The 57,339-nt window shown below is 68.1% G+C and carries 49 protein-coding genes and 1 pseudogene (1 of these 50 only partly in view); 27 read left to right on the top strand and 23 right to left on the bottom strand.

What is annotated here, in order from left to right:
- The 3 genes from D105_RS0111345 to cysQ form a co-directional block, all read left to right on the top strand.
- Positions 1-418: the 3' portion of a hypothetical protein gene (locus D105_RS0111345; protein ID WP_038032927.1), read on the top strand. The gene continues 296 nt to the left of window position 1, outside the view; only the last 418 of its 714 coding nucleotides appear in the window; its start codon lies off the left edge, out of view; its stop codon occupies positions 416-418.
- Between the two features lie 16 nt (positions 419-434).
- A complete protein-coding gene (nudE, locus tag D105_RS0111340) occupies positions 435-980 on the top strand; it encodes an ADP compounds hydrolase NudE (protein WP_018878487.1) in 546 nt (181 codons plus the stop codon).
- Between the two features lie 85 nt (positions 981-1,065).
- Positions 1,066-1,899 carry a 3'(2'),5'-bisphosphate nucleotidase CysQ gene (cysQ, locus tag D105_RS0111335; protein WP_018878486.1) on the top strand — a complete coding sequence of 278 codons (834 nt, stop codon included), beginning with the start codon at positions 1,066-1,068 and terminating at the stop codon, positions 1,897-1,899.
- A 27-nt stretch (positions 1,900-1,926) separates the two neighbouring features.
- Here the strand turns inward: cysQ and D105_RS0111330 are convergent, their stop codons facing one another.
- From D105_RS0111330 to purH, 3 genes are read right to left on the bottom strand one after another with little or no spacing between them, the layout of a single operon-like run.
- Positions 1,927-4,413 carry a glycogen/starch/alpha-glucan phosphorylase gene (locus tag D105_RS0111330; RefSeq protein ID WP_018878485.1) on the bottom strand — a complete coding sequence of 829 codons (2,487 nt, stop codon included), beginning with the start codon at positions 4,411-4,413 and terminating at the stop codon, positions 1,927-1,929.
- A gap of 44 nt (positions 4,414-4,457) precedes the next feature.
- Complete coding sequence (gene purD, locus D105_RS0111325) at positions 4,458-5,747, bottom strand: phosphoribosylamine--glycine ligase (RefSeq protein ID WP_018876891.1); 1,290 nt, start codon at positions 5,745-5,747, stop codon at positions 4,458-4,460.
- A gap of 7 nt (positions 5,748-5,754) precedes the next feature.
- Positions 5,755-7,320, bottom strand: coding sequence for a bifunctional phosphoribosylaminoimidazolecarboxamide formyltransferase/IMP cyclohydrolase (purH, locus tag D105_RS0111320; RefSeq protein ID WP_018878484.1), 1,566 nt, complete (start codon positions 7,318-7,320; stop codon positions 5,755-5,757).
- A 489-nt stretch (positions 7,321-7,809) separates the two neighbouring features.
- Between purH and D105_RS0111315 the strand changes: the two genes are divergently transcribed.
- Both D105_RS0111315 and D105_RS0111310 read left to right on the top strand, forming a co-directional pair.
- Complete coding sequence (locus tag D105_RS0111315; RefSeq protein WP_018866715.1) at positions 7,810-8,628, top strand: class I SAM-dependent methyltransferase; 819 nt, start codon at positions 7,810-7,812, stop codon at positions 8,626-8,628.
- Complete coding sequence (locus D105_RS0111310) at positions 8,625-9,473, top strand: methyltransferase domain-containing protein (protein ID WP_018878483.1); 849 nt, start codon at positions 8,625-8,627, stop codon at positions 9,471-9,473. Before D105_RS0111315 ends, D105_RS0111310 begins: the two co-directional genes overlap by 4 nt.
- Before the next feature lie 39 nt (positions 9,474-9,512).
- Here D105_RS0111310 and D105_RS0111305 read toward each other — a convergent pair whose 3' ends face one another.
- On the bottom strand, positions 9,513-10,247 hold the full coding sequence (locus D105_RS0111305) for an arginyltransferase (protein ID WP_018878482.1): 735 nt from the start codon (positions 10,245-10,247) through the stop codon (positions 9,513-9,515).
- A gap of 154 nt (positions 10,248-10,401) precedes the next feature.
- Here D105_RS0111305 and metH point away from each other — a divergent pair, with 154 nt between their 5' ends.
- The 5 genes from metH (at position 10,402) to D105_RS0111280 (ending at position 18,208) form a co-directional block, all read left to right on the top strand.
- On the top strand, positions 10,402-14,193 hold the full coding sequence (gene metH / locus D105_RS0111300; protein ID WP_018878481.1) for a methionine synthase: 3,792 nt from the start codon (positions 10,402-10,404) through the stop codon (positions 14,191-14,193).
- A 149-nt stretch (positions 14,194-14,342) separates the two neighbouring features.
- Positions 14,343-14,735 carry a PH domain-containing protein gene (locus tag D105_RS0111295; RefSeq protein WP_018876895.1) on the top strand — a complete coding sequence of 131 codons (393 nt, stop codon included), beginning with the start codon at positions 14,343-14,345 and terminating at the stop codon, positions 14,733-14,735.
- On the top strand, positions 14,732-15,055 hold the full coding sequence (locus tag D105_RS0111290; RefSeq protein ID WP_018878480.1) for a hypothetical protein: 324 nt from the start codon (positions 14,732-14,734) through the stop codon (positions 15,053-15,055). Before D105_RS0111295 ends, D105_RS0111290 begins: the two co-directional genes overlap by 4 nt.
- Positions 15,056-15,112: 57 nt before the next feature.
- Entirely contained in the window at positions 15,113-16,666 is a 1,554-nt protein-coding gene (locus D105_RS0111285) for a bifunctional GNAT family N-acetyltransferase/carbon-nitrogen hydrolase family protein (protein WP_018866721.1), read from the top strand.
- Positions 16,667-16,834: 168 nt separating this feature from the next.
- The gene (locus tag D105_RS0111280) at positions 16,835-18,208 is read left to right on the top strand and encodes a response regulator (protein WP_018866722.1); all 1,374 of its coding nucleotides are present in this window, start codon (positions 16,835-16,837) and stop codon (positions 18,206-18,208) included.
- Positions 18,209-18,289: 81 nt separating this feature from the next.
- Here D105_RS0111280 and D105_RS0111275 read toward each other — a convergent pair whose 3' ends face one another.
- A complete protein-coding gene (locus D105_RS0111275; protein ID WP_018878479.1) occupies positions 18,290-19,087 on the bottom strand; it encodes a dienelactone hydrolase family protein in 798 nt (265 codons plus the stop codon).
- 194 nt (positions 19,088-19,281) lie between these two features.
- On the opposite strand from D105_RS0111275, the gene D105_RS0111270 reads away from it, so the two are divergent.
- From D105_RS0111270 to D105_RS0111255, 4 genes are read left to right on the top strand one after another with little or no spacing between them, the layout of a single operon-like run.
- Positions 19,282-20,178 (top strand): HDOD domain-containing protein, encoded by an 897-nt coding sequence (locus D105_RS0111270; RefSeq protein WP_018866724.1) that lies wholly within the window; start codon positions 19,282-19,284, stop codon positions 20,176-20,178.
- A 44-nt stretch (positions 20,179-20,222) separates the two neighbouring features.
- The gene (locus D105_RS0111265; protein WP_018878478.1) at positions 20,223-20,807 is read left to right on the top strand and encodes a Slp family lipoprotein; all 585 of its coding nucleotides are present in this window, start codon (positions 20,223-20,225) and stop codon (positions 20,805-20,807) included.
- Between the two features lie 2 nt (positions 20,808-20,809).
- Positions 20,810-21,301 (top strand): Slp family lipoprotein, encoded by a 492-nt coding sequence (locus D105_RS0111260; RefSeq protein WP_018866726.1) that lies wholly within the window; start codon positions 20,810-20,812, stop codon positions 21,299-21,301.
- A 60-nt stretch (positions 21,302-21,361) separates the two neighbouring features.
- Complete coding sequence (locus D105_RS0111255) at positions 21,362-22,360, top strand: zinc-binding dehydrogenase (RefSeq protein ID WP_018878476.1); 999 nt, start codon at positions 21,362-21,364, stop codon at positions 22,358-22,360.
- 234 nt (positions 22,361-22,594) lie between these two features.
- On the opposite strand, the gene D105_RS0111250 is transcribed toward D105_RS0111255, so the two are convergent.
- The 4 genes from D105_RS0111250 to D105_RS0111235 form a co-directional block, all read right to left on the bottom strand.
- The gene (locus D105_RS0111250; protein ID WP_018878475.1) at positions 22,595-23,809 is read right to left on the bottom strand and encodes a TraB/GumN family protein; all 1,215 of its coding nucleotides are present in this window, start codon (positions 23,807-23,809) and stop codon (positions 22,595-22,597) included.
- 91 nt (positions 23,810-23,900) lie between these two features.
- Positions 23,901-25,022, bottom strand: a complete 1,122-nt coding sequence (locus D105_RS0111245) for a hypothetical protein (RefSeq protein WP_018878474.1) — start codon at positions 25,020-25,022, stop codon at positions 23,901-23,903.
- Complete coding sequence (locus D105_RS0111240; protein WP_018866730.1) at positions 25,019-26,413, bottom strand: adenylate/guanylate cyclase domain-containing protein; 1,395 nt, start codon at positions 26,411-26,413, stop codon at positions 25,019-25,021. The genes D105_RS0111245 and D105_RS0111240 overlap by 4 nt, the downstream gene beginning before the upstream one ends.
- Positions 26,410-27,240, bottom strand: a complete 831-nt coding sequence (locus tag D105_RS0111235) for an inositol monophosphatase family protein (protein ID WP_018878473.1) — start codon at positions 27,238-27,240, stop codon at positions 26,410-26,412. Before D105_RS0111235 ends, D105_RS0111240 begins: the two co-directional genes overlap by 4 nt.
- A 96-nt stretch (positions 27,241-27,336) precedes the next feature.
- On the opposite strand from D105_RS0111235, the gene D105_RS0111230 reads away from it, so the two are divergent.
- Together D105_RS0111230 and D105_RS0111225 are read left to right on the top strand one after the other, a co-directional pair.
- Positions 27,337-27,693 (top strand): DUF3301 domain-containing protein, encoded by a 357-nt coding sequence (locus D105_RS0111230; RefSeq protein ID WP_018866732.1) that lies wholly within the window; start codon positions 27,337-27,339, stop codon positions 27,691-27,693.
- Positions 27,690-28,643, top strand: coding sequence for a hydrogen peroxide-inducible genes activator (locus D105_RS0111225; protein WP_018866733.1), 954 nt, complete (start codon positions 27,690-27,692; stop codon positions 28,641-28,643). Before D105_RS0111230 ends, D105_RS0111225 begins: the two co-directional genes overlap by 4 nt.
- A gap of 21 nt (positions 28,644-28,664) precedes the next feature.
- Here the strand turns inward: D105_RS0111225 and D105_RS0111220 are convergent, their stop codons facing one another.
- On the bottom strand, positions 28,665-29,588 hold the full coding sequence (locus D105_RS0111220; protein ID WP_018866734.1) for a GGDEF domain-containing protein: 924 nt from the start codon (positions 29,586-29,588) through the stop codon (positions 28,665-28,667).
- Between the two features lie 333 nt (positions 29,589-29,921).
- Here D105_RS0111220 and abc-f point away from each other — a divergent pair, with 333 nt between their 5' ends.
- Positions 29,922-31,835: a ribosomal protection-like ABC-F family protein gene (abc-f, locus tag D105_RS0111215; RefSeq protein WP_018878472.1), complete on the top strand. Its 1,914-nt coding sequence runs from the start codon at positions 29,922-29,924 to the stop codon at positions 31,833-31,835.
- 84 nt (positions 31,836-31,919) lie between these two features.
- Positions 31,920-32,216 (top strand): hypothetical protein, encoded by a 297-nt coding sequence (locus tag D105_RS0111210; RefSeq protein ID WP_018866736.1) that lies wholly within the window; start codon positions 31,920-31,922, stop codon positions 32,214-32,216.
- Positions 32,217-32,350: 134 nt separating this feature from the next.
- Here D105_RS0111210 and fliL read toward each other — a convergent pair whose 3' ends face one another.
- A complete protein-coding gene (gene fliL / locus D105_RS0111205) occupies positions 32,351-32,758 on the bottom strand; it encodes a flagellar basal body-associated protein FliL (RefSeq protein WP_018878471.1) in 408 nt (135 codons plus the stop codon).
- On the bottom strand, positions 32,755-33,600 hold the full coding sequence (locus D105_RS0111200; protein ID WP_018878470.1) for a zinc-dependent peptidase: 846 nt from the start codon (positions 33,598-33,600) through the stop codon (positions 32,755-32,757). Before D105_RS0111200 ends, fliL begins: the two co-directional genes overlap by 4 nt.
- A gap of 125 nt (positions 33,601-33,725) precedes the next feature.
- Between D105_RS0111200 and D105_RS0111195 the strand changes: the two genes are divergently transcribed.
- The 5 genes from D105_RS0111195 (at position 33,726) to D105_RS0111175 (ending at position 40,142) form a co-directional block, all read left to right on the top strand.
- A complete protein-coding gene (locus D105_RS0111195) occupies positions 33,726-34,814 on the top strand; it encodes a hypothetical protein (protein ID WP_018878469.1) in 1,089 nt (362 codons plus the stop codon).
- A 160-nt stretch (positions 34,815-34,974) separates the two neighbouring features.
- Positions 34,975-36,033 (top strand): efflux RND transporter periplasmic adaptor subunit, encoded by a 1,059-nt coding sequence (locus tag D105_RS0111190; protein WP_018878468.1) that lies wholly within the window; start codon positions 34,975-34,977, stop codon positions 36,031-36,033.
- A gap of 3 nt (positions 36,034-36,036) precedes the next feature.
- Positions 36,037-39,225, top strand: a complete 3,189-nt coding sequence (locus tag D105_RS0111185) for an efflux RND transporter permease subunit (RefSeq protein ID WP_018878467.1) — start codon at positions 36,037-36,039, stop codon at positions 39,223-39,225.
- 43 nt (positions 39,226-39,268) lie between these two features.
- Positions 39,269-39,631, top strand: coding sequence for a hypothetical protein (locus D105_RS0111180; protein ID WP_026279231.1), 363 nt, complete (start codon positions 39,269-39,271; stop codon positions 39,629-39,631).
- A 94-nt stretch (positions 39,632-39,725) separates the two neighbouring features.
- Entirely contained in the window at positions 39,726-40,142 is a 417-nt protein-coding gene (locus D105_RS0111175) for an ABZJ_00895 family protein (protein ID WP_026280476.1), read from the top strand.
- A 12-nt stretch (positions 40,143-40,154) separates the two neighbouring features.
- On the opposite strand, the gene D105_RS0111170 is transcribed toward D105_RS0111175, so the two are convergent.
- The 11 genes and pseudogenes from D105_RS0111170 to D105_RS0111125 form a co-directional block, all read right to left on the bottom strand.
- Complete coding sequence (locus D105_RS0111170) at positions 40,155-41,840, bottom strand: alpha/beta-hydrolase family protein (protein ID WP_018878464.1); 1,686 nt, start codon at positions 41,838-41,840, stop codon at positions 40,155-40,157.
- Positions 41,841-41,936: 96 nt separating this feature from the next.
- Positions 41,937-42,356, bottom strand: coding sequence for a hypothetical protein (locus D105_RS0111165; RefSeq protein WP_018878463.1), 420 nt, complete (start codon positions 42,354-42,356; stop codon positions 41,937-41,939).
- A 53-nt stretch (positions 42,357-42,409) separates the two neighbouring features.
- Positions 42,410-43,228: a UDP-2,3-diacylglucosamine diphosphatase gene (locus tag D105_RS0111160; protein WP_018878462.1), complete on the bottom strand. Its 819-nt coding sequence runs from the start codon at positions 43,226-43,228 to the stop codon at positions 42,410-42,412.
- A 444-nt stretch (positions 43,229-43,672) separates the two neighbouring features.
- Positions 43,673-43,960, bottom strand: a pseudogene (locus D105_RS14815) (diacylglycerol kinase); the annotation flags it as partial.
- A 32-nt stretch (positions 43,961-43,992) separates the two neighbouring features.
- Entirely contained in the window at positions 43,993-45,195 is a 1,203-nt protein-coding gene (locus D105_RS0111155; RefSeq protein ID WP_038032924.1) for a glycosyltransferase, read from the bottom strand.
- Positions 45,196-45,351: 156 nt separating this feature from the next.
- Complete coding sequence (locus tag D105_RS0111150; protein ID WP_026280475.1) at positions 45,352-45,897, bottom strand: TlpA disulfide reductase family protein; 546 nt, start codon at positions 45,895-45,897, stop codon at positions 45,352-45,354.
- Positions 45,894-46,475 carry a hypothetical protein gene (locus tag D105_RS0111145; RefSeq protein WP_018878459.1) on the bottom strand — a complete coding sequence of 194 codons (582 nt, stop codon included), beginning with the start codon at positions 46,473-46,475 and terminating at the stop codon, positions 45,894-45,896. Before D105_RS0111145 ends, D105_RS0111150 begins: the two co-directional genes overlap by 4 nt.
- A 37-nt stretch (positions 46,476-46,512) precedes the next feature.
- Positions 46,513-46,977 carry a DUF302 domain-containing protein gene (locus D105_RS0111140; RefSeq protein ID WP_018878458.1) on the bottom strand — a complete coding sequence of 155 codons (465 nt, stop codon included), beginning with the start codon at positions 46,975-46,977 and terminating at the stop codon, positions 46,513-46,515.
- A gap of 20 nt (positions 46,978-46,997) precedes the next feature.
- Entirely contained in the window at positions 46,998-48,086 is a 1,089-nt protein-coding gene (locus tag D105_RS0111135) for a methyltransferase domain-containing protein (RefSeq protein ID WP_026280474.1), read from the bottom strand.
- Positions 48,087-48,199: 113 nt separating this feature from the next.
- Positions 48,200-49,120 (bottom strand): helix-turn-helix domain-containing protein, encoded by a 921-nt coding sequence (locus D105_RS0111130; protein ID WP_018878456.1) that lies wholly within the window; start codon positions 49,118-49,120, stop codon positions 48,200-48,202.
- A 51-nt stretch (positions 49,121-49,171) separates the two neighbouring features.
- Positions 49,172-49,570 (bottom strand): hypothetical protein, encoded by a 399-nt coding sequence (locus tag D105_RS0111125; RefSeq protein ID WP_018878455.1) that lies wholly within the window; start codon positions 49,568-49,570, stop codon positions 49,172-49,174.
- A gap of 195 nt (positions 49,571-49,765) precedes the next feature.
- Between D105_RS0111125 and gshA the strand changes: the two genes are divergently transcribed.
- The 4 genes from gshA (at position 49,766) to D105_RS0111105 (ending at position 57,224) form a co-directional block, all read left to right on the top strand.
- A complete protein-coding gene (gene gshA / locus D105_RS0111120) occupies positions 49,766-51,352 on the top strand; it encodes a glutamate--cysteine ligase (RefSeq protein ID WP_018878454.1) in 1,587 nt (528 codons plus the stop codon).
- A 438-nt stretch (positions 51,353-51,790) separates the two neighbouring features.
- Positions 51,791-52,807 carry a glutathione S-transferase family protein gene (locus tag D105_RS0111115; RefSeq protein ID WP_018878453.1) on the top strand — a complete coding sequence of 339 codons (1,017 nt, stop codon included), beginning with the start codon at positions 51,791-51,793 and terminating at the stop codon, positions 52,805-52,807.
- Between the two features lie 167 nt (positions 52,808-52,974).
- A complete protein-coding gene (locus D105_RS0111110) occupies positions 52,975-54,069 on the top strand; it encodes an efflux RND transporter periplasmic adaptor subunit (protein ID WP_018877107.1) in 1,095 nt (364 codons plus the stop codon).
- Entirely contained in the window at positions 54,066-57,224 is a 3,159-nt protein-coding gene (locus D105_RS0111105; RefSeq protein WP_018878452.1) for an efflux RND transporter permease subunit, read from the top strand. Before D105_RS0111110 ends, D105_RS0111105 begins: the two co-directional genes overlap by 4 nt.
- Positions 57,225-57,339 lie beyond the last annotated feature (115 nt).

Below are 57,339 nucleotides of genomic sequence, written 5' to 3'. Positions count from 1 at the left end.
TGTGGCGGCCATTCGGCGCATGGTCATTGTGTACAATGAGGCGACCATCGACGAACTCCAGGTCGAGTCCACCCGCAACATCGAATCCGCGCGCGCCGAGGGCGATCGTGTGGATCTGCGCGGGGTGGAGAAGGACGCCGAGGTCTGTGTGACCGCGCGCATGAAGATCGTCGAGCACGAGGGGGACGGCGTCTATCGCCTGGAGAACGGCCCGTTCGTTCGCCGCTTCCTCGACGGCTATTTCCCGATGCGCGTCACCATGGCCGTGAGCTGGGGCGATCTGGATCTGCGCCTGGCGGAGACCGAGCCGGCCGAGCAGGACGGGTTCGAGGTGGTGACCTCCGATCACGGGTTCATGTTCGACACCCTGTTCGAGGGCGAACTGCGGACCCTGGTGCGTCTGCGCAACAGCCACTGACCGCCCGGGAGGGCGCATGAGCCGAGACAAGCCGGATGTCCAGGGGCGACGCACGGTCGCCAGCAGTCGCCTGTTCGAGGTGGAAGAGCTGGACCTCGAGTTCAGCAATGGCGCGCGCACCTGCTTTGAGCGCCTGGTCAGCCGCGGCCATGGTGCGGTGATCATCGCCCCGGTGCAGGCCGACCGGACCATCCTCCTGATCCGCGAATACGCCGCGGGCACCCACCGCTACGAGCTGGGCCTGCCCAAGGGACGCATCGAGGCGGGCGAGGACATCCTGGCCGCCGCCAACCGGGAGATCATGGAGGAGGTGGGGCACGCCGGACACCACCTGACCCACCTGGGCGCGCTGACCGTGGCGCCCGGCTACATGGCCCACCAGACGCATCTGGTGCTGGCCGAGGATCTCTACCCCGAGACCGCGGAGGGCGACGAGCCGGAGGCGATCGAGGTGGTGCCCTGGTCGCTGGACCGCCTGACGGAGCTGGTTGCACGCGAGGACCTGACCGAGGCGCGTTCCATTGCCGCCCTGTACATGGTGCGCGACTACCTCGACGGATAGAGGCCTCCTGGCGCGCGCCGGTGTTCCCCCGGGGCCGCAACCCTGCCAAGCTAGGGGGAATGTTCCGGGAAAACGGGAGTTCCCCATGCATGCTCCGCCGAAGGATGCGGCCCTGACTGCCCTGATGCACGAGGTTTCGAGCCTGGCCGACGCGGCCGGCCACGCCATTCTCGAGCTCTACGAGACCCGTTTCGCGGTCACCGAGAAGGCCGACCACTCGCCGCTGACCGAGGCGGATCTGGCCGCCCACCGTATCCTGGTCGGCGGGCTGTCGGATATCGACCCGGACTGGCCGGTGTTGTCCGAGGAGGGGCAGGACGTGCCCTTCGCGCGGCGTCGGCAGTGGCCGACCTACTGGTTGATCGATCCCCTCGACGGGACCCGCGAGTTCGTGAAGCGCAATGGCGAGTTCACCGTGAACGTGGCGCTGATTCACAACCACGAGCCGGTCCTGGGCGTGGTCTGGTGTCCGGTGCTCAAGCGGCTGTATGCCGGGCACCGCGACGGGGTGGCGATCCGGCGGGACGAAGACCAGGCCCCGCGCACGATTGCGGTCGCCAGCGAGCGCATCGGCACGGATCATCCCGTGGTGGCGGGCAGCCGTTCACACGGGGCGGAACGCCTGAAGCTCGCGCTGGACCGGCTGGGCCCGCACGAGCTGGTCAGCATGGGCAGCTCGATGAAGCTGTGCCTGGTGGCCGAGGGCGCCGCCGATATCTATCCGCGCCTGGGGCCCACCAGCGAATGGGATACCGCGGCGGCCCATGCGGTGGTGCGGGCGGCCGGCGGCCGGGTGACCGACCTCCAGGGCCAGGAGCTTCGCTACAACACGCGCGAGAGCCTGTTGAACCCCGAGTTTCTGGTGTGCGCCGGCAACCCCGACGGCTGGCTGCGCCGCCTGGGATTGCCGGAGGCCTGAGGGAAACTCTAAGCGCGCGCCGCCGCGTCAGGCGGCGCCGTTGGTGCGCGACGGGGCGACCGGCTCCGGCGTGATGTCCCAGATCTCGCGGGCGTAGTCGCGCACCGTGCGGTCGATCGAGAAATACCCCATGCGTGCGACATTCAGGATGGCGGCCTCGGCCCAGGCGGCGCGGTCGGCGTACAGGGTGTCCGCCCGCGCGCAGGCCTCGGCGTAGGCCGCATAGTCGGCGATCACGAAGAAGGGATCTTCCTGGCGCAGGTAGCGACCGAGGTCGGCGTGGGTGCCCGGGTCGTTGCAGGTGAAGAACCCGGACTCGATCATCTCGACTGCGGCGGCGAGGCCCGGCTGGCCGGCCAGTATGGCCTCCGGGGACGGGCCGTGGCGGCGGTGCTCGACGACCTCGTCGGCGGTCATGCCGAAGATGAAGATGGAGTCCTCGCCCACCGCGTCCCGGATCTCGATGTTGGCACCGTCCAGGGTGCCGATGGTCAGGGCGCCGTTGAGCGCCAGCTTCATGTTGCCGGTCCCGGAAGCCTCGAAGCCGGCGGTGGAGATCTGCTCGGAGACATCCGCCGCCGGGATGATGATGCTCGCCGAACTGACCTCGTAGTTGGGGAAGAACACGCACTTCAGGCGGTCGCCGATGGCCGGGTCATGGTTGACGATGTCGGCGACCTCGTTGATCACCTGGATGATGCCCTTGGCCCGGGCATAACCCGGCGCGGCCTTGCCGCCGAACAGCACCACGCGCGGCGGGATGTCCTCGCCGGCGCGGATGCGGCGGTACAGGTCCACCACGTGCAGGAGTTTCAGCAGCTGGCGCTTGTACTCGTGGATGCGCTTGATCTGCACGTCGAACATGACGTCCGGGTTCAGCTCCACGCCGGTGCGCTCGCGCACCAGGTCCGCCAGGCGCTGCTTGTTCGCGCGCTTCACGTCCATGAAGGCCTTCTGCAGGTCGGCGTCGTGGGCGTAGGGTTCCAGCGCGCGCAGGCGATCCAGGTCGTACTGCCAGTCGTCGCCGATGCGCTGGCCCAGCAGTTCGGTGAGCGCGGGGTTGGACTGGATCATCCACAGGCGCGGGGTCACCCCGTTGGTGACATTCACGAAGCGCTCCGGCCACAGGTTGTAGAAGTCCTCGAACAGGGTCTCCTGCAGCAACTGGGTGTGCAGCGCCGCCACGCCGTTGACGCGGTGCGAACCCACCACCGCGAGGTGGGCCATGCGGACCCGGCGGCCGTGTTCCTCGTCGATGATGGACAGCCGCGCCAGGCGGTCGTTGTCGCCCGGATAGCGGTGGCGTACCTCCTCCAGGAAGCCATGGTTGATCTGGTAGATGATCCCCATGTGGCGTGGCAGTACGCGTTCCATCAGCTCCACCGGCCAGGTCTCCAGGGCCTCGGGCATCAGGGTGTGATTGGTGTAGGCGAAGGTGCGCCGGGTCAGCTCCCAGGCGCGCTCCCAGGGCAGCTCGTGCTCGTCCATCAGCAGGCGCATCAGCTCCGCGACGGCGATCGCCGGGTGGGTGTCGTTCAGCTGGATCGCGACCTTGTCGGGCAGGGCGTCGAGGCTGTAGTCCAGAGCCAGATGGCGCTCCATGATGTCCTGCAGCGAGGCCGAGACGAAGAAGTACTCCTGCTTCAGGCGCAGTTCCTTGCCGATCGCGGTGGCGTCGTTGGGGTACAGGACCATCGAGATGGTCTCCGACTCCGCCTTGTCCGCGACCGCGCGGATGTAGTCGCCTTCATTGAAATAGCGCAGGTCGAAGTCGCGGGTGGCCTTGGCCGCCCACAGGCGCAGGTTGTTCACGTTGCGCCGGCCATAGCCCGCGGTGGGGTAGTCGTAGGCCATGGCCAGGACTTCCTCGCCGTCCTCCCAAGTGTAGCGGGTGGAGCCATCGGGGTGATGGTGCTCGACCACGTAGCCGTAGAAGTGGATCGGATACTTGCGGTCCGAGCGCGGGAACTCCCAGGGGTTGCCGTAGCGCAGCCAGTTGTCCGGGTGTTCCACCTGATGGTAGGGCTCGAACTGCTGGCGGAACATGCCGAACTCGTAGCGGATGCCGTAGCCGTAGCCGGGGTAGCCCTGGGTCGCCAGGGATTCCAGGATGCAGGCGGCCAGGCGCCCCAGCCCGCCATTGCCGAGGGCCGCGTCGTCTTCGAGGTCCAGAATGGTGTCGAGGTCGACGCCGAGATCGGCCATGGCCTGGCGGGCCGGCTCGAGGATGCCCATGTTGCGCAGGTTGGCCTCGAGCATGCGCCCGATCAGGTATTCCAGCGACAGGTAGTAGACGCGCTTGACGTCCTCGTCGGCGAACTGCCGGCGGGTCAGCAGGCGGCGCTCCACCATGCGTTCGCGGATGGCGAAGGCCAGGGCCTCCATCCAGTCGCGTTCGGTGGCCTGGCGCGGGTCCTCGCCGACCACGCGGACCACGGCATCGCGGATCGACTGCCGCAGACCCTCCACATCGTTGGGAAGGTTGGGCAGGTGGGTCACTTCGGGGGCGGCCATCGGGCGGATCTCCAGAAAGGGGGTAGAAGCGCCGATGCCCGGAATTATCCTTCCCGGGCGACGGCGCGATAGCCGATATCTGTTCGGCAGTATATATCGTCGAAATGAATCTGGTGTACGGCCGCGTAGGCCTTTTTCTGCGCGCTCTTCACGTCGGCTCCGAGGCCGACCACGCAGAGTACGCGACCGCCGGCGGTCACGATGCGACCCTCGACATCGCGGGCGGTTCCGGCATGAAACACGTGGGCGTCGGGATCGGCCTCCACGGTCTCCAGGCCGCTGATGACGTCGCCCTTGCGGTAGTCCCCCGGATAGCCCCCGGCGGCCAGGACCACGCCCAGCGCTACGCGCGCATCCCAGCGGGCCTCGACCGCGTCCAGACGCCCGTCCAGCGCCGCCTCGACCAGTTCGCTGAGGTCCGATTCCAGGCGGCTGAGGATCGGCTGGGTCTCGGGGTCGCCGAAGCGGCAGTTGAACTCCAAGACCTTCGGGTTGCCCGCAGCGTCGATCATCACGCCGGCATACAGAAAGCCGGTGTAGCGTTCGCCGTCGGCGGCCATGCCCTGCACGGTCGGTTCGATGACGTCGTGCAGGATGCGCGCATGCAGCGCATCGGTCACCACCGGGGCGGGTGAATAGGCCCCCATGCCGCCCGTGTTCGGGCCCTGGTCGCCGTTGTCGCGCGCCTTGTGGTCCTGCGAGGAGGCCAGCGGCAGCACGTGCTCGCCGTCCACCATGCAGATGAAGCTGGCCTCCTCGCCGGTCAGGAATTCCTCGATGACCACGCGGTTGCCGGCCTCCCCGAAGGCGTTGCCGGCCAGCATGTCGTGCACCGCCGCGCGGGCCTCGTCCTCGGTCTGCGCGAGGATCACGCCCTTGCCGGCGGCCAGGCCGTCGGCCTTGACCACAATGGGCGCGCCGTGGGTGGCGATGAACTCCAGCGCGGCCTGTTCGTCCTCGAAGCTGCCGTAGGCGGCTGTCGGGATGTGGTGGCGGTGCATGAAGTCCTTGGCGAAGCTCTTGGAGCCCTCGAGCTGCGCGGCCTTTGCCGTGGGGCCGAAGCAGCGCCGGCCGGCGGTGCGGAAGGCATCCACCACGCCGGCGACCAGGGGTGCCTCGGGGCCGACCACGGTAAACGCGATGGCCTCGCGTTCGGCCAGGGCCAGCAGCGCGTCGATGTCGGTGACGCCGACGTCGACGTTCTCGCACTTGGCCTCGCGCGCGGTGCCCGCGTTGCCGGGGGCCACCAGGACGCGCTCGACGCGCGGCGACTGCGCCAGCTTCCAGGCCAGCGCATGCTCGCGCCCGCCGTTGCCGATTACCAGTACGTTCATCGGGACCTCAGTGGCGGAAGTGGCGCATGCCGGTGAACAGCATGGCGATGTCGTGCTCGTTGGCGGCGTCGATCACCTCCTGATCGCGCATCGAGCCGCCCGGCTGGATCACCGCGGTGATACCGGCCTCGGCTGCGGCGTCGATGCCGTCGCGGAACGGGAAGAAGGCATCCGAGGCCATCACCGAGCCGGCGACCTGCAGGCCTTCGTCCGCGGCCTTGATGCCGGCGATGCGCGCGGAGTACACGCGGCTCATCTGGCCCGCCCCGACCCCGATGGTCTGCTGGTCGCGGGTATAGACGATGGCGTTGGACTTGACGTACTTGGCGACCTGCCAGGCGAAGCACAGGTCCTTCATCTCCTGTTCCGACGGCGCGCGCGCGGTCACGGTCTTCAGTTCCACATCGGCCAGGCTGCCGCGGTCCGCATCCTGGACCAGCAGCCCGCCGCCGATGCGCTTGTAGTCCAGGCCCGGGCCAACGCCCGCCGGCGGGATCTCCAGTACCCGGACGTTCTTCTTGGTGGCCAGCGCGCGCAGCGCGCCCGGCGTGATCTCGGGGGCGATCACGACCTCGACGAACTGGCGGCTGACAATCGCATGCGCGGTGTCGCCGTCCAGCGGGCGGTTGAAGGCGATGATGCCGCCGAAGGCCGATGTCGGGTCGGTCTGGAAGGCGCGCTCGTAGGCCATCAGCTGACTCGGCGCGACCGCCACGCCGCAGGGGTTGGCGTGCTTGACGATCACGCAGGCTCCGGCCTCGAACTGGCGCACGCATTCCCAGGCGGCATCGGCGTCCGCCAGGTTGTTGTAGGACAGCGACTTGCCCTGGTGCTGGCGGTAACTGGCCAGGGTGCCGGGTGTGGGCTGCGGATCGCGGTAGAACGCGGCGCGCTGGTGCGGGTTCTCGCCGTAGCGCAGGGTCTCGACGCGCTCGAAGGTGGCGTTCAGCTGCCCGGGGAAGGGCGCGGCCTCGCCGTCCTCGTCCAGGGCCGACAGGTAATTGCTGATCGCGGCGTCGTAGCGCGCGACGTGGTCGAAGGCCGCCACCGCCAGGCGGAAGCGCAGGGACTGCGGGACCTCCCCGTGATCGCCGATGGCCGCGACGATCTCGCCGTACTGGTCGGGGCTGGTGGCCACCGCCACGTCACGGTAGTTCTTGGCCGCCGCACGCAGCATCGCGGGCCCGCCGATGTCGATGTTCTCGATGGCATCCTCCAGGCTGCACCCGGGTCGGGCCACGGTCGCCTCGAAGGGATAGAGGTTCACCACCAGCAGGTCGATCGGGGGGATGTCCTGCTCGGCCATCACCGCGGAGTCGATGTCGCGCCGCCCCAGCAGGCCCCCGTGGATGCGCGGGTGCAGGGTCTTGACCCGGCCATCCATGATCTCGGGGAAGCCCGTGTGCGCGGAAACCTCGGTCACCGGAAGGTTGTTTTCGGCCAGCAGGCGGGCCGTGCCGCCGGTGGACAGAAGCTCCACGCCGCGCTCGTGCAGGGCGCGGGCAAGCTCCACGACGCCGGTCTTCTCGGAGACCGACAAAAGGGCGCGCTGGATGGGGCGGCTGGGGGTCATGCGGGGCCTCGGGATCGCTGCAAAAACCGCCATTATATCGAACGCGTGACGCCCGTGGAGGCGGCTTCGACCCGGCCGCGGCACAGCGGGCGGGCCGGGGCTCAACTTGTAATTTTTGCGCAAAACCTTCAGGGTATAAAAACGATTTCGGACACAACGCCCGCGTTCAGACGCAGCGCGAGGCGCCGTAAACGATCCCCGAGCCAGGCGGGATGGGCCCGCCAGACCACGGCTCGGCATCCGGGTAATGAAGAGCCCTCCGGATGTGCAGGATGAACCGGCCAGGCCGGTAGCGGGCGCTGCGAACAACGCGCCCGTTGCATTGCTACCCGAACACCAGGCCTGGCCTGGGCGGATCGGGCGAATGGCGAGACCGCCGGGACATTCGGGGGTCGCGGTTCTCTGCGTTTGCGGGGTGTTGTGCCGACGGATCGGCCGCGGGCCGTCCGTTCACGCTTACGACAGCAGCAAAAGCCAAGAGGAACCAGCATGGCAGCGAACATCAAGAATGATCAGGATTTCGGTGACAAGCCGACCGAACGTCGCGATACCGAGAACTACCTCAACGAGTACACCACCGGTTTCGTCGACAAGTGGGACGACCTGATCGACTGGGACAACCGCGCCAAGAGCGAAGGCACCTTCTTTATCGAGGAACTGAAGAAGCGTGGCGCCAAGCGCGTGCTGGACGTGGCCGCCGGTACCGGTTTTCACTCCGTACAGCTGCGCGAAGCGGGCTTTGACGTGGTGACCGCCGACGGCGCCCCGGAGATGCTCGTCAAGGCCTTCGAGAACGGCCGCAAGCGCGGGCACATCCTGCGCACCGTGCAGGCCGACTGGCGCATGCTGAACCGCGATATCTACGGCCGTTACGACGCCGTGGTCTGTCTGGGCAACTCGTTTACCCACCTGTTCAACGAACATGACCGCCGCAAGGCCCTGGCCGAGTTCTACTCCGCCCTGAACCACGATGGCGTGCTGATCCTCGACCAGCGCAACTACGACACCATCATGGACCACGGCTACTCGTCCAAGCACACCTACTACTACTGCGGCGACGACGTGCAGGTGCAGCCGGCCCATGTCGACGAAGGCCTGGCCCGCTTCCAGTATCGCTTCCCGGATGGCTCCGAGTACTTCCTGAACATGTTCCCGCTGCGCAAGGCCTATGTGCGCCGCCTGATGCGCGAGGTCGGTTTCCAGAAGATCGAGACCTACGGGGACTTCCAGGAGACCTATCGCGAGACCGATCCCGACTTCTTCATCCACGTTGCCGACAAGCGTTATATCGAGGGCGAGGAACGATGAGCGAGAACTACTCCGACGTCGTCGAGACGGCTCGCGACTATTACAACAGCGAGGACGCCGACACCTTCTACAAGATGGTGTGGGGCGGTGAAGACCTCCATATCGGGCTGTACGAGTACAAGGACGAGCCGATCGGCGACGCCAGCCGGCGCACGGTCGCCCATATGTCCGACCTGCTCGGCGAGCCGCAGCCGGAATGGCGCGTGCTCGACATGGGCGCCGGTTACGGCGGTGTCGCGCGCTACCTGGTCGAGAACTACGGCTGCGAAGTCACCGCGCTGAACCTGTCCGAGAAGGAAAACGAGCGCGACCGCGAGATCAACAAGGCGCGCCACCTGGACCACAAGATCACCGTGGTCGACGGCAGCTTCGAGAAGGTCGACGAGCCGGACGCGTCCTATGACGTGGTTTGGTCCGAAGACTCGTTCCTGCATAGCGAGAACGAAAACAAGAAGAAGGTGATTCAGGAGGCCGCTCGAGTGCTGAAGCCGGGTGGCTGGCTGATCTTCACCGATCCGATGCAGACCGACGATTGCCCGGACGGCGTGCTGAACCCGATCCTCGCCCGCATCCATCTGGATTCGCTGGCTAGCCCCGAGTTTTACCGTGAGGCGGCCAAGGCAGCGGGTCTGGAAGAGGTCGGTTTCGAGGAGCATTCCAGCCAGATCGCGACCCACTACGGCCGCGTGAAGCAGGAGCTCGAGTCCCGCGAGGACGAGCTGAAGCACTACATCTCGCAGGACTACATCGACCGCATGAAGCAGGGCCTGCAGCACTGGGTCGATGGCGGCAACTCGGGCTACCTGACCTGGGGCATCTTCCGCTTCCGCAAGCCGGCCCGCTAGGTCGCGCTTGCGAAGCAGGGACCGGGGGGCTGGCCGCCGTCAGGCGGGCAGTCGCCTCCAGACCCCGTCCATGCGGCCTTCGAGCGGCTGGAAGCGGGTCTTGTATTCCATCTTCGGCGCCTGGTCGATCCAGTAGCCGAGGTAGACATGGGGTAGACCGAGGCGGTGCGCATGCGCCACCTGGGTCAGGATCGCGAGGGTGCCCAGGCCGCGGCGCGGCTGATCCGGATCGAAGAAGCTGTACATCGCCGACAGCCCCTGCGGGGTGCGGTCGGTGACGGCCACCGCGACCAGCGTGCCGGCCTGGCGGAATTCGATCAGATCCACCGGGCCGTTATGGTGGGCCAGCATCCCCGTGTATTCCTCGCGCCCCATCTGCTCCATGCCCCCGCCCGCGTGGCGGGCGGTCTGGTAGCGCGAGAACAACGGCATGTGCTCGTCGAGATCGGCCGCGGGCCCGGTGCCCGGCTGCTCCGGCGGGCGCCGGATCGCCACCGCGAGATCCTGATTGCGGTCCAGGCAACGGCGCTGGCTGCGATTCGGGCGAAAGCGCGCGACCGGAATGCGTACCGGCACGCAGGCCGCGCATTCGGGACAGTGATGCCGGTAGACAAACTGACCGCTGCGGCGAAAGCCCTCGGCCAGTAGCTGGCCGAAGCGGGCACCGCCCAGGCTGACCGCGGGGTCGACCAGGAGGCTCTGCATCTCGCGGTCGTCCAGATAGGGGCAGGCCTGCGGGGCAGTGATGAACCAGCGGATCGGATGTTCCTGCATGGCGCTATCGTGACATCTCCGTGCACGGGCGCAAACAGGGGCATCCCAGACCGCCACGAGATACCAAAGAGCCTGCCGGAAGGGTGGGCTCCACGGCCGGGATGGAACCCCGGCGTGTACACTCATCCCATTCGAAACCAATGGTGTACGGCACATGACGGCAACACGAAACGATATCGAGAAGGCGCTGAAAGAGCGCATCCTGATCCTGGACGGCGGCATGGGGACCACCATCCAGCTGTACAAGCTGGAGGAGGCCGACTATCGCGGCGAGCGCTTCAAGGACTGGGAGTCCGACCTGAAGGGCAACAACGACCTGCTGTCGCTGACCCGTCCGGACATCATCGAGCAGATCCACAACGACTATCTCGAGGCCGGTGCCGACATCATCGAGGCCAACACCTTCAACGGTACCCGCATCGCGATGGCGGATTACCACATGGAGGACCTGGTCCCCGAGCTGAACCGCGAATCCGCGAAGCTCGCGCGCAAGGCGGCCGACGCCTGGACCGAGAAGACCCCGGACAAGCCGCGCTTTGTCGCCGGCATCCTCGGCCCGACCAACCGCACCGCGTCGATCTCCCCGGACGTGAACGACCCGGGCGCGCGTAACGTCGATTTCGACACCCTGGTCGAGGCCTACAAGGAGGCCGCCGAGGCCCTGGTCGAGGGCGGCGTGGACCTGCTGCTGATCGAGACGGTGTTCGACACCCTGAACGCCAAGGCCGCGATCTTCGCGGTGAAGACGCTGGAAGACGAGCTCGGCAAGGACCTCCCGATCATGATTTCCGGGACGATCACCGATGCCTCCGGCCGCACCCTGTCCGGCCAGACCACCGAGGCCTTCTGGAACTCGGTGCGTCACGCGAACCCGGTCTCCATCGGCCTGAACTGCGCGCTGGGCGCGAAGGAAATGCGCCAGTACGTGGAAGAGCTGTCGCGCATCGCCGATACCCACGTCTCCGCGCACCCCAACGCCGGCCTGCCGAACGAGTTCGGCGACTACGACGAGTCCCCGGAGCAGATGGCCGAGGACGTCGGTCCGTGGGCCGAGCAGGGCATGCTGAACATCATCGGCGGCTGCTGCGGCACGTTGCCGGAGCACATCCGCGCGATGCGCGAGGCGGTGGAGAAGCATCCGCCGCGCAAGGTCCCGGAGGTTGCCGCGGCCTGTCGCCTGTCGGGCCTCGAGCCGTGCAACATTACTGACGACTCGCTGTTCGTGAACGTCGGCGAGCGCACCAACGTGACCGGCTCGCGCAAGTTCCTGCGCCTGATCCAGAACGAGGAATACGACGTCGCGCTGGAAGTCGCGCTGAACCAGGTCGAGGGCGGCGCCCAGATCATCGATATCAACATGGACGAGGGGATGCTGGAGTCGCAGGACGCGATGGTCCGATTCCTGAATCTGCTCGCCGGCGAGCCGGATATCGCCCGCGTGCCGGTGATGATCGACTCCTCCAAGTTCGAGATCATCGAGGCCGGCCTGAAGTGCGTGCAGGGCAAGCCGGTGGTCAACTCGATCTCCATGAAGGAGGGCGAGGAGAATTTCATCAAGCAGGCCCAGCTGTGCCGCCGCTACGGCGCCGCGATCGTGGTCATGGCCTTCGACGAGGACGGCCAGGCCGACAACGAGGACCGCCGTGTCGAGATCTGCACCCGCGCCTACAAGCTGCTGACCGAGAAGGTCGGTTTTCCGGCCGAAGACATCATCTTCGACCCGAACATCTTCGCGGTCGCGACCGGTATCGAAGAGCACAACAACTACGGCGTGGACTTCATCGAGGCCACCCGCCGCATCAAGAACGACCTGCCGCACGCGCTGGTCTCCGGCGGCGTGTCCAACGTGTCGTTCTCCTTCCGCGGCAACGAACCGGTGCGCGAGGCGATCCACGCGGTGTTCCTGTACCACGCCATCAAGGCGGGCATGGACATGGGCATCGTCAACGCCGGCCAGCTCGCGGTCTACGACGACATCGACGAGAAGCTGAAGGAAGCGGTCGAGGACGTGGTCCTGAACCGTCGCGATGACGCGACCGAGCGACTGCTTGACCTGTCCGAGGAGTACAAGGGCCAGGGCGGCGGCAAGAAGGAGGAGAACCTCGAGTGGCGCGAATGGGAGGTCACCAAGCGCCTCGAGCACTCCCTGGTCAAGGGCATCGACACCTACGTGGTGGACGACACGGAAGAGGCGCGCCAGGCCTACGACCGCCCGATCCAGGTGATCGAGGGTCCGCTGATGGACGGCATGAACGTGGTCGGCGACCTGTTCGGCGAGGGCAAGATGTTCCTGCCGCAGGTGGTCAAGTCCGCCCGCGTGATGAAGAAGGCCGTGGCCCACCTGATCCCGTACATCGAGGCCGAGAAGACCGGCACCGAGAACAACGGCAAGATCCTGATGGCCACGGTGAAGGGCGACGTCCATGACATCGGCAAGAACATCGTCGGCGTCGTGCTGCAGTGCAACAACTTCGAGGTCATCGACATCGGCGTGATGCAGCCGGGCGCCGAGATCCTGAAGGCCGCCAAGGAACACGATGTGGATGTCATCGGCCTGTCCGGCCTGATCACCCCCTCGCTGGAGGAGATGGCCAACTTCGCCGCCGATCTCGAGCGCGAAGGCATGACGACCCCGCTGATGATCGGGGGCGCGACCACCTCGCGCGCCCACACCGCGGTCAAGATCGAGCCGAACTACTCCGGCCCGGTGGTCTGGGTGAAGGACGCCTCGCGTGCGGTGGGTGTGGCCCAGAGCCTGATCAGCCCCGAGCTGCGCGAGAACTACGCCGCCGAGATCCGCGAGGAGTACGAAAAGCTGCGCGTGCAGAACGCCGGGCGCAAGAAGAAGACCCAGTGGGTCACCCTCGAGAAGGCGCGTTCCAACAAGCCGCAGATCGACTGGTCGAGCTACACCCCGACCAAGCCGAAGGCGCTGGAGACCGACAAGCTGCCGGGCGAGCCGACCGTGCTGCACCCGCATGGCGACGGCTCCGTGCTGCTGCGCTTCGACGACTACGACCTGAACGAGGTCGCCGAGTACATCGACTGGACGCCGTTCTTCCACTCCTGGCAGCTGCACGCCGCCTACCCGCGCATCCTGGATGACGAGAAGGTGGGTGAAGAGGCGCGCAAGCTGTTCAAGGACGCCCAGGAGATGCTGCAGCGGATGATCGACGAGAAGTGGGTCACCCTGCGGGGCGTGGTGGGCTTCTTCCCGGCGAACACCGTCAATGATGACGATATCGAGGTCTATACCGACGAGAATCGCTCCAAGGTGCTGAAGAAGCTGCATCACCTGCGTCAGCAGACCGAGAAGCGCCGGGGTCAGCCGAGCCACTCGCTGGCCGATTTCGTGATGCCGAAGGAGGCCGGCGGTCCCGACTACATCGGGGCCTTCGCGGTCAGTGCCGGTGGCGATGTCGACGCCAAGGCCGCGGAATTCGAGAAGGCCAACGACGACTACCACTCGATCCTCGTGAAGAGCCTGGCGGACCGCCTGGCCGAGGCCTTCGCCGAGTGCATGCATCAGCATGTGCGCCGCGAATTCTGGGGCTATGTCCCGGACGAGTCGCTCGAAAACGAGGACCTGATCGAGGAGAAGTACCAGGGCATTCGCCCGGCCCCGGGCTACCCGGCGTGCCCGGAGCACACCGAGAAGTCCACCCTGTGGGAGCTCCTGCAGCCGGAAGAGAACGCTGGCATGACGCTCACCGAGAGCTACGCCATGCTGCCGGTCTCGGCCGTGTCCGGCTGGTACTTCGCGCATCCGGAGTCGCGTTACTTCGGTCTCGGCAAGGTCAACCGCGACCAGGTCGAAGACTACGCCAAGCGCAAGGGTATGTCGTTCGAGGAGGCCGAGCGCTGGCTCGCGCCGAACATCGGCTATGACGACAGCGACGAGGCCAAGGCAGAAGCCAAGGCCGAGCGCGAGGCCCGGACCGCGTAACACCCCGGTCCCGTCTCCGGGCCGACCCGTGCGAGCGGTCGGGTCCGGCAAACTGCGAGCCCCGCATCAGGGAATCCCCGGTGCGGGGCTCGCTTTGTCTGGGTGGCCGCGCCAAACTGTTCGGGTCCGCCCGCAACCGGAGTTCGTGCATGTCCGCCCGTGAACCCGCGATCGACGCCCGCCCGGCGATGTTCCGCAATCACCCGTTCGGTTTCATCCTCAGCCTGGTCCTGATCCCGGCTTTCGGGCTCGGCCTGCTGATCCTGCTGTGGTGGTATCTGCAGACCCGCTCGGTGCGGCTGCGCATCGATGCCGACCAGGTGCATCTCGAGCGCGGTCTGTTGTCGAAGTCGCATGTGGATCTGGATATCGGCCAGATCCGCACGGTGAAGGTGGACCAGAGCTTTTTCGACCGCATCTTCCGGGTGGGCCGCATCGCGGTGTACACCACTGGCGACAACCCGGAGTTCCGGGTCACCGGCATCCCCGACCCCAACCGCGTGCGCGAGTACGTGCGCGGTCGCCGCGAGGCCCTGGCATGAGCCGGAGCGATCGCTCCGACAGCCGCCTGGCGCTGCGCATCCTGTTGGGCACCTCGGCGCTGGTCGCGTTGCTGGTGGCCCTGCTGGTGCTGGCGGCGGCGGTCTCCCTGCCGGGGCTGTCGGACTGGGTGGCGCTGACCTTCGACGACGGCATGGGCCTGAAGAACGCCGCGCTGGTCGCGGCCATCGTGTCGGTCCTGATCTCGATCGTGTTTGCACTGGCCGCCGGCGAGGGCCTGATCGGGGAGCTGCAGTTCATGATCCCCGGCTTTTTCCTGTTCTTCGTCTTCTTCTGGCTGATGCTGGCCTGGATCTTTTGATCCCGGCCGGTGCACCGTGCATCCTGCGTTTCCTTCTCAATCCCCGGAGCCCCGAGCGTGACGACCGACGCGGACAACGAATCCAATCCCCAGCACCACCTCACCCTGCGGCCGACCCGGATCGAGGACTACGAGGACATCCGCGAGATCATGGAGCGGGTCTATCACGACCTGGACGGCGCCTGGAGCGAGGCGCAGTTCCGCTCCCAGGTGAAGCGTTTTCCCGAGGGCCAGATCTGCATCGAGGACAACGGCAAGGTGGTGGCCGCGGCGATCAGCCTGATCGTCGAATACAAGCGCTTCGGCGATCACCACAACTACTGGCAGATCACCGGCAACGGCTTCCTGACCACCCATGACCCGGACGGCGACACCCTCTACGGCGTGGACATCTTCGTGCATCCGGACTATCGCGGGCTGCGTCTGGGACGGCGGCTGTACGACGCGCGCAAGGAGCTGTGCGAGAAGCTGAACCTGCGGGCGATCGTCGCCGGCGGGCGCATCCCCGGCTACGAGCAGTATCGCGACGAGCTGACCCCGCAGCAGTACGTGCGTCGGGTGAAGAACCACGAGATCACCGATCCGATCCTGACCTTCCAGCTGGCGAACGACTTCCACGTCCGCAAGATCATCACCAACTACCTGCCGGACGACGAGAAGTCCGGGGCCTACGCCACCCTGATCGAGTGGCTCAACATCTACTACGAGGAGAAGGAGAAGCTGATCGGCGGCAGCCGCTCGGACGTGCGCATCGGCGTGGTCCAGTGGCAGATGCGCCCGACAGTGGATCTCGATGCCCTGTTCCAGCAGGTGGAGTACTTCGTGGATGCGGTCTCCGGCTACCGCGCGGATTGCGTGCTGTTCCCGGAATTCTTCAACGGCCCGCTGATGGGGGCGTTCAACCAGGACTACCCGGCCGAGGCCGTACGCCGCCTGGCCGAATACACCGAGGCGGTGCGCGAGGAAATGGTGCGCCTGGCGCTGGCCTACAACATCAACATCGTGGCCGGGTCGATGCCCGAATACACCGAGGACGTGCTCCGCAACGTCTCTTACCTGTGCCGCCGCGATGGCACTTGGGACCGCCAGTACAAGGTCCACGTGACCCCCGACGAGGTCTCCTACTGGGGGCTGCAGGGGGGCGACGAGGTACACGTCTTCGATACCGACTTCGGCAAGATCGGCATCCTGATCTGCTACGACGTGGAATTCCCCGAACTGCCCCGGGTGATGGCCGACCATGGCCTGCAGATCCTGTTCGTCCCCTACTGGACCGACACCAAGAACGCCTACCTTCGGGTGCGGCGCTGTGCCCAGGCACGGGCCATCGAGAACGAGTGCTACGTGGTGATGTCCGGCTCGGTGGGCAACCTGCCCAAGGTCGAGAACATGGACATGCAGTATTCCCAGGCCGCGGTATTCACCCCGTCCGACTTCGCCTTCCCGCATGACGCGGTGGCGGCGGAGGCGACTCCGAATACCGAGATGACGCTGATCGTGGACCTCGACCTCGATAACCTGAAGGAGCTGCGCAACCACGGCTCGGTGCGCAACCTGCGCGACCGCCGCCGGGATCTCTACTCGGTCAAGTGGAAGTCCAAGCCAGTGTAGCCCGCGCGGACAAAACGTGAACGCGTTCCGGTTGCCCGTTGGCTGCCACTGGCATCCGGAGGCCGCGCCCCTTAGTCTTGCTGGTACAGGGAGCATCGGTCGCGGTCCGTCGGCCATGATCGAGGCCGCGCCGTCACTGGACGGGCGGATGTCAGTCAGGGGGAAGGAATGAACGAGCAGACGCCGGATCCGAAACGCGCCGCGATTCTCGTGGTGGATGACTCCAAGGTCATCCGGGTCGCGTTGCAGCGCATCCTGCAGGGCCAGCACACGGTCTACGAGGCCGCCGATGGCGAGCAGGCCCTGGAGCTGCTGCAGCAGTATCCGGATATCGGCCTGGTCCTGACCGATCTCTCGATGCCGGGGATCGACGGCCAGGATTTGCTGCTCCGTGTGCGCGATGGCATCGAGAATGTCCCTGCCGATCTCCCGGTGGCGATCGTGACCGGCCAGGAGAGCGACGAGGCCGCCAGCGACGAATGGCGTTCGCTGGGCGCCAGCGCCGTCCTGATGAAGCCGTTCGTGCCGACCCGTGTGCGCGAGGTGGTGGCCGAACTGCTGCCGCCGCCCCCGGAGCCGGAGCCCGCGAGCGCCGGCGCGGAAGTCGATACCGCCGAGGCCGCGGCGCTGCGCGAAGAGGTCGAGCGCCTGCGTCGCGAGCTGATGCTGCGCCAGCAGTCCGCCAACGAGCGCGAGGCGCAGAAGGAACTGGAGCGCCTGCGCAATGCCCTGGGCGAGGCTCGCGATGAATCCACGGCGGCCTTCCAGCGCGCCGAGGAACGCGAGCGCGAGATCGAGACCCTGCAGGCCCGGCTGGAGGAGACCGAGACGGCGCTGGCCGAGGCGCGGGCGCGCGACGAGGAGGCCGCGGCCGCCGGCGAGCAGGCCGAGGCCCGCGAGGCCGAACTGGCCACGCTGCGCGCGCGGGTCGAGGAGCTGGAGGCCGAGGAGGCCGGGGCACCCGCGGCGGCCAGCGAGGCGACCGAGCAACTGCGCAGCCGGGTGCGCGAACTGGAGGGCGAGAACGTTCGCCTGGATCATGACCTGGTCGAGCTGGAGCGCCAGCGCGACGCGGTGCAGAAAGAGCTGCAGGACGCGCGAGCCGAGGCCGATCGCCTGCGCCGCGAGCGCAATCAGCAGTGCGAGCGGGCGGCCGCCGCGGAGAAGGCCCAGGCGGAGGCGGAGCAGCGCTGCGCGGACACCGGGGACTCGGCGGCGGATCTGGGCGAGCGCCTGGTAGCGCGCGAACAGGAACTGGCCGAGTCTCAGCAGCGCAATCAGGAGCTGCGTGGCCGTATCCGCGATCTGGAACACGCCCTGACCGGACACAGCACCACGGCGGCCGCAGAGCCCGAGCGCCCGGCCGATCCCGAGGGGTCGGTCAAGGCGGAGCCGGAGGACCGCCTGCGCGCGCCAGCGTCAGACCCGCCGCACAGGCGTTCCGAGCGCCTGGGGCGCCGGCGCTGGTTCCGGGTGGCCTTCGTGGGAGTGCTGGCGGTTGTGGTCGCCCTGGGTGTGGCGATCTACCTGCGTGGATACTGACGTCGCCGGAGGGCCCGGCGATTCGATGAGTTGTTGGGAGGTGGCGGGCCCGGGTGACCCGGGGCCCGCCGGGGGCATTTCCTACTGGTGGCGGTCGCGCAGTACGCCCAGCAGATGGTTCCAGGAGTCGTGGTCCGCGCGGGCGTCATAGCCCACCGGCATGCCGAATTCCTCGGCAATGGCGTCGGCCCCGGGGTTGGTGAAGCTGTGCTTCACCCCGGAGAATTCCACCACGGTGTAGCGCGCCTCGGCATTCTGCATCTCGTCCTGGAAGCCGGCGATCTGTTCCGGCGGGATCATCGGATCCGCGGTGCCGGTGAAGCTGAGCAGTTCCGCCGTGACCTTGCCGGCCTCGGCCGGGTGCTCGGTCCCCAGGCCGCCGTGGAAGCTGGCCGCAATGTTCAGGTCCATCCCGGCGCGTGCAGCCTCCAGGGCCACAGTGCCACCGAAGCAGTAGCCGACCGCGGAGGGTGCGGCATCGGCCGCCGCATCATTCGCGCGCAGCCAGTCGTAGGCGGCCTGGAAACGGCCCAGCATCAGATCGCGGTTCTCGCGGATCTCGCCGGCGAATTCACCGGCGGTGGAGGGGTGGTCGGCCAGCTTGCCGCTGCCGTACATGTCCAGGGCGAAGGCCGTGTAGCCCTCGCGGGCGAGTTGCTCGGCGCGGTCGCGGGCGTAGTCGTTGTGGCCCCACCACTCGTGGATGACCAGGACCGCCGGATGCGGGCCGTCGCCTTCGGGGTAGGCGAGGTAGCCGGTCATCTCGTCACCGTCGTGGTCGTAAGCGACCTCTTCGGTCTGGATGCCGGCGAAGGCGAGGCCGGGCAGGAGTCCGGCCAGCAGGACGGCGAGCGGCGCGAAAGCGGGTTTGGCGAACATCGAACACCTCCTTGATCGTCGAATCGACTCTCGATAGACCCGGACCCTCGAGTATGGTTCGTTGCCCCGCCGGGTTACAACGATCGGGACAGCGGCTACAGTAGAGACGTCCGGGCCGTGTCAGCGCGCCGGCCCGGGAACAGGACGAGTGGGGCGAAGCGATCGGCGCTTCGCTCCGGCAAGAGGATCCATCCATGTCCGAGCGTTCCGCCAACGATTCCCTGGAGGCCCGGGTCCAGTCGGCCGACAAGCTGCTGGCGATGCCGCAGGTGGTATTCGAGGTCGCGCGTCTTCTGGAGGACGACAACGCGACCGCGGTCCAGATCGCGAACAGCCTGAGCCGCGACCCCGGCCTGGTGGCCCTGGTCCTGCGCATCGCCAATAGCCCCGCCTACGCCCCCGCGCGCACCATCGACTCGGTGGACCGCGCGATCGCGATGCTGGGGCGCGATGCCCTGCAGCGCCTGGTGGTGGCCAGTGCGATCACCCGCGCGACGGCCAGCATCCCCGATCAGGAGCGCCTGCCGCTGGAGGTCTTCTGGCGGCATTCCGCCTACTGCGCGGTGATCGCGCGTCAGCTGGCGATGCGGGTGCTGCCACGCCAGGCCAGCGGGATCTTCCTGGCCGGTCTGCTGCATGACCTGGGCAAGCTGCTGCTGTTCTCGCAGTCGCCGGAATCGGCCCATCGGGCCTTCCTCTCCAGCCTGGATGTCGGCGACGGGCTCAGCCCGCAGGGTGCGGAACGTGCCCAGCTGGGGTTTGATCACGCGGAGCTGGGCGGGGCCCTGGCCGAGCACTGGGGACTGCCGGAGCTGCTGGTCGATTGCCTGGCCGGTCATCATCAGCCCATGCAGGCGCCGGAGCGCCACCGCACCGCCGTGATGCTGGTGCACCTGGCCAATACCGGCGCCCATCTGGCCGAGATCGACTCGCGCGACTGGGCCGATGCCCCACCGGTGGACCCGGCGGTCTGGGAGGCCCTGCACCTGGCCCCCGAGGTCCTGCTCTCCGCGGTGGAGGAGGCCCAGCACGAGGTGCTGGCGGTGCAGGACCTCTGCGACCCGGCGCACGACGCGGAGCCCCGCGCGTGAGATCGCGGCATGAACCCGCGCCGGCCTCCGGGGTCGGAAGCATTATGCCGATGTCCGCCTGCATCAACCCGGGTCTGCGCGTGTGGTTCGCGGCCGGCCTGCTGTTCCTGCTGGCGGGCTGCGCCGGGGTGCCGGCGTCGCTGGCCCCGTTGCCGGCTGCGGCACCGGATCGCGAGCAGGTACTCGCCGACCCCGAGGCGGTGAAGGGCGAGGTCGTGGTCTGGGGCGGAGTGATCGCGGCCATCGAGAACACCGACGGCGGCACCCGGCTGGAGGTGGTCGCCCGCGAGCTGGATCGCCAGGGCCGCCCGCGGGAGGCTGACCGCTCCCCGGGGCGCTTTCGCGCGGTCAGCAGCGGGTTCCTGGACCCCCAGGTCTACGCCGAGGGCCGCGAGGTCACCGTACGCGGCGTCATCCAGGGCATCGAGGAAGGCAGTATCGGTGACTACGCCTATACCTTCGTGACCCTGCAGGCGGATGCGGTGTACCTGTGGCCGCGCCGGCCGCCGCCGTCCGAGCGGTATTATCGCGACCCGTTCTACGACCCCTTCTACGATCCGTTCTACAGCCCCTGGGGCCCGCGTTACGGGGTCTACGGGCGTTATCACCCGCATCCGTGGTACTGGTGAGTATGTCCCGATTCCGGTTTCCCCTGGCAGCCCTGCTGCTGCCCCTGTTCCTGATCGCCTGTGCCTCCGGCCCGCTGGAGGCGCCTGACGACCCGTCCGTGCAGGTCGAACCGCGGGCCGTCACGGCGGACAGCCTGCCCGCCGACGAGCAGGTCTGGGGCGGCGTGATCGCTCGGGTGGACAATCGCGCCGAGGCCACCTTCGTCGAGGTGGTTGGCTACCCACTGACTCGCCAGGAGCCGCAGACCCGGCAGTCCACTACCGGGCGCTTCCGCCTGCGGGTGGACGGTTTCGCCGACCCGGTGGACTATCGCGCCGGTCGCCGCATCACGGGCGTAGGCACGGTTACCGGCGTCGAGGAAGGGCGGATCGGTGAACTGGACTACGTCTTCCCGGTGCTGGATGCCCACTCGGTGCATCTGTGGCCGGAGCCCGACCCGCCGCGTTCATCCGGCGGCGTGCGCTTCGGCATCGGGATCGGTATCGGCCTGTAGCGCGGGACCGGGTCGTCCCGGCGCGCGGGCACAATCATTCGAATTTGTCTGGGAGGTTCCATGCGAGCAGTGGTGTTTGACGAACCCGGCACCGCCGAGGTCCTGCGCCTGGACGAGGTGGCGGAACCGGCGTTGACGGCCCCCGACCAGGTCCGTGTCCGGATGCTGGCCGCCGGCGTCAATCCGGTGGATACCAAGGTGCGCGGCGGCGGCATGATCGTCCCCGGCGCCTCCCGCAACACCCCCGGTTGCGATGGCGTCGGCATCGTCGAGGAATGCGGCAGCGCGGTACACCACGCGCGGCCGGGGCAACGTGTGGCCTTCTGTTTTGGCGGGGTCGGCGCCGATCCGGGTACCTACGCCGAGCAGGTGGTGGTGCCGGAGGCCGCGGTGGTCCCGGTACCCTCGGCGGTGTCCGATATCCAGGCCGCGGCCTTGCCGCTGACCTGGCTGACCGCGTGGGAGGCCCTGTTCGAGCGAGCCGATCTGCAGCGCGGACAGAGTGTGCTGGTGCATGCGGCGGCCGGTGGCGTGGGCCAGATGGCCGTCCAGATAGCGCGCGCGTCCGGGGCCCGGGTGCTGGGCCTGATACGGCGCGACCAGGCCGCCGCCATCGTTACGGCTCTGGGCGTGGATGTCGTCGATCTCCGCAAGCCCGACGCCGAGGAGACGATTCGCCAGTACACCGATGGCCGGGGCTTCGATGTCGTGCTGGACACCGTGGGTGGCGAGACCTTCCGCGAGGGCCTGGCCCAGGTGGCCTATGGCGGCGACCTGGTGACCCTGCTGGCACCCCCGGCGGATGTCGACTGGAACCCGGCGCGGCTGCGCAACCCGAGTATCAGCCTGGAGCTGATGCTGACCCCGATGCTGGAGAACGATCGCCGGCGCCTGAAGCACCAGGGGACCCTCGTGGCCGAGGGCCTGGCCCGGCTGGCCAGCGGGCGGTTGCAGGTCAATGTCGAGGACACCCTGCCCCTGGCCGAGGCGGCCGAGGCCCACCGCCGCATCGAGGCCGGCGGCCGCCGCGGCAAACTCGTCCTGCGCATCCCCGAATAAGCGGGTCTTGCAACCATCAAGAAGGGCAAGGGCGGTCTACAGGAAGACGCGAAGATTGGAAGAGGGATTGGGTTGAAACGCAGGAAGCATGGCGGGCGGTTTGGGAATCGCGGTCTCCAGCCAATCCCCTACCCCAAAAACCCTTCCCGTCTTCCCTTCTTCCTGTAAATCGCTCTTGCCCTTGCCCTGCTTCGTGTCTTCGTAGCGGACTCCTGAAGCGCATGGGGCCGGGGGTTAGCTGCCGAAGAGGTGGCTGAAGACGCGGGCGCCGCCGATGTAGGTGCCGGCGGCGGAGCCCAGGGTCGTCAGCAGGAAGACCAGCAGCACGCGCGAGACGCGGTTGCGCCACCAGCCGCGCGGGGTGGTGGTGTCCTGGCGCAGGCTGGCGAAGTCGGAGACCCGGGGCTTGCGCAGGAACAGCTCGGCCGCCGCCGCGACAAAGCCCACCCCGATGGTGGGGTTCAGCGAGGTCAGCGGGGCGGCCAGGGCGGCGGTGAGCACGGTCAGTGGGTGGGCCAGCGCTACGATCGCGCCGATCGCCGCCAGGCCGCCATTGATCAGGACCCAGTCGGTGACCATCTGCACCCCGATGTCCGGGTTGCGCGAGAAGCCGATGGCGAAGCCGGCCAGGATGACCCCGATCACCACCCACGGGATGACCTTCGGCCAGCGCGCCTTGGGCGGGGCCTGGTCGAGCGCCTCGAGGATCGCGTCTGGCGGGGTCAGGTGATCCTCGGCCTGTTCGGCAATCCCGGGCAGGTGCCCGGCCCCGACCACCGCGAGGATGCGGCGGGTGTCCGGGTTGGCCGCGAGCCGGCGCAGGTGGGCGGCCATGTAGTGGTCGCGCTCCTCGATCAGCGTGCGGTAGAGATCCTCGGACTGCTCGGCAAACTCGCTGAAGGTGGACTCCAGCATGTCGCCTTCCTTGAGCCGCTCGATCTCCGATTCGTCGATCTTCTCGCGCGACAGCACCGAGCCGAACAGGCCGCCGATCAGCCCCATGCGCTCCCACCAGCGTACGGCGCGGTAGGTGCGGCGCAGGGTCAGGCCGATGTCGCGGTCGATCAGGGCCAGCGGCAGGCCGCGGTCCAGGGCGCCGTCCATCGCCGCGCGCATCTCGGCCCCCGGCTCGATGCCGTACTGGTCGGCCAGGCGTTGTTGATAGGCGCCCAGCGCCAGGCTGGCGGCGATCATCGGGGCCTGGCCCTTGCGCATCACGCTGAACAGGTCCATGCGGCCGATGGCATCGGGATCCAGCATGGCTCGCTGGCGGCTCTCGCACAGCTCGATGGCGACGCTGTCGAAGGCGCCGATGTCCACCAGCGCGCGCACCTTGTCGGCGCTGGCGCGCGAGACGTGCGCGGTCCCCAGCACCACGACCTCGGTGTCGCCCAGCTGCAGGACGCGGTGGGGTTCGTCGGCGATCAGTTCCTGGACGGCGGGATTCATGCGTGGCGGGCTCTTGCTCCGGTGGGCGGGCGTATTCTACGGCGAATGCGTGCGGCCCGCAGCGCCGGAAGGGGGCGTTGCGGGGAGGTGGTCAGGGGGCCTCGGGTTCGGCTTGCGGCACGTCGGCGGGCGGGGTCGCCTCGTCGGTCGCGGGCAGGGGTTCCGGCACGCGCAGGCTCTCCAGGCGCTCGATTACCCGCAGGGCGCGCTCGTGGGCGGTGATCAGTCCGGCGTGGTCGGGGGCCAGGTCGAGCCCTTCCTGCCAGTGCTCCAGGGCCTCTTCGATGCGCCCGGCGGAGTAGTGCCCGCGCCCCGCTTCCAGCAGTTCCTCGGCGCGTGCGTCGCGGCGTTCGCGCCATTCCTCGCACAGCACGCGGTGCGCCCGCTGCGCGGCCTGGTCCGGGCCGGAGGCGTCGGCATCGGGGGTGATCTCGCTGCGGCACCAGCGCGCGGCCGTGGCCAGGTCGTCGGCCTCCAGGGCCTGGCGCAGGCGTGCGTTGATGGTGGAGCGCGGGACCTCGTCCTCGACCGCGGGGGCCTCGGTCTCGCGCAGTTCCTGCTCCAGTGACGCGATGCGCCGCGCGCGTTCCGAGGCGGGTGCCAGGTTCTGGGCCAGGCGCAGCAGCTCCAGGCGTTCCTCACCCTCGGTATCCGCGGCGTAGCCGTCCAGCGACCGGGCCAGGGGGTCGCGGCGCTGGGCCAGGCGGTCGGGATCGTCCGGCAGCTGTTCGCTGCGCCGCACCAGCGGACGCATCACCTCCAGCAGGCGCAGCTGCTGGACCAGGGCGCGGGCCTCGAGGATGTCGTGGCGTTGTTCCAGGGTCTGCAGGCCGACTTGCCGCTGGCGCTCGAGTTGCTCGATGTACTGGCGCCGTTCGCTGGCGGGCGGCAGCTTCTGCTCGGCGTCCTCGAGGATCTCCAGGGCGCGGGCCACGGCGCCCTCGGCCGAGGCGGCGCGCGCCTCGTCCATGGCCGCGGCCGCGGCGGTCTCGGCCGCGCGCTCGATTTCCTCACGGCGCTCGGTCCATTCCGCTTGCGGTTCCGGCTCGTGCTGCTCGATCAGCTCCAGGGCGCGCTGGTAGTCGCCGGCCTCCAGCGCGCGCTCGATGCGCTGCTCCGGCGGGGCGAAGGGGTCCAGGGCCGCGCAGCCCTGGACCAGCAGGACCGCCAGCAGGATGCCCGCGAGCGGGAGGAGGCCGCCGCGTGTGGTCATGCGCGGTCCAGGACCCGGGTGACCGGAACGGCCTCGCTGACGCCGTGCAGCTCGTGGGTGCCCCAGTCTTCGGTGCGGAAGTGTCCCTTCACCTGCTCGTGCTCCATGAATGCGGCGGTCGTGACCAGCCCGCCGGGGGGCGCGACCGTGACCAGGCGGGCGGCCAGGTTGACGGTGTCGCCGACTACGGTGAACTGCATGCGGTCCTCGGCCCCCATGTTGCCGGCCAGCATCTCGCCGGCGTTCAGGCCGATACGGAATTCCACCCGGGTCTCGCCCCGGCGTTCGCGTTCGGCATTGATCGAGGCGACGGTTTCCAGCAGGGCCAGGCCGGTCTGCACGGCGGTCAGGCGGTGGTTGCCGGCGTCCGTCCCGAGGCCGAAGACCGCCATGGTACAGTCGCCCATGTACTTGTCCACCGTGCCTCCGTGACGAGCAATGCATTCCGACATCGGGCCGAAGAATTCGTTGAGCATCCGGCCCAGGGCCTCCGGGCTGCAGCGCTCCGACAGCGCCGTATAGCCCTGGATGTCGGCAAACAGGACCGAGCCCTCCACCGCGCGCCCGCCCAGCTCGACCCGGTCCAGGTTCTCCAGGATGTCCTGGGCGATGGCGTCTGATACGTAGCGGCGCAGGGCGGCCTCGACCTGGTCCTTGCGCAGCAGGTCGCGCGCCATGTCGTTGAAGGCATCGGTCAACTGGGCGATCTCGTCCTGGCGCACCATGGGCAGGGGGTTGCCCTCGGCGTCCATCGGCCGGAAGCGCGAGCGCATGCTCTCGGCCAGGCGTTCCAGCGGCCGCACCAGGCGCTTGCTGATGTCGATCGCCAGCAACAGGCTCAGCAGGAAGACCCCGATGGCCGTGGCAATCCCGGCATTCAGGGTGTTGCGGATGAGTTCCTGCATGGGCGAGGTATCGATATAGGCCTCGATGTAGCCCACCTGCACATCCTGGAACAGGACCTCGCGGCGGTACGGTTCCACCGTGGGCGCCAGGGGCCACACGCCGTCGGTGAGAGACTGCTCCGGCGGGGTTCCGGCGCGCGCGACCTGGCCGCGATCGATCGCGTAGGCGGCGATGGATTCGACCCGCCCCTCCTCCACCAGCGAGTTCAGCAGGGTCTCCAGGGTCAGGTAGTCCTCCGCCAGCATCAGCTCGGCCGAAGTGCGCGCGACCGGCGCCACCGTGATCTCGGCCTGGGCGCGAATCTGGTTGTCCAGCACATTGCTGACCTGGTTCAGCACCACGGCCGACAGGGTCACGATCCCGGCCAGCGTAAGCCCGGCGATGGCCGCCACGATCTTCCATGCGATCGGCAGATAGCGGGGCGTGAAGTCGGCCCCGCCGACATTCAGGCGGGCGCTGACACCGCGCTTGCGCCGCCCGATCACGAGGCGTCCTCGCGTGGTGCGAGCCAGGGGGCCAGCCAGGCCCGCCAGTCGGCGAGCAGGGCGGAGGAGCGGGCCGCCACGGCGGAACGCTTGGCCAGGGAGCGACCAAACACCGGGCGGCCCCCGAGGTCGCACATGGCCCCGCCCGCGCGGGCGAGTATCAATCCGCCGGCCGCGCTGTCCCAGGGGGCCTGTCCGCCATGCAGGTACAGATCGGCGCGCCCGGCCGCCAGCCAGGCCCACTCCAGGGCGCAGGCCCCGAGGTTGCGTTGCGACCGGAACGGGGCATGGCTGGCCAGTTCGCGCGCCAGTGGGTCGTCCAGCCGCTTGTAGTCGACCAGGGCGATGGCGCGTTTCAGCTCCGGGACCGGTGGTCGCCGGGCCGCCGGCGGGGCGGCGGCGTTGAGCTCCAGCGCGGTGTCCTCGGTCGCGGTGAACAGTTCGTCGCGGACCGGGTCGTAGGTCGCCCCGTGGGTGACCCGGTCGCCTGCAATGCGGGCGATGGAGATGGCGAAGAAGGGCATGCCGCCGGCGAAATTGGAGGTGCCGTCGAGCGGGTCCACCAGCCAGAAGGCCGGGGCGGTCTCCAGGACCTGTGCCTGTTCCGCGCGCGCCTGCTCCTCGCTCAACACCGGTTCGCGCTGCCCGTGCTGGCGCAGCAGCTCGCGCACCCGGGCGTCCACCGCGTGGTCGGCCTCGGTGATTACACTGCCGTCGGCCTTGTAGTCCACGTCGATGCCGGCTTCGAAGCGCGGCAGGAGTTCTTGCTGTCCGATCGCGCGCAGACCCCGGGCGAGATCGGAAAAGGGGATGGAGGTGGCAGTCATGCAGCCCTGGCAACGCCGATTGCGGAGTGAGTGAGCCGGATGCGGCCCGGTCGGCCCGGGCGAACTCGGCTACGAATGTGCTTATCATACCGGTCCATGACCGGCTTGATCATAATCCTCGCCCTGGCACTGGTCGCGTTCTACGTGAATGACACCTGGCGGGCCAACGAACGGGCTCGCCGGGTGGGACGCCAGGCGTGTGAACGGGCGGGGGTCCAGCTGCTGGATGCGACCGTTGTGCGTACCGGTCAGCGCCTGACGTGGGGCGAGCGCGGCCTGGCCCTGCAACGACACTATCGCTTCGAGTTCTCCGCCGACGGGGCGGGCCGCCACCCCGGCGAGATCTCTCTGGAAGGTCGGCAACTGAAGCGTGTGACCCTGGACTGGCCGGATGGTGGTCGCGAGTTTCAGGGGCCGGAGCGCGACGACCCGAGCGCGGGTGGTCCGGGGTGACGCTGAACGAGCTGCGTTATGTGGTGGCCGTCGCGGATGCCCGGCACTTCGGGCATGCGGCCGAGGCCTGTCACGTCAGCCAGCCGTCGCTGTCGGTCGCTGTGCGCAAGTTCGAGGAGGAGCTGGGGGTCACGCTGTTCGAACGCGGCCGCGGCGAGGTCACCGTGACGCCGGCGGGCGAACAGGTGCTCGCGCAGGCGCGGCGCGTGCTGGCCGAGGTGGAGCAGTTGCGTTCGGTTGCGGTGCAGAGCCAGGACCAGCTGTCCGGCCCCCTGCGGCTGGGGGCGATCTACACCATCGGGCCTTACCTGCTGCCGGAGCTGATCCCGGCGCTGCGCGAACGTGCCCCGAACATGCCCCTGGTGATCGAGGAGAACTACACCGGCCGGCTGCGTGAACGGCTCAAGCAGGGCGAGCTGGACGCGATCATCATCTCGCTGCCGTTCGAGGAGCCCGGGGTGGTCACCCTGCCCCTGTACGACGAGCCGTTCATGGCCGTGCTGCCGGCGGCGCACCCACTGAAGGACAAGGATCCGCTGCGTCTGGAGGATATGGCCGATGCCACGCTGCTGATGCTGGGCGCGGGCCATTGCTTCCGCGATCAGGTGCTGGAGCGCTGCCCCGACTGCCAGCGGACCGTGACCGCGGACGGCAGTACGCCGCGCAACCTCGAGGGCTCCTCGCTGGAAACGATCCGCCACATGGTGGCCTCGGGGATGGGGGTCACCATTCTGCCGTGTACGGCGGTGGGGGCGGATCGCTATGCCCAGCGCCTGCTGGCCGTGCGGCGTTTCGAGGATCCGGCCCCCAGCCGCCGGGTGGCCCTGGCCTGGCGCGCCAGTTTTCCGCGCCCGGAGGCCATCGAGGCCCTGCGCCGGGCGGTGTTGTCGACCCCCCTGACCTGCGTCGATTTCATCCAGCCCGGCTCGGGTCAGGGCCACCCGGATTGACCCGCCCGCGGCGGGCGGATGTCAGTTGCCGGCCAGTACGCGGTTGCGGCCGGCCTGCTTGGCGGCGTACAGGGCCTCGTCGGCGGCTTGGTAGGCCGACTGCAGAGTGGTATTGGGCCCGATGCCGGCCACGCCGATGCTGGCGGTCACCTTGACCGCGCCATCGCTCTCGAGCGTGGACTGGTCGCCTGCCGTGGCGGCGGTTCGCAGCGCGCCAATGGCCAGGCGGATGCGCTCGGCGCATTCCATCGCACGGCTCAGGTCGGCACCGGGCAGCACCGCCAGGAATTCCTCGCCGCCCATGCGCACGCACAGGTCGGATTCACGGGTGGTGCTGCGCAGGGTCTGCGCGACCAGACGCAGGATGTCGTCCCCCACGCTGTGGCCGTATTCGTCGTTGATCTGCTTGAAGTGATCGAGATCGATGGCCAGCACCGACATGGGCCGCCCCTGGCGGCGGCAGTCGGCCAGCCAGCGGGCGCCTTGTTTCTCGAATGCGCGGCGGTTGCCCAGGCCGGTCAGCTCGTCGGTCTCCAGGTTCTCGTTCAGGCGCTTGAAGCGCAGGGCATTGGCAAGCGCCGGAGCGGCCAGGCCCAGCAGGGCCTCGATCAGTTGTTGTTCGTCGTCGCTGAAGCGGCGCCCGCGCATCAGGATCAGCGAGCCCATGGTTTCGCCGTTCGCGCTCATCCCGTATTCGATGCGATGGCGATCCTCGTCGCCGCCGGACCAGGTCTCGTCGCTTTCCTGCAGGATGAAGAACCAGCCGCTGTGGTGAACCTGGGCATGCAGATGTTCCTGCAGCCGGGCGAGGACCGTGCCCAGCTCCAGGCTGGATGACAGCGACTGGACAAACGCCAGGGCGTCAAAGGGGGTGCCGGCATCGCCGGTGGTCTTGCCCTTGGCGGATACCAGTCGCAGGTTGTGGGCGTTCCCGTCGCGGTTCATGGCTGTCTCGCTCGCAAAGATCCTGGGGTCGAAGGTAATGCGAGATCCATGCCATCGATCAAAACAATCGTCGAAACAGTGACTTGTTTGTCCTTTTGGTGTGCGAAAGACGGAATTCCGTCGGATTTTTGCCGCTTCCGGCAGGTGATGGCCGCCCGGACCGGCAAGGGGCGGCAATATCCTGACGCTAGGCGCCTCTCGGATTTGGGCGATCGTCGCGAGCGTTGTGGGAGATCAGTCCCAAATCCGACAGGCTTCTAGTGTCGGCCGCCGAGTCCCGGGCCATGACCGGACTACATGAGCGCGCCCTTCGCTTGCCCTACACTGCGCGGCATGATTCGACTTCAAGATATCGAGTTGCGCCGTGGCCGACAGGTCCTCCTGCAGCATGCCAGTCTGACCGTGCACGCCGGCTGGCGGGTGGGCCTGACCGGTGCCAACGGCTCTGGCAAATCCAGTCTGCTGGCTGCGCTGCAGGGTGAGCTGAGCCTGGATGCCGGCGAGATCGACCGGCCCGCCGACTGGGTGGTGGCGCACCTGCCGCAGGAGGTCCCGGGGAGCGCGCGTTCAGCCGTGGACTACGTGCTGGACGGCGACGCCGAGTTGCGCGACCTGCAGGCGCGCCTGGAGCAGGTCGCCGACGGCGCCGAACAGGCGCGCCTGTATGCGGCCCTGGATGCGATCGACGGCTGGACGGCGGACGCCCGGGCGCGGCGGCTGCTCGCGGGGCTGGGCTTTGCGCCGGCCGATGCCGACCGGCCGATGAGCGACTTCTCCGGCGGCTGGCGCATGCGCCTGGGGCTGGCGCGCACGCTGATGACGCGCTCCGATCTGTTGTTGCTGGACGAGCCCACCAACCACCTCGATGTCGAGACCATCCTGTGGCTGGAGGACTGGCTGGCGCGCTACCCGGGGACGGTCATCGTGATCGCGCATGACCGGCGGTTTCTCGATTCCGTTTGTACCCATATCGCGCACATCGAGCGCGGGGGCATCGCGCTCTATGCGGGCAGCTATACCCATGCCGAGGCCAAGCGCGCGGAGGCGATCGCCCAGAGCGAGGCGGCGGCCGCGAAGGTCGCGGCCGAGCGTGCCCATCTGGAGGATTTCGTGCGCCGCTTCCGGGCCAAGGCGAGCAAGGCGCGCCAGGCCCAGAGCCGCCTGAAACGCCTGGAGCAGCTCGACGAGGTCGCCGTGATTCGGGCCGCACGGCCGATCCACCTGGAGATCCCGACCCCCGAGCGTCTGCCGGACCCGCTCCTGGCGCTGGACCATGCCGAGGTGCGCTCCGGGGACCGCACCCGCCTGCATGCGACGAGTTTACGTCTTCGGCCGGAGGACCGGATCGGTGTACTGGGGCCCAATGGTGCCGGGAAATCGACGCTTCTGACCCTGCTGGCCGGCGAGCTGGCGCCCACCGCCGGCGAGCGCCGGGTCGAGCCGAGCCTGAAGGTGGGCTATTTCGCCCAGCACCAGAGCGAGCAGCTGGATCTGGGCGCCTCGCCCCTCGTGCATCTGCAACGCCAGGATCCGCGCGCCGAGGAACAGCGGCTGCGCAACTTTCTCGGTGGCATGGGCTTTCCCGGGGAGAAGGCGGATGCCCCGGTTGGCCAGTGCTCGGGCGGGGAGCGCGTACGCCTGGTGCTGGCGCTGCTGATCTGGCAGGCGCCTTCCCTGCTGTTGCTGGACGAGCCCACCAACCACCTGGATCTGGATATGCGCGAGGCACTGGCCGAGGCGCTGGAGAACTATGCCGGCGGGCTGGTGGTCGTGGCGCATGACCGCGAATTGCTGGCGCGGGTGTGCGACCGTTTCTGGCGCGTCGAGGACGGCCATCTGAGAGATTTCGACGGGGACCTGGATGACTACGCCCGGGAACTGCAGGCGCGCGAGCGCGAAGCCTTTGCCGCGAGCGAACCCGGCACCGGTGAATCGGCAGCCCGCAGCGCCCCGGCCCCGTCGCAGAAGGAGCGGCGCCAGCAGGCCGCACAGGCACGGGCGGCACTCAAGCCGCTGAAGCAGCGCGCGGACCGCGCCGAGCAGGAATGCACCCGGGTGCAGGAGCGCCTGGAGGCCCTGGAGGCGGAGATGGCCGATCCTGCCCTTTACGAAGGCGAGGCGGCGGATCGCCTGGCGCAGCTGACCCGCGAGCAGGGGGAGCTGCGTGCCCGGCTGGAGTCGCTGGAGGGCGAGTGGATGGAGGCGCTGGAGGCCCTGGAGGCGGCGCAGGCCGAGCCGACGGAGTGAGAAGCGATTCAAAGACCAACCCTTGAGATCGGGTATTGCGAGGTCTATATAGGAGGGGAATGCACCGGAACGAGGAGTGACCCCATGAATGCGCAGGAACTGAATCGTCGCTGTGTCGAGCTCTTTCACCACCCGGATGCAAAGCTGCATTGCTGGCACCCGCGCATGTTCTGGGAGACCCACATGCTGGAGAACCCGAAGCCGGAAGACCTGCAGGAGCCGAAGGTGGATCTGCGCGAACTGGAGGTGATGCTGGCCGAGGCCGCGCACGAGCCCTCGCAGTGCGCCGAGGAACTGGAGCAGGAGGAGCCGGGCCGGGCTACGCTGATCCGTCACATGATGGAGCGCGGCGAGATGCCGCTGCTGCACCGGCCCCACTGATCAGCGTTTTCTGAATGGCTTGGGCCCCCAACGGGGCCCGGGACTCCGGATGCGGCGTCCCGCTTGCCGACCCCGGCGGTCCCGACTGCCGGGGTCTTTTCGTTCGGGGTATCCGTCCGGACCTTCCGGGGCTACTACTGGCGGATGAAATCCGAGAAATACAGTGCGGCGATCCGCGGGGAGCCGGTGATCTCTTCGAGCAATTCGTTCAGCTCGTGCGTGGCCTGGTTGCGCAGATCCTCGCGGGCGCCGCTGCCGGTCAGGCTGTCGGGGCTGCGGCCACCGAGGATGTGGATCAGGCGGTCGCGCACGGCGGGGATGTGTTCGCGGATGGCCCGGGCATCTTCCAGATTGTGGCCCTCCAGCTGGATGGAGGCCTGCAGGTAGCGTCCGCGATCGGCGGCCTCCATGTTCACGACCACGGGTTCCAGGGTCACGTAGTGGCTGTCCAGATCGTCCACGGCGAGGGCCAGGGGGGCAAGCAACAGCAGGAGAAGCCCCGACAGGGTCGGGGGCAGGAAACGAAGGGGGCTCGAGGTCATGGTGCGTGCTCCGGGGCGGTTTGCGTGCTGGAGGCGATCCAGTCGCCGCGTCGATGCGGCTCCTGACCGAAGTATGCCACCAGGTGATCATAGATGGCGGGCAGCCGCTCGCGCAGCCGCGCGGGTTCGAAGAAGAAGGACTCCACCGCGACCGCCAGGAACTCCTCCGGGGCCGTGGCCGCGTACGGGTCCAGCGGCAGAGCCGACTCGTCGACCGTGCCGGCCTCCACCGCCTCGACAGTCTCCACGAAGCGGTCGAAGGCGCGGGAGAAATCCTCGGTCCAGGCGCGTGTGGACTGTCCGCGGGGGAGCGGGGGGAAGCCGTTGACCTCGCCGTTGCCGGCGTCCAGCACATGGGTCATCTCGTGGACGACCACGGCGCCGTCGCGTTCGACGTCATTCCACGACAGGATCACCGGCCCGCGCTCCCAGGCCTCGCCGGACTGGGGCATCGCGCCCTGATGCACGATGCCCGCCTCGTCTACCCACTCGTGTTCCGGCACGAAAGTATCCGGATAGAGGATCAGCGTGCGCCAGTCCCGGTACGGCGCCAGGCCCAGCTCCAGGATCGGGAGTGCCGCGTAGGCCGCGATCACCTGGCACTGCCACGGCTCGGGTTCCGCGGCGATCCCGATGAATTCCTTCTGCGCGAGGATCTGCCCGATCAGTTCGCGCAGCCGGGCGCGTTCCTCCGGTGTGAGGCGGGCGATGAACGGCACCCGCTGGCGCATGGCCTCCCACTCGTCGTTGTCGAGGGGGACCGCCTCTGGTTCCAGTCCGGCGAACGGTCCCAGCAGGCGGCGGAACAGGCCTCGCAGCGGGAATTGCGGTGTCGAGTTCATCGCCCGATCGTCGCATGTTTGGCCGTGTCGCGTCCGCCTGCGGCAAAGGCTTGCCGGTGGCGGTTAAGGATTGCCGCTGTGCGGCCGTTAACCCTCTCGGGAATCCGTCCCGTTGAGGAACATCCATGCATATTGCCGATTATTCCATGCAGTTCTCGAGCCAGCGCCTGGCGCTGGAGGCTACCCGGCGCGAGGTGCGCCTGACGGTGCGCGAAGGGGGCGGGGCCGCGCCCCCGGCGGAGCCCCGCCAGGGCGCCGGGCTGCCTGGACTTGTGAGCCCGGACCGGGGCGAACGGCCGGCCCCGGCCTCCGTTGCGGCCCTGCGCGCGCCCTTCGTGGGCGTGGCCCCGGCGGACAGTGAGCTGACGTCTGTGGACCAGCTGCGCACCGAACTGCTCCGGCTGATCCTGGAACGTTTTACCGGGCGCGAGATCCGCGTCGTGGACCCGGCGGACCTCCGGCCCGACGCGAACGCGGATGCGAACCCGCCGGCATTCCTCGAACCGCCCGCAGCCCGGCCCCCGGGCGCCCCGCGTGCGCCGGGCGGCCTTGCCGTGGCCTGGTCGGTGGAGCAGACCCGGGTGGAGATCGAGCGCACGGCCTTCCAGGCCCAGGGGCGGGTGCAGACGGCCGACGGCAAGACCATCGAGATCGACATTGCCCTGACCATGAGTCGCGAGTTCGTCGAGCACACCCGTATTCAGGGCGGTGTCGATGGCGAACTGCATGACCCGCTGGTGATCAATTTCGATGCCCCGGCGGCGGCATTGACCGATACCCGTTTCGAATTCGACCTGGACGCCGATGGCTCCCCGCAGCAGGTGGCCTTCCTGCAGCCCGGAAGCGGTTTTCTGGCCCTCGACCGATCGGGCAGCGGGCAGGTTGATGATGGCTCCGAGCTGTTCGGGCCGCTGACCGGGGACGGCTTCGCCGAACTGCGCCGCTTCGATCACGACGGCAATGGCTGGATCGATGCGGCGGACCCGGTCTATGACCGCCTGCGCGTCTGGACCCGCGACGCCCAGGGCCGCGATCAGTTGCTGGCCCTGGGCGAGGTGGGGGTGGGGGCGATCTACCTCGGACATGTCAGTACCCCCTTTGACCTGCGCCATGGGGGTGACAACAGCCTGCTGGGCCAGGTGCAGTCGACCGGCGTCTGGGTGGCCGAGGATGGCCGCAGCGGCAGCGTGCAGCAGATCGATCTGACGGCCTGACGGAACGCGGAGGCTCGTTCCTGCGTCGAGGGTTGTATAACGGCTACTCTGTGCTTTCGTCCACTCCCCGCGAGCGACCCGGCGCATGCGATTCGAGACCCTCTTGTGTTGGCGGCGGTCGAACCGACCGCCCCTGAAGCCTCCGCTGCCCGCCACCTGCATGTCGCGGGGGGGTGGCCGCCTGTCCCTGCTCATGATCCTGGCCGTGGGACTGGCCGGCTGTGGGGGCGAGTCTTCCGAAGCGGCTGACGAGCCCGCTGGCGAGGCGGCGACCCCGATCGCGGCGGTGGAGATGCAGCCGCGGGACCTCTCGCGCGAACTGCGGCTTTCCGCACGGGTCGAGCCGCGGGCGCGGGTGCGCCTGGCGGCTCGTGCGGATGGCGTGGTCAAGGCGGTCCATGTCGAGGAAGGCGACCGCGTCGGGCAGGGCGATATCCTGGTCGAGCTGGACGTGGCCGAGGAGCGCGCGGAGCTGGCGCGTGCCGTGGCGCACGCCGAGGAGGCGCGGCTGGAGTACGCCCGCAGCGCCGAGTTGCGGGACGAGGGGATTGCCAGCCGCGCCAGCTACGAACGGGCCCGCGCCGCGCTGCGTTCGGCCGAGAGCGAGCAGGCCCTGTGGCAGGCGCGGGTCGACTACGGGGCGCTTGCTGCCGGCCGCGACGGCGTGATTACCGAGCGGATGGTGGAGCCTGGAGAGGCCGTCGCGGCGCGCGATGCGCTGCTGGAGCTGGTCGATATTACTACGCTGGTGCTGCGACCCGGGGTGTCCGAGCTGGACGTGCGCGACCTGGTCGTGGGCCAGGACGTGCCCATTCGGCTGGATGCCTTTCCTGATACTGACTACGTCGCCGAGATTCGTCGCATCTTCCCGGCGGCCTCGCCGGATTCCCAGCAGGTGACGGTGGAGATCGCGCTGCCGGCCGAGGCCGCCGACAACGGCGTGCGTCCGGGTAACCTCGCACGCATCCGCATGACCGTTGATGAGCGCCCGAACGCGCTGGCGGTCCCGGCCGCCGCGATCGGAGAGGACGATGACGCGCGCTATGTGTACGTGGTGGTGGATGAACAGCTGGAACGGCGCACGGTCGAGACCGGTGTGACCCGGGGCCCCTGGACCGAGATTACCGAGGGTCTGGAGGAAGGCGAGATCGTGCTGGCGACCAATCCGATCGACATGCGCGAGGGTCAGCGCGTGCGCATTGTCGGCTGGCGGGGCTAGGGCATGGCCGATGCGGGGGACTCCCAGCGCCCACACGGGCGGGTGACCAGCTTCTCCATCCGCCGGCCGGTCGCCATCATGGCGCTGGCCTCGGTGGTGATCGTGCTGGGCATGTTCTTTGTCGACCGCCTGCCGGTGGACCTGCTGCCGCATGTCGAGTACCCGCACATCCGGGTCACGGTGAACCACCCGGGCACCGCGCCGGAGGTCATGGAGGAGCAGGTCACACGAGTGCTGGAGCGCAATCTTGCGGCGACCGAGAACCTGACGCGCATCTACAGCCGTGCCTCCGAGGGGCGCACCAACGTCAACCTGCTGTTCGAGTACGGGACCAACCTGGATCTGGCGTTGCAGGATGCGGCGCGTCACCTGGAGCTGGCGCGCACCCAGCTGCCGGACGATTTCGAATCCCTGCGCCTGTACAAGTTCGACCCGTCGCAGGACCCGATCTGGGAGGCCGGCTTCTCCTCCACCGTGCGTTCCGAGACCGCGGTGCGTGACTGGGTGGAGCACGAGCTGGCCCCGCAGTTGATCGCCATCCACGGGATCTCCTCGGTGGAGGCCTCCGGCGGCCAGCAGCGCGAGCTGGAGGTGATCCTCGACCAGGAACGGGTGCGCGGCTACGGCCTGTCGCTGGCCGCGATCAGCGAGAAGCTGGCGGACGAGAACCGTGAGGTGGCCGGTGGCTGGGTGACCTCCGACACCTTTGATGTGATGGCCAAGACCGAGGGCCTGTTCACTTCCGAGGCGGATGTGCGCAACGTGCTGATCCCGCTGCCGGGGCCGCAGTCGGCGCATGTGCGCCTGGGCGAGCTGGCCGAGGTGCGCGACGGCCACCGCGAGCAGCGCCTGTTCATCCGCTTGGATGGCACCCCGGCCGCGCGCGTGTCGGTGTTCAAGCTGCCGGAGGCCAATACCGTCGAATCGGTGGATGCCGTGCGCGGGACGCTCCAGCGGCTGGAGCGTTCCGGGTTTATCCCCGAGGACATCCAGTGGGAGGTGGTCAGCGACTCGGCCCCGTTTATCCGTGGCGCGGTGTCCTCCGTGGGCACCGCTGCAGTCCTCGGTGGCGTGCTGGCGATGCTGGCGGTGTTCCTGTTCCTCGGCAGTCTGCGCAAAAGCTTCATCATCGGGCTGTCGATCCCGATCGCGCTGATGGCGACCTTCGCGATGATGGGGCTGGGCGGATTGACCCTGAACATCATCAGCCTGGGCGGGCTCGCGCTGGGCGTGGGGCTGCTGCTCGACAACGCGATCGTGATGCTGGAGAACATCTACCGCCATCGTGACAAGCTCGGGAAATCGCCGGAGGAGGCTGCCCATGACGGGGCGGGCGAGGTCGTGTCGGCGGTCACCGCCGGCACGCTGACCAACCTGGCCGCGGTGCTCCCGTTCCTGCTGATTACGGGTATCGGCGCGCTGATCTTCCGCGAGCTGATCCTGACGCTGTCGTTCGCGATCATCGCCACACTGGCCGCAGCGATCACGCTGGTGCCGATGCTGGCGGCCCTGCTCGCGCGCATCCGCTGGGAGAGCGGGCTGGACCGGACCTGGCTGCTGCGCGGCTTCGACCGCGGGGTGCAGGGCCTGCGCCGACGTTACCGGCGTCTGCTGCCGAAGGTGCTGCGCGCGCGCTGGGTGGTGCTGGGCGCCGCCGGGGTCCTGCTGGTCGGCGCCATCCAGGTGGGCGGCGAGCTGGGTACCGAGTTCCTGCCGCAGGTGGACGATGGTCAGGTCAGCGTGCGCATGGTCCTGCCGCCGGGCACACCGCCGCACGAGACCGATGCCGCCGCCCGCGACATCGAGGCCGCACTCGAGGAGCTGCCGCATGTCGAGAGCGTGTTCGCCATGGTCGGCGGGCATCTGGGGGGTGGCGTGGTCAACGAGCGCCCGGGGACGTCCAATCTCACGGTGCAGCTCACCCCGGCCGGACAGCGTGAAATGACCGCCGGGCAATGGGTGGCCGAGGCACAGGCGGCGATGGACGAACTGGACCTGCCCGGGGCACGGATTACCGTGCGCCCGCCGCGTATCGACGGGTTGCAGTTCAGCGTGACTGGCGACGACCTGTCGATCGGCGTGGTGGGGGCGGATCTGACCGAGATGCGTACCATCGCCCGCGAGATCGCGGGGCGCCTGGAGGGCATCCCGGGCCTTGAGGGCGTCGAGGTCGGGCGCGAGGACCAGAGCCCGATTCTGCGCGTACACGTGGATCGCGAGCGCGCGGCCGCGCTGGGCCTGCAGGTGGGCACGGTCGGTCAGGCGATCCGCGATGCGGTGGAGGGTGCGGTACCGACCCAGTATGTACGCGATGACCGCGAATACGACTTGCGCGTCCGCCTGCCGCGCGAGGATGTACAGGACACGGCCACACTGGGACGGATGATCCTGTTCCGTGATAACGGCGATCCCGTACGGCTGGCCGACGTGGCCGAGTTCGAGATCGGCGAGGGGCCCGCCCATATCGAGCGCGAGAATCAGAGCCGGGTGGTGCGGGTGAACGGCGATATCAATACCGAGGTCAGCGACGTCGGTTCGGTGATGGCCGAGGTCGAACAGCGTCTGGCCGAGGTGGAGGTACCCGAGCACTACAGCCTGCTGATCGGGGGCGAGTGGGAGACCATCCAGGAGACGCAGCGCGAGATGGCCACCGTGGTTGCGCTGGCGATCTTCCTGGTCCTGGTGGTGCTGGCGGTTCAATACGAGCGCCTGGCCAATCCGCTGGTGATCGTGGCGGCGGCCCCGCTGTCGCTGATTGGCGTGGTCGCGATCCTGTGGGCCACGAACACGCCGGTCTCCGCGCCGGTGATGATCGGCGCGATCCTGCTGATCGGGGTGGTGGTGAACAACGCGATCCTGCTCGTCGAGTACATCGAACAGGGCCGTCGACGACGCGGCCTGAGCCCGGCGCGCGCGGTGGTGGAGGCGGGTGCACTGCGCCTGCGTCCGATCCTGATGACCACCCTGACCACGGTGCTCGGCATGTTGCCGCTGGCCATCGGCCTCGGTGAGGGTGCGGAGATCATGCGCCCGCTGGCGCTGACCGTGGTCGGCGGCCTGATCGCCGGGATGATCCTGACGCTGCTGGTGGTGCCCTGCCTGTACCTGGTGGTGAACCGCGCCGCGGAGCGCGTAAAGGGAACGCTGACAACCCGGTCACGTGAGCCCTCGGATATGGGGGCGATCAGTTAGGATGCCCGGCATCCGGAACATCACGAACGACGAGGAGAACGGGATGAGACGCGTAATCGGAAGTGGCGCAGTGCTGTTGGCGATGCTGGCGGGAGGGGTACCCGCGCAGGCCGACGAACTGCATACGGTCGAGCAGCTGAGTCAGGCGCCGGCGGAGCTCGAGGGCGAAGAAGTGCGCCTGGAGGGCATCGTCGGGCGGGTGAACGAGGACATCATGGGCCGCAACTTCATCCACTTCGTGGACGGCACGGGAAGCGAGGGTGATTACATCACCATCACCTCCACCGAGCTGCCCGAGGTGGGCGACCGCGTTTCGGTCACCGGAACGCTGATCCTGGATCGTGACTTCGGGGCCGGCTACACCTATCCCGTGATCATCGAAGGCGCCTCGTTTTCCGAGGAATAGCCGCATGCCGTGATGGTGCATGTTGGAGGACTCCGACATGCACCCTGGCCGCACAAGGGAGTGCGGCTTTCAGACGTCCCATGGAGGGGAGGCGATGTCCATCAAGAACCTGCTGTTACGTTTCGTACTGCTCTATTTCTCGCTGACGATCGTCGCGATGTTCGCAATCGCCCATTTCCATCTCGAGCAGTTCGGTACAACGATCGGAATGGGGATTCTGGGCCTGGCGGTGGCGTGGCCCTGCGAGGCCTTCGGACGCAGGAACGGCCGCTATCTGTCGCGCGCCGAGAAGTGGCGGGTGATTGCCGTCATGGTCGCTGTGCTCCTCGGTACGCAGCTTTCCCTGGCCTTCCTGGTGCTGTGGGCCGACGGCACAGTACTGGACAGTTTCATGCTCGCGGTCCTGGGCGTTGTCGCGTTGTTATATGCCGGCTTTGTGGTGGCGATGGTCAATCTCACCGGACGCCACCTGCGCAAGCGCGGTTTGGTCGGGGGAGAAACCGCGGGATAGCCCTACGGCCGGTCAGTCGCCCAGGTGGCGCTTGAGCCACTCGAGGCGCTCCTCTGGCCAGTCCGCGGCCGTGACCGCATGCCAGGCGTCGATGTAGTGCTCGGTGGCGTAGACATGGCCGTAGCCGCGCGGGGCAGCATCGCCGATGGTAACGTCTACCGCCAGTTGCAGCATGGTGACCACCGGGTACCACGTCAGGTCCGCTGACACGTCCGGGCCGCGGGGGTGCTGCATCCACTCGGGCTTGCGGTACAGCGCCTGGGGCTCGAAGAACGTGACCGGGTCGCTGGCGTACTGCAGGTAGACGATGCGCATCGGGCCCCATTCGGCGCCGGGGAGATCCAGGTGGTTCTCCTGGTTGGTGAAGCGCACCACCGAGCTGTCGCGAAAGCGCGGCAGCCAGGCCGGGGAGTCCGGCTGGCGCTGGCGCGTGATGTCGCGCCAGGTCTCGCTACGAAACGGCGGGCCGGCCCACAGCGCGCCGGAGAACGGATCGCCGATCACGTCGTACAGATCCGCGGCGCGCTCGGAGTTCAGCGCGCCCAGGCTCAGGCCGTAGAGGTACAGCTCCGGGCGGGCGTCCGCCGGCAGCTGCTTCCAGTAGCCGTAGATCTCCGCGAACACCGCCTGGGCCGTCTCGTGGCCGTACTGCGACTCGGCCATCAGCGACAGCCAGCTGGGCAGGTAGGAGTACTGCACGGCCACGGTTGCGACATCGCCGCCGTGCAGATACTCGACCGGCTGGATCGCGCGGTTGTCCACCCAGCCGCGCCCGGTGGGGGTGGCCAGCACCAGCACCGAACGGTCGAAGGCATTGACCCGCAACATCTCCTGCAGGGCCAGACGCGCGCGTTCTTCGATGGTCTCGGCGGCATTCAGGCCTACGTAGACGCGGATCGGGTCCAGGGCCTCGCCCGCAGCGAAATCGCGGATCGTGCCGGCATCCGGTGCCTGTCCGACGAAGCGCTGTCCCTGGCGCCCGAGCCCTTGCTCCCAGCTGACCAGCGAGGCCGGGCTGCCCGTACGGAACGTCGCCGTCGGTTGTTCGACCCCTGGGTATTCGCGCACGTCGAACTGCTGGAAGCTGCGGTCCGCGGTGCGCAGGCCGTATTCCAGAATCACACCGTCAATGACCGCCCAGAACACCCCGGCGGCGACCAGCACACCGATCACGTTCGACAGCCGGCGCGGGATGAAACGGCGCAGATGGCGGGCGAGAAAGCGCACCAGCAGCTGAAACAGCCGTCCGACCGCCAGGGTGGCGGCAAACACCGCCGCCGCGATCAGCCCGAGTCGGATCGGGAAGCCGCCGTCTACCGGCTCCTGCTCCATCAGGGCGCGGATGCTGTTCTGCCACTCGGTGGCCTGCCACAGGAAGATCAGCACGATCAGCACGGCGCCGCCCCCAGCGATGACCACCAGGGTGTTGTGCGTGCGCTCGCCGAATTCCGGCAGCTCCAGATAGGACCACAGCCAGTGGAAGAACACGCCCAGCCCGTAGCCGGCCGCCAGCGACAGTCCGGACAGGATGCCCTGTACGTCGTCGGTACGCGGGATCAGGCTGGGGGTCAGCGACGCGGCAAAGAACAGCGTGGCCAGGATCAGCCCCGGGATCGACAGGGTCCCGAGGATACGGGTGGCCCAGCCGGGCCAGATGAAGCGCCGCAGGCGGGTTTGCAGGCGGGCGACGATGGACATCGCGTGAGCACTTCCTTGATGAACAGAAGGGCTTATCCTGTTCGCCCGCTCGGGCGGGTTCAAGTCTCCACCGTGAGCGCCGGCCTGCTTTGGAACCTACTGGGCGTTGTCGCCCGGGCTGCCAGCGTCGGCGTGGCGAAAGCGGAAGCAGCCCTCGACCATGCGCAGGGCCACGCCGAACAGCGCGACCTGCAGCAGGAGCCCGCCGGTGGCGGCGCCCAGTGCGAGGCCGGTGGCCAGCCCCAGGGCCATCAGCAGCATCAGCAGGGTGGCGGCGAGGCGGCTGCGCAGCCAGCCGCCGACCAGCGCCAGCAATGCCACGAGTGTGCCTTCGAGCATCGTGGGCATGTGCTGCACCAGCACGCCCAGCATCACCACGACGACCCCGGCGAAGACCAGGACCCAGCCGGCCACCCGCGCCAGGCGGCGGGCCTGCTCGGTGTCATGGATGGATTGCAGCAGCAGGAGCAGGTCGGCGCCGGCCCCGGCCCAGTGGCGCGATCGCGATTCGTTCATGTGACCACGGTACTACAGCGCCATGACGCCGGGGTGACAGGATTAGCGCGCGGTTATCGCCGGGTCAGTATGGACTCGAGATCGAAGGCCTCGGTCGCGGTTGCCCCGGACTCGGCCTGTTGCATCGAGCCATGGTCCGACCAGTGCAGCAGGCTGAGGTGGCCTGAGCGATCTTCCACCAGGGCCGTGCAGTGCTCGACCCAGTCACCGTCGTTGCAGTAGAGGATGTCGCCGAACGCCTGGACGTTCGGCTTGTGGATATGGCCGCAGATGCAGCCATCGAAGCCGCCCTTGCGCGCGGCGGTGACGGCGGCATGCTCGAAACGCTGGATGTATTCCCGCGCCGCCCCGCTCACGCGGGTCTTGAGCCAGGCCGACAGAGACCAGTACGGATGCCCGAGGCGGCGTCGGATGGTGTTCAGGTAGCGGCTGCCGCGCAGCAGCAGGTTGTAGCCAAGATCGCCCAGGGCGTGTACCAGGCGACTGTGGCGTACGAGCCCGTCGAACTCGTCGCCATGGGTTACGCGGAAGCGCCGGCCATCGGCGGTCCAGTGCACCAGTTCGCGTTCGATGCGCACGCCGCGGATCTCCGAACCGACGAAGCCGCGCACCAGCTCGTCGTGGTTGCCGGGGATGTAGATGACCTCGACCCCGTGCAGGGCCAGCGACAGGACCTGCTCGACCACCGCCGCCTGGGTCGCGTCCCAGAAGATGCGCCGGCGCATGGCCCAGATGTCGAATACATCGCCGACCAGTACCAGACGATCGCAATTGACCTGGCGCAGCAGGTCCAGCAGGTAGTCCGCGCGGCACTCCCGGGTGCCCAGGTGCAGGTCGGACAGGAACAGGCTGCGGCAATCCAGGGTGGCCATTGCGGGGCTCCCGCTCGTGGTTTTTGCGAGTATCACGCGCCCGCGTGACGCGGCCGTGGCGGCGTGGTGACGATTGCGTTATGCCCTAGGGCCAGAGGATCAGCAGCCAGACGAGGGTCGCGTTGGCAAGGCCCAGCAGCACGGCGGCCGATCCCATGTCCAAGGGAGACGCTGATTTAATCGCACGTCCGCGTTGGTGCCCCCTGTTTCCCGAGACAAGGCGTGTCGTGCAGCGGGTAGTGGTTCTACCCGCAAGCGGCGCAACGCAGGATCGGGGAACAGGGGGCACCAACCCCACAATCCATTGAAAGCAGGGGCTCGGCCGCTTTTGCGTGGGAACGGCGTTGCGGTTCCCTTGTGCAGAATGACTGCACGGCGGTCACCGCGCCTTGTTCGCACGCAAAAGCGACTCGAGCGCGGACGTGCGATTAAATCAGCGTCTCCCTTGGCACGCGCGGCCAGCTTGTGGCGTTCCGGCCCGAACCGATCCACGGTGGCCTCGATGCCCGAGTTCAGTACCTCGATAATCAGGATCAGGAACAGGCTGCCGAGCAGCAACGCGCGTTCCACTCCGGTATTGCCAACCACCAGCGAGAGTGGCGCCAGGATGACCACCAGGATCAGTTCCTGACGAAAGGCCTCCTCGTGGCGAAAGGTGGCGCGCAGGCCTTTCCAGGAGTACCCAAAGGCCCGCAGGATGCGGGTGATGCCGGTAGCGCCGCCGTTGGCCATGGTCGCTTGGTCCGCTGGAGTGGGAAGGGCCGTCAGCGAGGACGGTCGGCCGCGGTATGCGGGGTGCCGAGCGCGTCGGCCGGGCTCAGCAGATCCTGATACACGGTCAGCAATTGTTCGGCCATACGCCGCTCGCTCCATTCCCGCGCCCATGCGGCGTGGGCTGCGCGCATGGCGCGCTGGCGTTCGGGATCATCGAGGACGCGGGCGACCCGCTCGGCAAACACCGCGGGCTCCTCGGGAGCGACTTCGGCACCGGATGCGTCGGTGAGGATGTCGAGCGTGCCCAGGCGCGCCGTGGAGACCACGGGCAGCCCGCAGGCCATGGCCTCCAGCAGGACCAGACCCTGCGTCTCGGTTGCGGAGGCAAACACGAATGCATGCCCGGCGCGGTAGCAGTCGACGAGCGATGTCTCGCGGTCCAGATACCCGCACCAGTGCAGGTTGTCCTCCAGGCCCATCTGCGCGGCCTGGCGCTGCAAGGCAGCCCGGGCCGGTCCCTCGCCCGCGATCAGCAGCAGGACGCCGGGGCGACGCTCGCGCAGGTGCTGGAGCATCTGCAGCAGAAAGCCGATGTTTTTTTCGAAGGCGATGCGTGACACATGTACCAGCATCTCGCGGCCGGGTGCGATGCCCCGCTCCGCCCGGAACAGGTGGCCGTCGCCTCCGGTCCAGGCCTGTGGGTCGATCCCGGTGGGCAGGCGCACGATGGGCGTCTTGATCCCGTACTCCAGCAGGGCCTGGTGCAACGCGGTCGACGGGGCGATCACCCGGTCGACCGCGTTGCACTGCGCGCGCGAGATGCGCCGCGCCAGCCCCCGCAGCCATTGGGCGGGCAGCCACGGCAGGTAATGCTGCAGATACTCTTCGAAGAAGGTGTGGTAGGTCTCGATGACCGGGACCTGCCAGTCGCGTGCCAGCTTGAGCCCGGCGTAGTGGGCCACGAAGGGGGTGTGGACATGGACCACGTCGGCCCGCTCGATCCCGGCTTCCCGCAGGGAGCGGCGGATGAGGCGAGGCTTCAGGATGCGATCCTCCGGATCCACTACCAGGTAGCGCGACGGGATGCGGATCAGGTCCGGGTCCTGCGGGTCGGGGCCGGGGTGCGCGCCCAGTCCGGGATAGGCCGGCACCACCAGCGTGACGCGATGGCCCAGTTGTCGGAGCTGTGCGCGGAAACTGGCCAGCGAAGTGGAGACCCCGTTGATCCGGGGGAAGTACACGTCGCTCAGCATCAGAATGTGCACGGCTGCACCTTGGGGCGAGACTCAGGTCCCGGAGTCTGGACCGGGGGTGTGACGAGGTGATGACGACATTGCGACGGAAAGGTTGCGCGCGCAGGCCGCCGCTTCGGGTTTCGGGACGTACCACGTACCCCGCCCGGTGCCGCCTTATTCGGTTGGGGAGGCCCCGGAGGCTTGCCCCTTTTGTAACTCGCGCAGGCGTGAGGTAATGCCGGGATGGTCGAATTCGCGCGCGCCGATGGCGCGATAGGCGATACGACCCTCGGGGTCGATTACGAAGGTGGTGGGGATGCCGCGCACCGGCCAGGTATCGATCGCGCTGGCCGCGCGATCCAGCAGCAGGGGAAAGTCCACCGGGTAGTCGGCGGTGAAGAAAAAGATGCGATCGGCGTCCTCGCCGACGTTCACCCCGAGTACCACCAGCCCGTCGGGGCCCAGTCCCTCCCACAGCCGCTGCAGGGAGGGCAACTCGTCCCGGCACGGCGGGCACCAGGTCGCCCAGAAGTTCACCACTACGACCCGGCCGCGATAGTCGCGCAGGGTGTGTGCGTGGCCGTCCAGATCCTCGAGCTGCAGGGATGGCGCGTCCGGACGCGGTTCGATGACGGTAAGGGTGTCGGCACTGGCCACGCCGGTTCCCGCCAGGAGGGCCAGCAGGATCAGCCCGCCCACGATGCGGTACATGGCGTTCATCCCTGTGGGTCCCCGGCGCATTGCAGGTCCGGAAGGGCCGCCTGGTGGATGGCCCCGCCCTCGCGCCAGCGCAGGGTCAGGTCGAAGACGGTACCCGGCCGGTGGTCGAACAGGATCATGCCCATCAGCCAGTCGCCGGGTTCGAAACGGTGCTCGTCGGGGAACAGGGCCCAGCGAAAGGCGATGCGCGCCGCTTCCGGTATCTCCCGTTGTGCCCATGCCGCCTGCCAGTCCTGGTCCGGACGCGGGCGGCGGTTCCCCGCCGGCCCCTGACTGCTCCAGTCGTGCAGATCGACCTCGATGGGCCCCCCGGGGTGGTGGTTGCGCAGCACGGCCTGAAAGACGCAGTGACGCGCGATGACCTCGGCGTCTTTGGGACCGAAGCCTCGCCCCAGGAAGAACGCGCGGGTCTGGTCCGGCAGCAGCTGCGCCAGTTCCAGCGAGAGGTTCTCGCCCTGCCAGGTCCAGGTGGTCAGGCCGCTGGTGGCGTCCGTGTGCGCCTGCACCGCTCCCGCAGTCCCGGCGCTGGCCGACGCCATGGGCGTGGCCAGCGCCAGCAGGGCCAGTACGCGGATCATGGTCTCGCGGGCAACCGACCCTCTGGGACAGGGTCGCCTACGGACCGCCGAGCGCATGATCCAGCAGCGCCTCGAAGGCCGGTTCGGCGTTTTTTGCCGCGCGCTCCAGGCTCGGGTGCGGCTGCAGCGTGGTCATGAACTTCGGGTGCAGCATGGACAGCTTGGTGTTGCCGTTCTCCTCGTACAGGCCGATCTGGCCGCAGGGCATCATCGCGCCGACATGCAGTCCAGCATCGAGGATGTCCGGCCCCAGGGGCAGGTAGCAGACCTTCAGGGCGGTGATGTCGCCACCGGCCAGGCCGAACTCGGCCAGGAAGATCCAGTCCTCCTCGTTCTCCGCATACTCGCGAATGGCCCGGGCCAGGTCCTCGCGGGACTGTTCGCAGTCGCGGATGATGAAGTGATCGTCGGGCTCGGACGCCACCAACGGGGCGGCCAGACCCAGCGCAAGGGCGGCGGTGATGGCCAGTGCCAGGGTCGTGATCGGGTGTTGTGCGCTCATGGCAATGCCTCCTTGGGTTGTTATCGGGTGGCCACGTACCAGTTGTTCTGCAGGTCGTGGGCCAGCTGGTGTACGCGGATGTCGCGGAAACCGGCGCGCTGCAGGTAGTCGCGGGCTAGCGGTTCGCCCCACATCGCACCGAGCCCGGGGCCGCCCCGGGCGAGCGAGACCGGCGTGCAGTGCATGCAGGAGACGGTGTAGAGAAAGGGACCCAGCGGGTGATCGAGATCGCCGTGGATCTCGCCGGAACCGCGGATGTCCTGCATCAGGTAGATCCCTTCGGGCACCAGCGCGCGGTGTATGCCGCGCAGGCCCCCCTGGGGGTCGGCCTGGTCGTGGATGGCGTCGAAGGTGGTGATCAGTTCGAAGCCCCGGGCCTCGAGTCGGTGCTCCATCTCGGCGGCGTCGGCCTCGATGAACACGACGTTGTCTAGCCCCTCCGCCTTTGCCTCGGCGCGGCCGCGTGCGATGGCCTGTGGCGAGAGATCCAGTCCGGTGAATTCGCTGCGAGGGTAGCGCCCCGCCAGGTGGTTGATGATGCGCCCGCTGCCGCAGCCGACATCCAGCACCCGGATCCCGCGCTCGAGATGATCGGTCAGGCCCGGCACCAGCGGCAGGATGTCGCTCTCCAGCGAGGACAGCACGGACTGGCCGCTGTCCTCGGCCATGACTTCGTGGAAACGTGTGTAGCGTTCGTAGGGCACGCCGTCACCGGTCCGAAATGCGGTGGCAATTGCATCCTCCACGGCGCCCAGCACGGCGATGTACTGGGCGAACACCGCCAGGTTGTCGGCCGCGTCGGCGCGGGTGAGGCATGCGGCATGCGCCGGCGGCAGGGCAAAACGTGGCCCGGTGGGTTCCACCGTGACGATCCCCGCCGTGGCCATCGCGCCGAGCCATTCGCGGACATAGCGTTCGTTCAGGCCGCTCGCTGCGGCGATTGCCTCGGAGGTCGACGGGGGGCGCCCGCGCAGGGCATCGAACAGTCCGGTCCGGTGCCCGAGCGAGAGCATCAGGCACAGCGCACCGTGATTGAGGACCTCGACCAGGTGGCCGGCAAAGGCCTCCACGGCCTGTGGTGACGCAGGGTATTCCGGGGCGGACGGCATGCGGGTGACCTCCGCGATGGCGCCGGGGGTTGGCTTTACCCGGAGCCTAGGCCGTGCGGTGATCCCCCGCGGTCACGGACTTGCGGTGCGTGGGCGAATCTTGCGGTTGTGCGTCAGGGTGTTTCGGGGCCGTCCGCGCGGGTGATTGGCGGCGCCCCGTACTGATGACGGTAGGCGCCGGGTGCCATGCCGAAGGCCTGCCGGAAGTGGCGGGCCAGTTGTTGCGGGGTGTAGCCGGTGGCCGTCGCGATTTCGCCGATGCTCGCGTGCGACTCGGTCAGCAAGGCGCGCGCCCGCTCCAGACGCAGCTGGGTCAGGTAGCGGTGGGGCGGCTGGCCGTGGGTCTCGCGGAAGGCGCGGGCGAAGTGCCAGGGGGAGAGGTCGCACAGCGCGGCGAGTTCGGCGAGACGGATCGGCTGGTCAAGATGGGTCTGCATGTAATCGATGACCTGTGCCGAGCGGTGCGGTGCGAGGCCGCCCCGGCAGCGGTCGGCCGGGGCGGCCTGGCTGGTCAGGCGGGCCAGGCGCACCACCAGTGCGGCCATCATGCTGTCCACGAACACGTGTGCGGCGGGGTCCTCGCGACCCATTTCCTGCCACAGACACTCCAGGCCCTGGGCGATCAGCGGGTCGCTGTGGTGGCGGTTGTGAACGGGGCCGAAATCCAGCGGGTCGTCGGCGGGCCGGTCCAGGCAACGGCGGGCCAGGTCGGCGGGGATGGCGATAAACCGTACCCTCGCCGCGTCCGTGACCCGGCACCAGGGCGTGGCCCCCGGGGCCACGGCCACGAAATCGCGGGTGCGGGTGTGTCCCGAGAAGCGCCCGGCGCCGAGATCGCAGACGTAGCGGAATGGGGCCCCGGACGACTGGCTCAGGACCAGGTCATCGGAGGCCGGGGTGTGGAACAGGCCCGGTGGCTGACGGGTCTCCAGCATGGCGACCGCTGGCGAGGCAGCCGCGCGGGTCTCGCGCAGGTGCGGTCCCCCGTTCCCGCGGGCGTAGTGCTCCAGCATGTTCGGCCATGGTTGCGGCATTTTCTCACCCCGCATGTCCTGTATAGGCCATGCCGGTGCCGCCTGCCAGATTCAGCGGTAGACGCGAACCTCCTGGGCCCAGCCGTCCACGCCGCGATTGGCACAGAACGCCTGGACGTGGCCGTCGGCGTAGCGGATCTCGACGTTGAAACCAGCCCCGGGCGGGTGGTTCAGGGCCACCCGCCGGTGCTCGCCGGGCGCGATCTCGCCCTCGCGAATGCTGGATTCGGACAGGTCGTGCCCGAAATCGAAGTGCACCGCGCGGATGGTCGTGTCGCTGTCATTGTGCAGCGTGACCATCAACGCGCCCTCGGTCGGAGAGCGCTCCACGCCCCAGTGCATCAGCCCCGCGCCCATCGCGAGTCCGAGCACGAACAGCCCGGTGGCAGGGGCGCGCAGGGCGTCTACCAGGATTTCGTCCCAGCTGCGGCGTTGTGTGTCCGGTTCCATGCGGCGCCCGATGTCTTGTGTATAAGAAAAACCTAATTTAATAGGACCGGCAGGGCAAGGTCATCCGCGCCTTGCGTGGGAGCCGTCTCCTGATCCGCGTTGCGCGGTTTTCGGGTGCCGGTCGGCGGTGCATGTGACCCCGCAGGCGCATTCGGGTATGTTCGCCGGGTTTGACTGGAGCAGGACAGCACGCCCGTGGGAACCGACGAACGCAATCTGCAGGGACTGGTCGCGCAGCTGGCGGAGCGCCTGGCGGGGACGGGCCTGCACGGGCGCATTGGCCTGGAGAAGGAGACCCTGCGCGTTGGCCCGCAGGGGTCGCCGGCCCTGACCCCGCACCCGGCGGCACTGGGATCGGCGCTGACCCATCCGAATATCACGACGGATTACTCCGAGGCCCTGCTGGAGCTGGTCACCCCGCCATTCGACGATGTGCGCGAGACACTGGGTTTCCTGCACGACCTGCAGGCCTTCGCCGCGGCCAATGTCGGCGACGAGACCCTGTGGTCCACCTCCATGCCCTGCGTGACCGCCGACGATAACGCGATCCCGGTCGCGCAGTACGGCACGTCCAACGCCGGGCGCATGAAGACCGTCTATCGCGTCGGGCTGGGGCACCGCTACGGACGCAAGATGCAGGTGATCGCCGGGGTGCACTTCAACTACTCCCCGCGCCCCGAGTTCTGGCCCGCGCTCGCACGGGTGCTGGGCGAGCAGGATGACCGCGCGTTCCGCGACGAGCGCATGATGGGCATGATCCGCAACCTGCTGCGCTTCGGCTGGCTGGTGCCATATCTGTTCGGGGCCTCGCCGGCCGTGTGCAATTCCTTCCTCGAGGGCCACGGCGCGGTGCTGGAGGACTTTGACGACGACACCTCTTACCTCCCGCATGCCACCAGCCTGCGCATGGGTGACATCGGCTACACCAACCGCAAGGAGGCGGACACCGGCATCAAGGCGGACTACAACTCGCTGGGCGGCTACGTCGACTCGCTGCGCTGCGCGATCAATACGCTCAGCCCCGAGTGGGAGCGCATCGGCGTGAAGGTCGACGGCGAATACCGCCAGCTGAACGCCAACATCCTGCAGATCGAGAACGAGTACTACTCCACCGTGCGCCCGAAGCAGCCGCTGGAGCGCTTCGAGAAGCCCACCGATGCGCTGGAGGCACGCGGGATCGAGTACGTCGAGCTGCGCTCGGTGGACATCAACGCGCAGCACCCGCTGGGGGTGGACGAGACCCAGCTGCGCTTTCTCGAGGTGTTTGCCCTGACGTGCCTGCTGCAGCCCAGTCCTTTGCTGGCGGACGGCGAACTCGACGCGATCGACCGCAACCTGCTCGATGTGGCGCATTACGGCCGCCGCCCCGGCCTCGAGCTGCGCCGGCAGGACGAGTCTGTACGGCTGCAGGACTGGGCGCGCGAACTGCTGGCCCTGATGCGCCCGGTCGCCGCGATCCTCGACCAGGAACTGCCGGGCGACCCCTACCGTAGAGCGCTAAGCGAGCAGTGGGGCAAGGTCGAGCAGGCCGACCTCACGCCCTCGGCGCGCATGCTGGAGGACATGATGGCGCGCGAGGAGGGCTTCTACCGCTACGCCAGCCGCCTGTCCGCGCAGCACCGCGAGGCGTTTCGCTTCAACGGCCCGCTGCCGCGCGCCGAGACGCTGGAGGCCCTGGCGCGCCAGAGCCTGGCGGAGCAGGCCGCGATCGAGGCGGCCGATACCCTGGACTTCGATACCTTCCTTGCCCGCTACTTCGACGGCACGCTGCGCGCCTCCTGAGGGAGACGCTGATTTAATCGCACGTCCGCGTTGGTGCCCCCTGTTTTCCGAGACAAGGCGCGTCGTGCAGCGGGTAGTGGTTCTACCCGCAAGCGGCGCAACGCAGGATCGGGGAACAGGGGGCACCAACCCCACAAGCCATTGAAAGCAGGGGCTCGGCCGCCCGTTGTTGATCAAAAACGGGCGCGGGAACGGCGTTGCGGTTCCCTTGTGCAGAATGACTGCACGGCAGTCACCGCGCCCTGTTCGCACGCAAAAGCGACTCGAGCGCGGACGTGCGATTAAATCAGCGTCTCCCTGAGCGGCCTATCCCTCAGTCGGTTCGGTATTTTCGAACTATCGGGCGGAAATAACGCGATTTATTTTCGATTTTATCGACAGGATAATCGACCCTATCATCCGTAACCGTGGCGGCTGGACCGCTGCAGAGGGAACCCCATGAGTCTCCTGATCAACGGCGAACTGCGCGAAGGCTGGCTGGAAGAGGAGTCCGACGAGAACGGCGAGTTCGTGCGCCAGGACCAGCAGTACCGCAACTACGTGACCGCCGACGGCTCCGCGGGTCCCCTGGGCGAGGGCGGCTACCCGGCCGAGTCCGGGCGCTATCACCTGTACGTCTCCTATGCCTGCCCCTGGGCGCATCGCGCGCTGATCCTGCGCAAGCTCAAGGGCCTGGAGTCACACATCGGGTTGTCGGTCGTGCACCACTACATGGGCGATGCCGGCTGGTCCTTCGATGACTGCGACGGCTGCACCGGTGACCGGGTGCACGGCTCACGCTACATGCACGAGCTCTACACCCGCACCGATCCGAGATACACGGGTATCGTGACCGTGCCGGTGCTGTTCGACACCCGGACCGACCGGATCGTGAACAACGAGTCGGAAGACCTGGTGCGCATGTTCAACAGCGCCTTCGACGGCATCACCGGCAATACGCTGGATTTCTACCCGGAGGACCTGCGCGAGGAGATCCACGCGGTCAACGAGCGCGTCTACGAGAACGTGAACAACGGGGTCTACCGCTCCGGGTTCGCGACCAGCCAGAAGGCCTACGATGCCGCCTGGGACCGTCTCTTCGAGACCCTCGACTGGCTGGAGGAGCGCCTGGCACGCCAGCCGTTCCTGGTGGGCGACCGGATCACCGAGGCCGACTGGCGGCTGTTTACCACGCTGGTGCGCTTCGATCCGGTCTACTACAGCCATTTCAAGTGCAATAGACAGCGCATCATCGACTTCCCGGCGCTGTCGGCCTACCTGCGCATGCTCTACCAGCGCCCCGGCGTGGCCGAGACCGTGCGCATGGATCACATCAAGGCGCACTACTACGGCAGCCACCCGATGCTGAACCCCAGCGGCATCGTGCCGAAGGGCCCGGTGATCGACTACACCCGGCCGCACGATCGTCCCCTGGGCGATCTGCCGGCCGCGCTGCGGAACGCCGGTGAAACGTGACGGTCGTTACACTAGGGAAACACTGATTTATCAGCGATTCCGTGCAGTCGCTGAAAAAGCCAGGACGGCTGTATTCAGCGCGTCTAACGGAACGTACAACCCTGGCCCGGTCAGGGGGCACCGCACTGTCCCCTGACCGGGCCGCATTCATGTAGGGGCATCGACAAGTGAAGGCGATTGGCGGGTTTCTGGGACTGGTCCTGGTGGTGGCGGTCGTCGCTGCTGCCTGGTACGCGTTTGGCCCGGAAGCGGGGGATGACGTGGCCAGCGACGCGCCTGCCGCCGAACGCGACGACCGCACGCCGGTGCGCGTTAGCGAGGTCGTCCCGCGCACCTTCGAGACCGTTGTCGAATCCCTGGGCACGGTGCAGGCCAACGAGTCCGTGGTGGTCACCGCTAGCGTCACCGAGCGCGTGGTCGAGGTCCTGTTCGACGACGGCGACACGGTGGAGGCCGGGGATGTCCTGGTCCGTCTTGATGCCGACGAGGAGCGCGCGGCCCTGCGCGAGATCCGTGTGCAAGTGGACGAGGCGCGGCGGGAGCTGGAGCGCGTGCGCGACCGCGTGGCCGATGGCGTGGTCACGCAGCAGCAGGTGGACCAGCAGCGTTCGCGGCTGAACGAGGCGGAAGCACGCCTGGCGGCCGCGGAGGCGCGTGTGGCCAACCGCGTCATCCGGGCCCCGTTCTCCGGCCGTCTGGGCCTGCGTCAGGTCAGCCCCGGTTCCCTGGTCAGTCCGGGGACTGCGATCGTTGAACTCGATGACGTCTCGGTGGTGAAGGTCGACTTCGCGGTACCCGAGCGCCACACCTCGGCGATCCACCTGGGCCTCGATGTCCAGGGGCGCAGCGCGAACGGCGAATTCGCGGGGCAGGTCGCGGCTGTCAGCAACCGTCTGGACGTGGCGACCCGCACCCTCACCGTGCGTGCGCTGATCGAGAATCCCGACCTGCTGCTGCGCCCCGGCATGCTGGTGAATATGCGCCTGCCGCTGGACCCGGTCGAGCGTCTGGCCGTCCCGGAGGGCGCGATCCGCCAGGTCGCCGACCAGCACTTCGTGTTCCGGCTGCGTGACGACGACACGGTCGAGCGGGTGCGCGTCCGTATCGGGCGACGCGATCCGGGGCATGCCGAAGTGCTGGAGGGCCTGGAGCCGGGGGATACCGTCGTCTCCGAGGGCGTGTCGCGGGTGCGCGACGGCCGCGAGGTGCGCGTGCTGCCGCCGCGTGCGCCGGATAACGGCGAGGCCGGGGACGGGGCATGATCATCTCCGATGTCGCCAATCGCCGGCCGGTGCTGGCGATTGTCTTCAATCTGCTGCTGATCACCTTCGGTCTGATCGCCTACGACAGCCTGCCACTGCGCGAATACCCGGACGTGGACCCGCCGGTGGTCACGGTGGACACCATCTACCCCGGGGCCAGCGGCGAGATCATCGAGCGCGAGGTCACACAGCGGATCGAGGACCGCATCGCCGGGATCGAGGGGATCCGGTTTATCCAGTCCTCCAGCGAGGACGGCCGCTCGCGTATCACCATCGAATTCAACCTCAGCCGCGACATCGACGCCGCCGCGAACGACGTGCGCGAGGCGGTTAGTCGCGTGCTGGGCGACCTGCCCGACGAGGTCGACCCGCCCGAGGTGACCAAGGCGGACGCCGATGCCAACCCGATCCTGTGGCTGAACCTCTCCAGCACCACCATGGATGCGCTGGAGCTGGCGGACTATGCCGAGCGCAACCTGATTGATCGCCTGTCGGTGGTGGACGGCGTCGGGCTGGTGCGCCGGGGCGGCGCGCGCAGCTACGCGATGCGCATCTGGGTGGATCGCGAGGCCCTGGCCGCGCGCGAGCTGACCGTCACCGACATCGCCGATGCCCTGCAGCAGGAAAACGTGGAACTGCCGGCGGGGCGTCTCGATTCGCTGGAGCGCGAGTTCACCGTGCGCGTGGAGCGCCAGTACCGCACCCCCGAAGATTTCGCCGGCCTGGTGCTCAAGCGCGGGGAGGGTGGGCAGCTGGTGCGCCTGGGCGACGTGGCCGAGGTCAATATCGGGGCGGATACCGAGCGCAGCGAGTTCCGCGGCAACGGCGAGGACATGATCGGGCTCGGCATCATCCGCCAGTCCAACGCCAATGTGCTGGAGGTCGCCAATGGCGTGAAGGCCATGGCGGACCGCCTGCAGGACTCCCTGCCGGAGGGCACCTCGCTGGTCACCACCTACGACGAGTCGGTCTTCATCGAGGGGGCGATCCGCGAGGTCTACATCACCCTGGCGGTCGCGACTGCCGCGGTCGTGTTCGTGATCTACCTGTTCCTGGGCAGCTGGCGGGCGACCCTGATCCCGGCGGTGACCGTGCCGGTCGCGATTACCGCAGCGTTCATCGGTATCAGCCTGTTCGGGTTTTCGGTCAACCTGCTGACGCTGCTGGCGCTGGTGCTGGCGGTCGGACTGGTGGTGGACGACGCGATCGTAATGCTGGAGAACATCCACCGGCGCATTGAACGGGGCGAGCCGGGACTGCTGGCGGCCTACCGCGGTGCAGGCCAGGTCGGATTCGCGATCGTGGCGACCACCTCGGTGCTGATCGCGGTGTTCGTGCCCCTGGCCTTCCTCGACGGCACGGTGGGCCAGCTGTTCACCGAATTCGCGATCGCCATGGCCATCGCGGTCTTCTTCTCCAGCATTGTGGCGCTGACCCTGGCGCCGGTGCTCTCCGGGCGCCTGATGCACAAGGGCGATGACCAGACCGGTGCCGCCCACTACATCGGCCGCGGCTTCGCGGCGCTGGAGGCCGGTTACGGCCGCGTGCTGGCGAGCGGGCTCAAGGGGTCATGGCTGGTGGTGCCGCTACTGGCCGCGGTGCTGGCCGGGGCCTGGTATCTGTTCGACGAATTGCCCGAGGAGTTCGCGCCGCAGGAGGATCGCGGGTCCTTCTTCGTCCTGGTCGACGGACCCGAGGGGGCGAACTTCGAGTACATGAGCCGCCAGATGGCCGAGGTCGAGGCCCGTATCCAGCCGCTGATCGAGGACGGTCCGATCCGCCGCGCCCTGGTGCGTACGCCACGCGGCTTCGGCGGCTCCGAGCTGATGAATAACGGGTTTGTGATCGCGATCCTGGAGCACTGGGACGACCGTGACGTGTCCGGTCAGGAGGTGATCGACGAGATCCGCGGCATCATCAACGAGATGCCCGGGGTAGAGGCGCGCGTGGTCATGCGCCAGGGCCTTTCGCGCGGTCGCGTCGGACCGCCGGTGCAGTTCGTGATCTCCGGACCGGACTACGACCAGCTCGAGGAGTGGGGCGAAATCATGCGCGAGGCCGCCGAAGGCATCGAGGGCCTGACCCGGGTGGATCTCGATTACGAGCCTACCCAGCCTCAGCTCAACGTGCGCCTGGATCGCGACCGGGCGGGCGACCTGGGTGTGTCCATGCGCGATGTCGGCCGTACGCTGGACATCGTACTCGGCGGGCGCGACGTGACCACCTTCGTCGATCGCGGCGAGGAGTACGACGTGATCATCGAGGGCCTGGCCGATCAGCGCCGCACGCCGGGCGATATTGACAACCTCTACGTGCGCTCCAATTCCGGTGCCATGGTGCCGCTGTCCAGTCTGGTCACCTACGAGGAACAGGCCGGTCCGTCCTCGCTGGAACGCTACAATCGCTCGCGCGCGGTCACCCTGACCGCCGGGCTGCGCGACGGCATGACCCTCGGCGAGGCGCTGGACGCGCTGGACGCGAAGGCTGCCGAGCTCCTGCCGGCCGAGGCGGGCATCGACTACAAGGGCGAATCGCTGGATCTGCGCACCGGCTCAGAGGCGATCCTGTTTGTCTTCGCGCTGGCCCTGCTGGTGGTCTTCCTGGTGCTGGCGGCGCAGTTCGAGAGTTTCGTGCACCCGTTCGTGATCATGCTGACCGTGCCGCTGGCGGTGGTAGGTGCTCTGATCGGCCTGACCGTTACCGGCCAGACGCTGAATATCTACAGTCAGATCGGCATGGTCATGCTGATCGGCCTGGCGGCGAAGAACGGCATCCTGATCGTCGAATTCGCCAACCAGTTGCGCGACCGCGGGCGTGATTTCGACGCCGCGATCATCGAGGCCGCGCGCATGCGGCTGCGGCCGGTGCTGATGACGGCGCTGACCACGGTTGCGGGCTCCATTCCGCTGATCCTGGCCTCCGGGCCGGGCGAGGAGACGCGCTTCGTGATCGGGGTGGCGGTGTTCTCCGGTGTGCTGTTCGCGACGCTGTTTACGCTGTTCGTGATTCCGGCGGCCTATCGCCTGGTGGCGCGGGGTACGACGTCGCCGCTGGCGACCACGCGCCGCTTGCACGAGCTGGACGACGAGATCGACGATGTCGACGGCGAGCGCCGCGGGGTCCGCGCCGCCACCGCGCCGCGCGCCGAACCCTGATGGCCAGCCCCCAGCCCTGTTGAGGCTGGCCATGGTTCGGCGCTCGTGTTTACGGTGCCTCCGGTCCGCAACCTGCCGTGCGCTGACTCGCCAGCGCGCCCCGAGTGACTTCTTT

The sequence above is a fragment of the Thioalkalivibrio sp. ALE28 genome (assembly GCF_000377425.1).
Classification (GTDB): domain Bacteria; phylum Pseudomonadota; class Gammaproteobacteria; order Ectothiorhodospirales; family Ectothiorhodospiraceae; genus Thioalkalivibrio.
This window is presented reverse-complemented; position numbering and strand designations above follow the sequence as displayed.

Coding starts and splice junctions, on each gene's coding strand:
- nudE (WP_018878487.1), top strand. CDS start 435: ATGAGCCGAGACAAGCCGGATGTCCAGGGGCGACGCACGGTCGCCAGC.
- cysQ (WP_018878486.1), top strand. CDS start 1,066: ATGCATGCTCCGCCGAAGGATGCGGCCCTGACTGCCCTGATGCACGAG.
- D105_RS0111330 (WP_018878485.1), bottom strand. CDS start 4,413: ATGGCCGCCCCCGAAGTGACCCACCTGCCCAACCTTCCCAACGATGTG.
- purD (WP_018876891.1), bottom strand. CDS start 5,747: ATGAACGTACTGGTAATCGGCAACGGCGGGCGCGAGCATGCGCTGGCC.
- purH (WP_018878484.1), bottom strand. CDS start 7,320: ATGACCCCCAGCCGCCCCATCCAGCGCGCCCTTTTGTCGGTCTCCGAG.
- D105_RS0111315 (WP_018866715.1), top strand. CDS start 7,810: ATGGCAGCGAACATCAAGAATGATCAGGATTTCGGTGACAAGCCGACC.
- D105_RS0111310 (WP_018878483.1), top strand. CDS start 8,625: ATGAGCGAGAACTACTCCGACGTCGTCGAGACGGCTCGCGACTATTAC.
- D105_RS0111305 (WP_018878482.1), bottom strand. CDS start 10,247: ATGCAGGAACATCCGATCCGCTGGTTCATCACTGCCCCGCAGGCCTGC.
- metH (WP_018878481.1), top strand. CDS start 10,402: ATGACGGCAACACGAAACGATATCGAGAAGGCGCTGAAAGAGCGCATC.
- D105_RS0111295 (WP_018876895.1), top strand. CDS start 14,343: ATGTCCGCCCGTGAACCCGCGATCGACGCCCGCCCGGCGATGTTCCGC.
- D105_RS0111290 (WP_018878480.1), top strand. CDS start 14,732: ATGAGCCGGAGCGATCGCTCCGACAGCCGCCTGGCGCTGCGCATCCTG.
- D105_RS0111280 (WP_018866722.1), top strand. CDS start 16,835: ATGAACGAGCAGACGCCGGATCCGAAACGCGCCGCGATTCTCGTGGTG.
- D105_RS0111275 (WP_018878479.1), bottom strand. CDS start 19,087: ATGTTCGCCAAACCCGCTTTCGCGCCGCTCGCCGTCCTGCTGGCCGGA.
- D105_RS0111270 (WP_018866724.1), top strand. CDS start 19,282: ATGTCCGAGCGTTCCGCCAACGATTCCCTGGAGGCCCGGGTCCAGTCG.
- D105_RS0111265 (WP_018878478.1), top strand. CDS start 20,223: ATGCCGATGTCCGCCTGCATCAACCCGGGTCTGCGCGTGTGGTTCGCG.
- D105_RS0111260 (WP_018866726.1), top strand. CDS start 20,810: ATGTCCCGATTCCGGTTTCCCCTGGCAGCCCTGCTGCTGCCCCTGTTC.
- D105_RS0111255 (WP_018878476.1), top strand. CDS start 21,362: ATGCGAGCAGTGGTGTTTGACGAACCCGGCACCGCCGAGGTCCTGCGC.
- D105_RS0111250 (WP_018878475.1), bottom strand. CDS start 23,809: ATGAATCCCGCCGTCCAGGAACTGATCGCCGACGAACCCCACCGCGTC.
- D105_RS0111245 (WP_018878474.1), bottom strand. CDS start 25,022: ATGACCACACGCGGCGGCCTCCTCCCGCTCGCGGGCATCCTGCTGGCG.
- D105_RS0111235 (WP_018878473.1), bottom strand. CDS start 27,240: ATGACTGCCACCTCCATCCCCTTTTCCGATCTCGCCCGGGGTCTGCGC.
- D105_RS0111230 (WP_018866732.1), top strand. CDS start 27,337: ATGACCGGCTTGATCATAATCCTCGCCCTGGCACTGGTCGCGTTCTAC.
- D105_RS0111220 (WP_018866734.1), bottom strand. CDS start 29,588: ATGAACCGCGACGGGAACGCCCACAACCTGCGACTGGTATCCGCCAAG.
- abc-f (WP_018878472.1), top strand. CDS start 29,922: ATGATTCGACTTCAAGATATCGAGTTGCGCCGTGGCCGACAGGTCCTC.
- D105_RS0111210 (WP_018866736.1), top strand. CDS start 31,920: ATGAATGCGCAGGAACTGAATCGTCGCTGTGTCGAGCTCTTTCACCAC.
- fliL (WP_018878471.1), bottom strand. CDS start 32,758: ATGACCTCGAGCCCCCTTCGTTTCCTGCCCCCGACCCTGTCGGGGCTT.
- D105_RS0111200 (WP_018878470.1), bottom strand. CDS start 33,600: ATGAACTCGACACCGCAATTCCCGCTGCGAGGCCTGTTCCGCCGCCTG.
- D105_RS0111195 (WP_018878469.1), top strand. CDS start 33,726: ATGCATATTGCCGATTATTCCATGCAGTTCTCGAGCCAGCGCCTGGCG.
- D105_RS0111190 (WP_018878468.1), top strand. CDS start 34,975: ATGTCGCGGGGGGGTGGCCGCCTGTCCCTGCTCATGATCCTGGCCGTG.
- D105_RS0111185 (WP_018878467.1), top strand. CDS start 36,037: ATGGCCGATGCGGGGGACTCCCAGCGCCCACACGGGCGGGTGACCAGC.
- D105_RS0111180 (WP_026279231.1), top strand. CDS start 39,269: ATGAGACGCGTAATCGGAAGTGGCGCAGTGCTGTTGGCGATGCTGGCG.
- D105_RS0111175 (WP_026280476.1), top strand. CDS start 39,726: ATGTCCATCAAGAACCTGCTGTTACGTTTCGTACTGCTCTATTTCTCG.
- D105_RS0111170 (WP_018878464.1), bottom strand. CDS start 41,840: ATGTCCATCGTCGCCCGCCTGCAAACCCGCCTGCGGCGCTTCATCTGG.
- D105_RS0111165 (WP_018878463.1), bottom strand. CDS start 42,356: ATGAACGAATCGCGATCGCGCCACTGGGCCGGGGCCGGCGCCGACCTG.
- D105_RS0111160 (WP_018878462.1), bottom strand. CDS start 43,228: ATGGCCACCCTGGATTGCCGCAGCCTGTTCCTGTCCGACCTGCACCTG.
- D105_RS0111155 (WP_038032924.1), bottom strand. CDS start 45,195: ATGCTGAGCGACGTGTACTTCCCCCGGATCAACGGGGTCTCCACTTCG.
- D105_RS0111150 (WP_026280475.1), bottom strand. CDS start 45,897: ATGAACGCCATGTACCGCATCGTGGGCGGGCTGATCCTGCTGGCCCTC.
- D105_RS0111145 (WP_018878459.1), bottom strand. CDS start 46,475: ATGATCCGCGTACTGGCCCTGCTGGCGCTGGCCACGCCCATGGCGTCG.
- D105_RS0111140 (WP_018878458.1), bottom strand. CDS start 46,977: ATGAGCGCACAACACCCGATCACGACCCTGGCACTGGCCATCACCGCC.
- D105_RS0111135 (WP_026280474.1), bottom strand. CDS start 48,086: ATGCCGTCCGCCCCGGAATACCCTGCGTCACCACAGGCCGTGGAGGCC.
- D105_RS0111130 (WP_018878456.1), bottom strand. CDS start 49,120: ATGCCGCAACCATGGCCGAACATGCTGGAGCACTACGCCCGCGGGAAC.
- D105_RS0111125 (WP_018878455.1), bottom strand. CDS start 49,570: ATGGAACCGGACACACAACGCCGCAGCTGGGACGAAATCCTGGTAGAC.
- D105_RS0111115 (WP_018878453.1), top strand. CDS start 51,791: ATGAGTCTCCTGATCAACGGCGAACTGCGCGAAGGCTGGCTGGAAGAG.
- D105_RS0111105 (WP_018878452.1), top strand. CDS start 54,066: ATGATCATCTCCGATGTCGCCAATCGCCGGCCGGTGCTGGCGATTGTC.